The sequence below is a fragment of the Demequina sp. NBRC 110053 genome (assembly GCF_002090095.1).
Lineage (GTDB): Bacteria > Actinomycetota > Actinomycetes > Actinomycetales > Demequinaceae > Demequina.
Genome location: NZ_BBRJ01000003.1, coordinates 1 through 56,092, shown reverse-complemented (window position 1 = coordinate 56,092; position 56,092 = coordinate 1). Strand labels below are relative to the sequence as shown.

The 56,092-nt window shown below is 71.6% G+C and carries 57 protein-coding genes and 1 pseudogene (1 of these 58 cut by a window edge); 17 read left to right on the top strand and 41 right to left on the bottom strand.

All coding sequences use genetic code 11. The annotated features are described in order from the left end of the window. The 9 genes from B7K22_RS09405 to B7K22_RS09370 all read left to right on the top strand — a co-directional run. On the top strand, positions 1 to 3,309 hold the 3' portion of the coding sequence (locus B7K22_RS09405) for a bifunctional proline dehydrogenase/L-glutamate gamma-semialdehyde dehydrogenase (RefSeq protein ID WP_084040011.1). 96 nt of this gene lie to the left of the window's left edge; 3,309 of the gene's 3,405 nt are visible here — the last part of the coding sequence; the start codon falls outside the window, past its left edge; the stop codon is at positions 3,307 to 3,309. Positions 3,310 to 3,401: 92 nt separating this feature from the next. After that, complete coding sequence (locus B7K22_RS09400) at positions 3,402 to 5,063, top strand: alpha/beta-hydrolase family protein (RefSeq protein ID WP_159448830.1); 1,662 nt, start codon at positions 3,402 to 3,404, stop codon at positions 5,061 to 5,063. Positions 5,064 to 5,151: 88 nt separating this feature from the next. After that, on the top strand, positions 5,152 to 5,304 hold the full coding sequence (locus B7K22_RS12130) for a hypothetical protein (protein WP_159448829.1): 153 nt from the start codon (positions 5,152 to 5,154) through the stop codon (positions 5,302 to 5,304). 11 nt (positions 5,305 to 5,315) lie between these two features. Next, the gene (locus B7K22_RS09395) at positions 5,316 to 5,966 is read left to right on the top strand and encodes a CDP-alcohol phosphatidyltransferase family protein (RefSeq protein ID WP_234983441.1); all 651 of its coding nucleotides are present in this window, start codon (positions 5,316 to 5,318) and stop codon (positions 5,964 to 5,966) included. Positions 5,967 to 6,032: 66 nt separating this feature from the next. Next, on the top strand, positions 6,033 to 6,422 hold the full coding sequence (locus tag B7K22_RS09390; protein WP_371327679.1) for an FHA domain-containing protein: 390 nt from the start codon (positions 6,033 to 6,035) through the stop codon (positions 6,420 to 6,422). Between the two features lie 4 nt (positions 6,423 to 6,426). Beyond that, positions 6,427 to 7,164, top strand: coding sequence for a MerR family transcriptional regulator (locus B7K22_RS09385; protein WP_084040008.1), 738 nt, complete (start codon positions 6,427 to 6,429; stop codon positions 7,162 to 7,164). Between the two features lie 96 nt (positions 7,165 to 7,260). Beyond that, positions 7,261 to 7,836, top strand: coding sequence for a MerR family transcriptional regulator (locus tag B7K22_RS09380; RefSeq protein WP_084040007.1), 576 nt, complete (start codon positions 7,261 to 7,263; stop codon positions 7,834 to 7,836). A gap of 193 nt (positions 7,837 to 8,029) precedes the next feature. Then, the gene (locus tag B7K22_RS09375) at positions 8,030 to 9,337 is read left to right on the top strand and encodes an alpha/beta hydrolase-fold protein (RefSeq protein ID WP_084040006.1); all 1,308 of its coding nucleotides are present in this window, start codon (positions 8,030 to 8,032) and stop codon (positions 9,335 to 9,337) included. A gap of 74 nt (positions 9,338 to 9,411) precedes the next feature. Further along, complete coding sequence (locus B7K22_RS09370; protein ID WP_084040466.1) at positions 9,412 to 9,963, top strand: GNAT family N-acetyltransferase; 552 nt, start codon at positions 9,412 to 9,414, stop codon at positions 9,961 to 9,963. A gap of 87 nt (positions 9,964 to 10,050) precedes the next feature. On the opposite strand, the gene B7K22_RS09365 is transcribed toward B7K22_RS09370, so the two are convergent. From B7K22_RS09365 to B7K22_RS09340, 7 genes are read right to left on the bottom strand one after another with little or no spacing between them, the layout of a single operon-like run. Beyond that, positions 10,051 to 11,472, bottom strand: coding sequence for an alkaline phosphatase family protein (locus tag B7K22_RS09365; RefSeq protein ID WP_084040005.1), 1,422 nt, complete (start codon positions 11,470 to 11,472; stop codon positions 10,051 to 10,053). Then, positions 11,473 to 12,678: a metabolite traffic protein EboE gene (eboE, locus tag B7K22_RS09360; protein WP_200807424.1), complete on the bottom strand. Its 1,206-nt coding sequence runs from the start codon at positions 12,676 to 12,678 to the stop codon at positions 11,473 to 11,475. It abuts the gene before it with no gap. A 4-nt stretch (positions 12,679 to 12,682) separates the two neighbouring features. After that, the gene (locus B7K22_RS09355; RefSeq protein ID WP_084040004.1) at positions 12,683 to 13,561 is read right to left on the bottom strand and encodes a TatD family hydrolase; all 879 of its coding nucleotides are present in this window, start codon (positions 13,559 to 13,561) and stop codon (positions 12,683 to 12,685) included. Beyond that, a complete protein-coding gene (locus B7K22_RS12245; RefSeq protein WP_200807423.1) occupies positions 13,561 to 14,199 on the bottom strand; it encodes an EboA domain-containing protein in 639 nt (212 codons plus the stop codon). The genes B7K22_RS09355 and B7K22_RS12245 overlap by 1 nt, the downstream gene beginning before the upstream one ends. Then, positions 14,196 to 15,074 (bottom strand): sugar phosphate isomerase/epimerase, encoded by an 879-nt coding sequence (locus B7K22_RS12240; RefSeq protein WP_200807422.1) that lies wholly within the window; start codon positions 15,072 to 15,074, stop codon positions 14,196 to 14,198. The genes B7K22_RS12245 and B7K22_RS12240 overlap by 4 nt, the downstream gene beginning before the upstream one ends. Further along, entirely contained in the window at positions 15,071 to 15,961 is an 891-nt protein-coding gene (locus B7K22_RS09345) for an SCO3242 family prenyltransferase (RefSeq protein ID WP_234983435.1), read from the bottom strand. Before B7K22_RS09345 ends, B7K22_RS12240 begins: the two co-directional genes overlap by 4 nt. Further along, complete coding sequence (locus tag B7K22_RS09340) at positions 15,958 to 17,247, bottom strand: inositol-3-phosphate synthase (RefSeq protein ID WP_234983433.1); 1,290 nt, start codon at positions 17,245 to 17,247, stop codon at positions 15,958 to 15,960. Before B7K22_RS09340 ends, B7K22_RS09345 begins: the two co-directional genes overlap by 4 nt. Before the next feature lie 370 nt (positions 17,248 to 17,617). Here B7K22_RS09340 and B7K22_RS12370 point away from each other — a divergent pair. Further along, a pseudogene (locus B7K22_RS12370) lies at positions 17,618 to 17,842 on the top strand (tyrosine-protein phosphatase); the annotation flags it as partial. 59 nt (positions 17,843 to 17,901) lie between these two features. Further along, entirely contained in the window at positions 17,902 to 18,033 is a 132-nt protein-coding gene (locus tag B7K22_RS12415) for a hypothetical protein (RefSeq protein ID WP_255372186.1), read from the top strand. A gap of 45 nt (positions 18,034 to 18,078) precedes the next feature. On the opposite strand, the gene B7K22_RS09330 is transcribed toward B7K22_RS12415, so the two are convergent. The 3 genes from B7K22_RS09330 to B7K22_RS09320 form a co-directional block, all read right to left on the bottom strand. Further along, positions 18,079 to 18,378, bottom strand: coding sequence for a DUF4235 domain-containing protein (locus tag B7K22_RS09330; protein ID WP_084040001.1), 300 nt, complete (start codon positions 18,376 to 18,378; stop codon positions 18,079 to 18,081). Positions 18,379 to 18,416: 38 nt separating this feature from the next. Beyond that, entirely contained in the window at positions 18,417 to 18,659 is a 243-nt protein-coding gene (locus tag B7K22_RS09325) for a hypothetical protein (protein WP_084040000.1), read from the bottom strand. A gap of 123 nt (positions 18,660 to 18,782) precedes the next feature. Further along, entirely contained in the window at positions 18,783 to 19,319 is a 537-nt protein-coding gene (locus B7K22_RS09320) for a MarR family winged helix-turn-helix transcriptional regulator (RefSeq protein WP_234983432.1), read from the bottom strand. Between the two features lie 41 nt (positions 19,320 to 19,360). Here B7K22_RS09320 and B7K22_RS09315 point away from each other — a divergent pair, with 41 nt between their 5' ends. Both B7K22_RS09315 and B7K22_RS09310 read left to right on the top strand, forming a co-directional pair. Next, positions 19,361 to 20,401 carry an EamA family transporter gene (locus B7K22_RS09315; protein WP_200807421.1) on the top strand — a complete coding sequence of 347 codons (1,041 nt, stop codon included), beginning with the start codon at positions 19,361 to 19,363 and terminating at the stop codon, positions 20,399 to 20,401. Next, the gene (locus B7K22_RS09310; RefSeq protein ID WP_200807420.1) at positions 20,337 to 21,089 is read left to right on the top strand and encodes an alpha/beta fold hydrolase; all 753 of its coding nucleotides are present in this window, start codon (positions 20,337 to 20,339) and stop codon (positions 21,087 to 21,089) included. The genes B7K22_RS09315 and B7K22_RS09310 overlap by 65 nt, the downstream gene beginning before the upstream one ends. Before the next feature lie 22 nt (positions 21,090 to 21,111). Here the strand turns inward: B7K22_RS09310 and B7K22_RS09305 are convergent, their stop codons facing one another. Continuing rightward, a complete protein-coding gene (locus B7K22_RS09305) occupies positions 21,112 to 21,453 on the bottom strand; it encodes a helix-turn-helix transcriptional regulator (RefSeq protein WP_144276376.1) in 342 nt (113 codons plus the stop codon). Between the two features lie 73 nt (positions 21,454 to 21,526). On the opposite strand from B7K22_RS09305, the gene B7K22_RS09300 reads away from it, so the two are divergent. The 3 genes from B7K22_RS09300 to B7K22_RS09290 all read left to right on the top strand — a co-directional run bounded on the left by B7K22_RS09300 (position 21,527) and on the right by B7K22_RS09290 (position 23,036). Continuing rightward, complete coding sequence (locus B7K22_RS09300; protein WP_084039998.1) at positions 21,527 to 21,931, top strand: arsenate reductase ArsC; 405 nt, start codon at positions 21,527 to 21,529, stop codon at positions 21,929 to 21,931. Next, complete coding sequence (locus B7K22_RS09295; RefSeq protein ID WP_084039997.1) at positions 21,928 to 22,635, top strand: aquaporin; 708 nt, start codon at positions 21,928 to 21,930, stop codon at positions 22,633 to 22,635. Before B7K22_RS09300 ends, B7K22_RS09295 begins: the two co-directional genes overlap by 4 nt. Before the next feature lie 65 nt (positions 22,636 to 22,700). Then, the gene (locus tag B7K22_RS09290; RefSeq protein ID WP_084039995.1) at positions 22,701 to 23,036 is read left to right on the top strand and encodes an RNA polymerase-binding protein RbpA; all 336 of its coding nucleotides are present in this window, start codon (positions 22,701 to 22,703) and stop codon (positions 23,034 to 23,036) included. Here the strand turns inward: B7K22_RS09290 and B7K22_RS09285 are convergent. The 19 genes from B7K22_RS09285 to metK all read right to left on the bottom strand — a co-directional run bounded on the left by B7K22_RS09285 (position 23,033) and on the right by metK (position 43,529). Beyond that, the gene (locus tag B7K22_RS09285) at positions 23,033 to 23,779 is read right to left on the bottom strand and encodes a polyprenol monophosphomannose synthase (RefSeq protein ID WP_084040461.1); all 747 of its coding nucleotides are present in this window, start codon (positions 23,777 to 23,779) and stop codon (positions 23,033 to 23,035) included. The genes B7K22_RS09290 and B7K22_RS09285 overlap by 4 nt on opposite strands. Continuing rightward, complete coding sequence (lnt, locus tag B7K22_RS09280; RefSeq protein WP_084039994.1) at positions 23,773 to 25,302, bottom strand: apolipoprotein N-acyltransferase; 1,530 nt, start codon at positions 25,300 to 25,302, stop codon at positions 23,773 to 23,775. Before lnt ends, B7K22_RS09285 begins: the two co-directional genes overlap by 7 nt. Before the next feature lie 89 nt (positions 25,303 to 25,391). Beyond that, the gene (locus B7K22_RS09275) at positions 25,392 to 28,130 is read right to left on the bottom strand and encodes an RNA helicase (protein WP_084039992.1); all 2,739 of its coding nucleotides are present in this window, start codon (positions 28,128 to 28,130) and stop codon (positions 25,392 to 25,394) included. Beyond that, the gene (locus B7K22_RS09270) at positions 28,127 to 29,083 is read right to left on the bottom strand and encodes a diacylglycerol kinase family protein (RefSeq protein WP_084039990.1); all 957 of its coding nucleotides are present in this window, start codon (positions 29,081 to 29,083) and stop codon (positions 28,127 to 28,129) included. Before B7K22_RS09270 ends, B7K22_RS09275 begins: the two co-directional genes overlap by 4 nt. Beyond that, positions 29,080 to 29,892, bottom strand: a complete 813-nt coding sequence (gene tatC, locus B7K22_RS09265; RefSeq protein ID WP_234983431.1) for a twin-arginine translocase subunit TatC — start codon at positions 29,890 to 29,892, stop codon at positions 29,080 to 29,082. The genes B7K22_RS09270 and tatC overlap by 4 nt, the downstream gene beginning before the upstream one ends. Further along, entirely contained in the window at positions 29,882 to 30,157 is a 276-nt protein-coding gene (gene tatA / locus B7K22_RS09260; RefSeq protein WP_084039988.1) for a Sec-independent protein translocase subunit TatA, read from the bottom strand. Before tatA ends, tatC begins: the two co-directional genes overlap by 11 nt. Before the next feature lie 33 nt (positions 30,158 to 30,190). Further along, positions 30,191 to 31,114: a YafY family protein gene (locus B7K22_RS09255; protein ID WP_084039986.1), complete on the bottom strand. Its 924-nt coding sequence runs from the start codon at positions 31,112 to 31,114 to the stop codon at positions 30,191 to 30,193. Beyond that, on the bottom strand, positions 31,107 to 32,096 hold the full coding sequence (locus B7K22_RS09250) for a YafY family protein (protein WP_084039984.1): 990 nt from the start codon (positions 32,094 to 32,096) through the stop codon (positions 31,107 to 31,109). Before B7K22_RS09250 ends, B7K22_RS09255 begins: the two co-directional genes overlap by 8 nt. After that, positions 32,097 to 32,939 carry an ATP phosphoribosyltransferase gene (hisG, locus tag B7K22_RS09245; protein ID WP_084039982.1) on the bottom strand — a complete coding sequence of 281 codons (843 nt, stop codon included), beginning with the start codon at positions 32,937 to 32,939 and terminating at the stop codon, positions 32,097 to 32,099. Between the two features lie 31 nt (positions 32,940 to 32,970). Continuing rightward, positions 32,971 to 33,234: a phosphoribosyl-ATP diphosphatase gene (locus B7K22_RS09240; protein WP_084039980.1), complete on the bottom strand. Its 264-nt coding sequence runs from the start codon at positions 33,232 to 33,234 to the stop codon at positions 32,971 to 32,973. 157 nt (positions 33,235 to 33,391) lie between these two features. Then, positions 33,392 to 33,859, bottom strand: coding sequence for a 6,7-dimethyl-8-ribityllumazine synthase (gene ribH / locus B7K22_RS09235; RefSeq protein ID WP_084039978.1), 468 nt, complete (start codon positions 33,857 to 33,859; stop codon positions 33,392 to 33,394). Further along, positions 33,856 to 35,097, bottom strand: coding sequence for a GTP cyclohydrolase II (gene ribA / locus B7K22_RS09230; protein WP_200807419.1), 1,242 nt, complete (start codon positions 35,095 to 35,097; stop codon positions 33,856 to 33,858). The genes ribH and ribA overlap by 4 nt, the downstream gene beginning before the upstream one ends. Further along, positions 35,094 to 35,687, bottom strand: a complete 594-nt coding sequence (locus tag B7K22_RS09225; protein WP_084039976.1) for a riboflavin synthase — start codon at positions 35,685 to 35,687, stop codon at positions 35,094 to 35,096. Before B7K22_RS09225 ends, ribA begins: the two co-directional genes overlap by 4 nt. Further along, positions 35,688 to 36,677: a bifunctional diaminohydroxyphosphoribosylaminopyrimidine deaminase/5-amino-6-(5-phosphoribosylamino)uracil reductase RibD gene (gene ribD / locus B7K22_RS09220; protein WP_234983429.1), complete on the bottom strand. Its 990-nt coding sequence runs from the start codon at positions 36,675 to 36,677 to the stop codon at positions 35,688 to 35,690. It lies immediately after the preceding gene. Between the two features lie 46 nt (positions 36,678 to 36,723). Then, positions 36,724 to 37,392, bottom strand: a complete 669-nt coding sequence (gene rpe / locus B7K22_RS09215; RefSeq protein ID WP_084039974.1) for a ribulose-phosphate 3-epimerase — start codon at positions 37,390 to 37,392, stop codon at positions 36,724 to 36,726. A 135-nt stretch (positions 37,393 to 37,527) separates the two neighbouring features. Continuing rightward, positions 37,528 to 38,934, bottom strand: a complete 1,407-nt coding sequence (locus tag B7K22_RS09210; protein ID WP_084039972.1) for an RsmB/NOP family class I SAM-dependent RNA methyltransferase — start codon at positions 38,932 to 38,934, stop codon at positions 37,528 to 37,530. After that, a complete protein-coding gene (gene fmt, locus B7K22_RS09205) occupies positions 38,931 to 39,863 on the bottom strand; it encodes a methionyl-tRNA formyltransferase (RefSeq protein ID WP_084040457.1) in 933 nt (310 codons plus the stop codon). Before fmt ends, B7K22_RS09210 begins: the two co-directional genes overlap by 4 nt. Positions 39,864 to 40,153: 290 nt before the next feature. Beyond that, positions 40,154 to 42,346, bottom strand: coding sequence for a hypothetical protein (locus B7K22_RS09200; protein WP_084039970.1), 2,193 nt, complete (start codon positions 42,344 to 42,346; stop codon positions 40,154 to 40,156). Between the two features lie 13 nt (positions 42,347 to 42,359). Further along, positions 42,360 to 43,529, bottom strand: a complete 1,170-nt coding sequence (gene metK, locus B7K22_RS09195) for a methionine adenosyltransferase (RefSeq protein WP_200807418.1) — start codon at positions 43,527 to 43,529, stop codon at positions 42,360 to 42,362. 99 nt (positions 43,530 to 43,628) lie between these two features. Between metK and B7K22_RS09190 the strand changes: the two genes are divergently transcribed. Then, the gene (locus B7K22_RS09190; RefSeq protein ID WP_084039966.1) at positions 43,629 to 44,114 is read left to right on the top strand and encodes a putative molybdenum carrier protein; all 486 of its coding nucleotides are present in this window, start codon (positions 43,629 to 43,631) and stop codon (positions 44,112 to 44,114) included. A 155-nt stretch (positions 44,115 to 44,269) separates the two neighbouring features. On the opposite strand, the gene B7K22_RS09185 is transcribed toward B7K22_RS09190, so the two are convergent. The 11 genes from B7K22_RS09185 to B7K22_RS12470 all read right to left on the bottom strand — a co-directional run bounded on the left by B7K22_RS09185 (position 44,270) and on the right by B7K22_RS12470 (position 55,947). After that, complete coding sequence (locus tag B7K22_RS09185; protein WP_084039964.1) at positions 44,270 to 45,652, bottom strand: phosphopantothenate--cysteine ligase family flavoprotein; 1,383 nt, start codon at positions 45,650 to 45,652, stop codon at positions 44,270 to 44,272. A 13-nt stretch (positions 45,653 to 45,665) separates the two neighbouring features. Continuing rightward, positions 45,666 to 45,920 (bottom strand): DNA-directed RNA polymerase subunit omega, encoded by a 255-nt coding sequence (gene rpoZ, locus B7K22_RS09180; RefSeq protein ID WP_371327670.1) that lies wholly within the window; start codon positions 45,918 to 45,920, stop codon positions 45,666 to 45,668. Between the two features lie 73 nt (positions 45,921 to 45,993). Then, positions 45,994 to 46,581 (bottom strand): guanylate kinase, encoded by a 588-nt coding sequence (gene gmk / locus B7K22_RS09175; protein WP_084039961.1) that lies wholly within the window; start codon positions 46,579 to 46,581, stop codon positions 45,994 to 45,996. Beyond that, complete coding sequence (gene mihF / locus B7K22_RS09170) at positions 46,578 to 46,892, bottom strand: integration host factor, actinobacterial type (RefSeq protein ID WP_084039959.1); 315 nt, start codon at positions 46,890 to 46,892, stop codon at positions 46,578 to 46,580. Before mihF ends, gmk begins: the two co-directional genes overlap by 4 nt. A gap of 24 nt (positions 46,893 to 46,916) precedes the next feature. Continuing rightward, positions 46,917 to 47,759, bottom strand: a complete 843-nt coding sequence (gene pyrF, locus B7K22_RS09165) for an orotidine-5'-phosphate decarboxylase (protein ID WP_084039957.1) — start codon at positions 47,757 to 47,759, stop codon at positions 46,917 to 46,919. Positions 47,760 to 47,786: 27 nt separating this feature from the next. Then, complete coding sequence (gene carB / locus B7K22_RS09160; RefSeq protein WP_084039956.1) at positions 47,787 to 51,116, bottom strand: carbamoyl-phosphate synthase large subunit; 3,330 nt, start codon at positions 51,114 to 51,116, stop codon at positions 47,787 to 47,789. Between the two features lies 1 nt (position 51,117). After that, positions 51,118 to 52,263 (bottom strand): glutamine-hydrolyzing carbamoyl-phosphate synthase small subunit, encoded by a 1,146-nt coding sequence (gene carA, locus B7K22_RS09155; RefSeq protein WP_234983428.1) that lies wholly within the window; start codon positions 52,261 to 52,263, stop codon positions 51,118 to 51,120. Next, positions 52,260 to 53,576: a dihydroorotase gene (locus B7K22_RS09150; RefSeq protein ID WP_084039954.1), complete on the bottom strand. Its 1,317-nt coding sequence runs from the start codon at positions 53,574 to 53,576 to the stop codon at positions 52,260 to 52,262. The genes carA and B7K22_RS09150 overlap by 4 nt, the downstream gene beginning before the upstream one ends. Then, on the bottom strand, positions 53,573 to 54,550 hold the full coding sequence (locus B7K22_RS09145; RefSeq protein WP_084039952.1) for an aspartate carbamoyltransferase catalytic subunit: 978 nt from the start codon (positions 54,548 to 54,550) through the stop codon (positions 53,573 to 53,575). Before B7K22_RS09145 ends, B7K22_RS09150 begins: the two co-directional genes overlap by 4 nt. Beyond that, positions 54,547 to 55,185: a bifunctional pyr operon transcriptional regulator/uracil phosphoribosyltransferase PyrR gene (gene pyrR, locus B7K22_RS09140; protein WP_084039951.1), complete on the bottom strand. Its 639-nt coding sequence runs from the start codon at positions 55,183 to 55,185 to the stop codon at positions 54,547 to 54,549. The genes B7K22_RS09145 and pyrR overlap by 4 nt, the downstream gene beginning before the upstream one ends. A gap of 132 nt (positions 55,186 to 55,317) precedes the next feature. Next, on the bottom strand, positions 55,318 to 55,947 hold the full coding sequence (locus B7K22_RS12470) for an HNH endonuclease signature motif containing protein (RefSeq protein WP_371327678.1): 630 nt from the start codon (positions 55,945 to 55,947) through the stop codon (positions 55,318 to 55,320). Between the last annotated feature and the right edge of the window lie 145 nt (positions 55,948 to 56,092).

Genomic DNA, 56,092 nt, shown 5'->3' with positions numbered 1-56,092 from the left:
ACCACCTCCGGTGCGCGTGTCATGTCGCGCGTGCTGGCCCGGCAGGGTGGGCTGCGCTACCTCACCGAGGTGGTCGACGGCGTGCTGCGGCCCGAGGATCCGCACGTCGCGGCGTGGGCACTGCGCCGCGCTGCGCAAGGCGCGACCGACCACCTGCCTCGGGCTCTCGCGGTGCTTGCGCGGCTTGGCGGCGTGGGTGCGCGCTTCGCGCCCCGGACCACCGTCGCCGTCGCCCGCCGCTTCATCCGCGCGATGGTCACCCACCTCGTCGCGGACGCCCGGCCCCGCAGGCTCGCCATGACGCTGCGTCGGCTGCGCGCCGCGGGCGTGGACGTCAACGTCAATCTGCTGGGCGAGGCCGTGCTGGGGGGCGCGGAGGCGGCGCGGCGCCTGGCCGCCACGCGCGCGCTCATCGCGCACCCCGACGTCGACTACGTGTCGGTCAAGGTGTCGGCCGCAGCGGCTCCGCACTCGCCGTGGGACTTCGATGGCGCCGTGAAGGAGATCGTCGCGACGCTGGGCCCGCTCTACGAGGACGCGCGGGACCACGGCGGCGTCTTCGTCAATCTCGACATGGAGGAGTATCGCGACCTCGATCTCACGATCGCGGTGTTCGAGGGCCTCATGCGTCGCGACGACCTGCTGGACCTCGGGGCCGGCATCGTGCTGCAGGCCTACCTGCCCGAGTCCTCGCGCGCACTCGCACGGTTGCAGGCTCTCGCGAGCGAGCGCGTGGACGGAGGCGGCGCGCCTCTGCGCGTGCGCGTCGTCAAGGGCGCAAACCTGTCCATGGAGCGGGTCGAGGCCGAGCTCCGCGACTGGCCGCTCGCCACATGGCACTCGAAGGTCGAGACCGATGCTCAGTACAAGCGCCTGCTCGACGCCGCCCTGATGCCCGATCGCTCCCGCGCGCTGAAGGTGGGGATCGCGGGCCACAACCTCTTCGACATCGCTCACGCGTGGGAGCTCGCCCGCTCGCGACGCGTCGAGCAGGACGTCCACTTCGAGATGCTGCTGGGGATGGGGGAGCACGTCGCGCGTGCCGTGAGCGCGGACGTCGGCAGGCTCCGCATGTACACACCGGTGGTCGACCCGCGAGACTTCGACGTGGCGCTGGCCTACCTCGTGCGCAGGCTCGAGGAGGTCGCGAACCCGCAGAACTTCCTGTCACGCCTGGCGACCATCGCCACGGACGGGTCCGACTTCGCTCGGGAGGAGGCTGCCTTCCGCGAGGCACTGACCCTGTCCGCCTCGCCGGCGGGAGCCGACAGTCACCGAGAGCACCGCGAGCCGCGCGACCCAGGTGCCGGCTTTCGCAACGCGTCCGACTCCGATCCCTCCTGCCGCGCCACGAGGGCCTGGGGCTCGGCGATCCTGGCTCGCGCCGAGCTCTCCGACGCTGGGGTGGCAGCCGTCGCGGCAGCGCACGTCAGGAGCGCCGATGCGCTCGAGCAGGTCATCGGCGCCGCGCACCGCGCAGGGCGGATGTGGGGTGACGTGCCGCCCGCGCAGCGGGCTGACGTGCTCGAGCGCGCAGCAGACGCACTCGAGGCGCGACGCGCAGAGCTCATCGAGGTCATGGTCGCCGAGGCTGGCAAGACCATCGACCAGGCCGACCCCGAGGTGTCGGAGGCCATCGACTTCGCCCGGTACTACGCGCGGGCGGCGCGCGCGCTGGAGGCCGTCGAGGGCGCGCAGGCACGGCCCCGGCCGCTCACGGCCGTCATCCCGCCCTGGAACTTCCCGGTCGCCATCCCGGCCGGCTCGACGCTCGCGGCCCTGGCGGCCGGCTCAGCGGTGATCCTCAAGCCGGCACCTGAGACTGCTCGCTGCTCTGCCGTGCTCGCAGAGGCGCTGTGGAAGGCGGGCGTGCCGCGTGAGGTGCTCACGCTGCTCACGATCGACGCTGACGCGCTGGGCGAGCGCCTCGTGAGCGACGAGCGCGTGTCGCAGGTGATCCTCACGGGCGCGTTCGAGACGGCGGAGCTGTTCCTCGAGTTTCGGGATGACCTGCGCCTGTTCGCCGAGACGTCCGGGAAGAACGCGATGATCGTGACGCCCAGCGCAGACCTCGACCTGGCAGCGAGGGACCTCGCCGCGTCCGCCTTCGGGCACGCGGGGCAGAAGTGCTCCGCAGCCTCGCTCGCGATCCTCGTCGGCTCGGTCGCCGAGTCCCCCCGGTTCCGACGCCAGCTGCAGGATGCGGTCCGATCGCTGCGGGTCGGGCGCGCGTGGGAGCCTCGCACTCAGATGGGTCCTGTCATCGACGAGCCTCAGGGCAAGCTGCTGCGCGGACTCTCCTCGCTCGAGCCGGGGGAGACGTGGTGGGTCGAGCCTGAGCGGCTCGGCGATGCGCTGTGGACGCCAGGCGTGCGCGGCTGGGTCGAGCCGGGATCGTTCATGCATAGGGTCGAGTGCTTCGGTCCCGTCCTCGGCATCATGCGGGCACGCGACCTCGACCATGCCGTCGAGCTCGTCAACCAGGTCGACTTCGGCCTCACTTCAGGCATCCACACCCTCGACGGGCGCGAGATGCGCCGGTGGATCGACACGGTTCACGCCGGCAACCTCTACGTGAATCGCTCCATGACCGGCGCGATCGTGCAGCGCCAGCCGTTCGGCGGCTGGAAGCGGTCGGTCGTGGGCCCGACGTCGAAGGCCGGAGGTCCGCACTACGTCGCCTCGCTCACCGACTGGGACCGTGCCCCCGACCGCGCGAGCACGGCGGAGCCCCTCGACGGTGCGGTCGAGGCGATCGTGGCGGCCGCGACAGGGTCGTGGGTCCGCGCAGCAGCCCAGCGCGACGCGCGCGCATGGCGCGACATCTTCTCGCGCGGCCACGATCCGACGGGGATGCGCGCCGAGCGCAACATCCAGCGGTACGTCCCGGCGCCAGCGCTCGTGCGCTGGGATGGGCAGGACCCCGACGCGCTCGCGCGGGTCTGCGCTGCGCAGCGGGCCGTGGGCGGGCCGGGGAGCGTGTCAGCGCCCATCGACGTTCCCGCCCCGCTGGCGGACGCCGTGCGTGCGGCGGGTGGCGCCGTGGTCGTGGAGGACGATGACGCAGCGATCCGGCGTGCTCGGGCCCAGGCAGCGGGGAGAGTGCGGCACGTCGGCGCCGTGCCTGCACGATGGCGCGGACACGCGGACCTGGCGATCTATGACGGCCCCGTCACCGGCGCTGCCGAGCTCGAGCTGCTGCCCTTCCTTCACGAGCAGGCCATCTCGATCACCGCGCACCGCTACGGGACGCTATCCCAAGCCGCCGAGCACGTAGCGGAGGCGCTGCTCACCACCGGACGTCCGTAGCCGACCCGCCGACGTGCGCTGCGCGAGCGCATCGTCCCGCGTCGCCTCTACTGTGGTGCCGGAGCGGGATGGCCCCGCCGAGGGAGTCGACCATGCGCCTGCTTCAGTCCAAGCACCAGCTCGACCTGGGAGGGGCCGTCGTGGGCGTCCTCGCGGTGCTCGTGTCCCTCACGCCGTCGCTGCTTCCCCGTCCCAGCTGGGCCCAGGGTCTGGTGTGCGGTCTCGCGTTCGCCGTGGGGTACGGCGTGGGCGTGGGAATGTGGCGACTGGCGGCCAGGGTCTCGCGCGGCCGCATGCGTCCGCACGCCGAGACGGCGTGGTGGCTGGTGACGGCGATCGGCCTGGCAGGAGTGCTGGCGCTGATGCCGCTCGCCGTCCGCTGGCAGAACTCCGTGCGCGAGGCCGTGGGTGAGCCTCCCACCTCCGGCTTCGACTGGTTCATCGGCGCGATCTTCTACGCCGTCGGGGTGACCCTGGCCTTCAGCATCGGCCGTGGAGTGGCGCGCGGGTGGCGAGCGCTGCACCGCCTGTCGCTGCGCTGGGTCCCCGGCGACCGGTCGCGCCGGCGGATCCGGCTCCTCGACGGCGCGGTGACGCTGGTCGCGATGCTGGTGGTCGCATCAGCTGCCATCTCCGTCCTGTCGTGGCTGCTGACCGTGGTCTCGGTCCAGCGCAACCGTGCCTATGATCCGCTCTTCCCGCAGCCGACGAGCGAGCTGAGGTCGGGCTCGGACGCGAGCCTCGTGGCGTGGGACCAGGTGGGGCAGGCCGGCGCGAAGATCGTGGGCGGCGGCCCGGACGCAGCGCAGATCGAGGCCGTCACGGGCGTGCCTGCCGAGGAGCCCATCCGGGTCTACGTGGGCATCGACGTCCCCGGAACCTTCGAGGAGCGCGCGCAGGTCGCGGTCGCCGAGCTCGACCGCACGGGCGCCGCCGACCGCTCCGTCCTCATGATCGCCGGCACCACCGGCTCGGGGTGGCTCGACCCTGCGGCGATCGATGGGTTCGAGTACCTCCACGCCGGCGACACCGCCATCGTGGCGCAGCAGTACGGCGCCACGGGCAGCCCCGTCTCCGCGCTGCTGACGCCTGACCTGTCGCAGGACGGCACCACCGCACTGGTCGAGGCCGTGACCGACTGGTGGGCGGGCCTTCCCGAGGCCGATCGACCACAGTTGATCGTCTACGGGCTCAGCCTTGGCTCCTTCGGCATCCAGTCCGCCTACGACAGCGGCGACGACCTGCTCGTACGCACGGAGGGCGCCGTCCTGGCAGGCACGCCGAGCTTCACGCCCGTGTGGAGCGCGTACCAGGACACCCGCGACCCGGGGAGTCCCTACAGCCTGCCGGTGCTCGACGATGGCGAGCACGTTCGCTGGGCCGACGAGTGGGGCGGTCTGGAGGCGCTCGGCGAACCCTGGCAGGAGACGCGCGTCGCCTACCTGCAGCACGGCACCGACCCCATCGTGTGGATAGGCCCGAGCGTCATCTGGTCGGAGCCCGAATGGCTCAAGCCCGGGCAGCGGTCGCCTGACATCTCCGACGACATGACGTGGATCCCCGTCGTCACCGCCTTCCAGGGCGTCATCGACCTCATCCTCAGCACCGCAGTGCCGGAGGACGCGGGCCACAAGTACGGCAACCTCGCCGTGGATGGCCTGCATGAGGTCAGTGGCGACGCGGGGCTCGACGAGCAGGCGCTGGAGCGGGTCCGCACCCTCATCGAGACGTACGACACGTACGTGGTGGAGTGAGGTCCCTCGCTCGCCCTGCGCGACGCGAGCTGGCGACCTAGGCTGAAGACGTACCGGCACCACGCTGGCCAGATGGGAGGAGTCCGTCATGACCGAGGAGCACGCGGTGGACACTCGCCGCTACAAGATGGAGCAGATCAAGGCCAAGGAGCTGGCGCGAGGCGCCAGTGAGGACGAGGCCAACCGCATCGCCGCCGAGACCGTGGACAAGGTCATCGCCTCGGAGCGTGACGACAAGTAGACTCGCCCTCCGTGGGCGAGAGCACTGAGACGACGGGCGAGGGGACGGCGGACGACACCGGCACCCCGGCACATCCCTCGACAACGGTGTGGACGGTGCCGAACATCGTCTCCTTCGTGCGCATCGGCCTCATCGTCGTCTTCGGCTGGCTGCTGATCGCCGGCTACGACGCGTGGGCGATCGCTGCGCTCGCCGCTGCCGGCATCAGCGACTTCCTCGACGGGTTCCTGGCGCGCCGCTGGCACCAGGTGTCTGAGCTCGGGCGGCTCCTGGACCCCGCCGCTGACAGGCTCCTGACCGCGGTCGTCGTCGTCGGCCTCGCGCTGCGCGACATCATCCCGTGGTGGCTCGTGGCCGTGCTGCTCGTGCGCGACGCGATGGTCGCGGTGGCGTTGCTGATCGGCCGCCGGCGAGGCGCCAGGCCGCCCCAGGTCAGCTTCGTCGGGAAGTGCGCGACGGCGGGACTGTACGTCGCGCTTCCTCTCGCGTTCGTCGCCTTCGAGCGGTGGGACGGCGTCCACGCGGCCGCGATCGTCGGAGCATGCGTCGCCGCCGTGCTCTACTGGATGTCAGGGATCGGCTACGTACGTGACATCGCCTCGCGCATGCATCGAGCAGCGGACGGCGAGTCTGTCGCGGCCCCTCGCCAAAGCCTAGGATGATGTGATCAGACCGCCCACGGAAGGAGGAGCGCGATGACGTACGACGAGAGCCCCGTCGAACGCACCATGTCCCTCGATTCGCCCATCGCCGGAGACGAGCACGCGCCCCACCGGATCTCGCCGCAGGACCAGACGGCGGTCGATGCGCTCGACGAGAACTGCGCCCTGCTGATCGTGCACCACGGCCCCAATCAGGGCGCCCGGTTCCTCCTGGACGTCGACGTGACGACCGCGGGCCGCTCGGTCTCGGGCGACATCTTCCTCGACGACGTGACCGTGAGTCGCGAGCACGCGCGATTCGTGCGCGACGGCAAGCGATTCCTCGTGCAGGACGCCGGCTCGCTGAACGGCACGTACGTCAACCGCGAGAGCGTGACGGAGGCAGAGCTGCACGACGGCGACGAGGTGCAGATCGGCAAGTACCGCATGACCTTCTACCCCGGAACCGCCGGCTGATCCGATGACTGCTCTCAGGGCCATCGACCCCAGGAGCGAGTCCAGCCGCGAGTCGCGCGCCGAGCCGACGGATCCTGGCCTCGCGTGGCCGCAGCAGCTGTCCCACGAGCCCGTCCTGCGCGTCAGCGACGTGCTCGCCCACGTCGCTCGCGAGTTCCCCGCGCTGACGCCGTCGAAGCTGCGCTTCCTCGACGCCAATGGGCTGGTCACGCCGCACCGCTCCGGCGGCGGCTACCGCCTCTACTCGGCGGCGGACATCGAACGGCTCAGGTTCGTGCTGCGCCGCCAGCGCGATGAGTATCTGCCTCTCCAGGCGATCGCGAGCCAGCTTGCGGACCTCGACGCAGGGCGCGTGCATCAGTCCGTCGGCCCGCGCGCCGTGGCGGAGAACGCGTCCCAGCTCACGGCGGGCCAGCTCGCCCAGGCGGCAGGCGTGACGACGGAGGTGGTGGACGAGCTCGAGCGAGCTGGTCTGATCCGCTCGACCGGGCCGGCGCGCTACGAGCACGACTGCGTCCCGCTGGTGAGCGCAGGGGCGGCGTACCTCGAGACGGGGGCGGACCCGCGTTCGCTCGGCGCGCTCGCGCGGGCGGCCGGGAGGGAGGCCGACCTCGCTCGCGACGCCGCGCGACCACGTCGCGAGCGGGGCGATGATCGAAGCGCCGATGCTGTGCTGCGGGAGCGTGCTGACGCGGCCGTGGCGCTGTTCTCCGCTTGTGTTCACGCGCAGATCGACCGATAGCGTCAGGGACGGGAGTGGTCGCGTGCGCGGCGCGGATCGTTGACCGCGAAGAATGACGGCCCTACCGTTGAGGGCAGATCGAACGAGGGAGAAGCGATGGCGGAGCAGGGCGGTCAGGATCAGACCTCGGTGCGCGACCAGGGCATCCTGTTCGACGACGGCCTCGCTCACCTCGACGAGAACGCCGGGTATCGCGGGCCCACCGCGTGCAAGGCGGCGGGGATCACCTACCGGCAGCTCGACTACTGGGCGCGGACGGGGCTCGTCGAGCCGAGCGTGAAGTCCGCGACCGGCTCCGGCACCCAGCGCCTGTACGGCTTCCACGACATCCTGGTGCTGCGCGTGGTGAAGCGTCTGCTGGACTCCGGCGTCTCGCTCCAGCAGATCCGGACCGCCGTGGGCGCCCTGCGGGAGCGGGGGGTCGAGGATCTGTCCCGCATCACGCTCATGTCGGACGGGGCGTCGGTGTACGAGTGCACCTCGGACGACGAGGTGATCGACCTGGTCCAGGGAGGCCAGGGCGTGTTCGGCATCGCCCTGGGCAAGGTGTGGCGTGAGCTGGAAGGCTCGCTGTCCTCCTTGCCGGCCGATCGCGGGGAGGCGCCTGCGTCGTCGGCCGACGCGGTGGACGAGCTCGCGGCGCGGCGCGCGCAGCGCACCAACGCCAGCTGATCCTCGCCTCACGCGCCCTCGGCGGGTCCAGAGCCAACGTCGACCCGCATCGACGCGCGGCCATGGCATCCCCTGTCCCGTCGCGGTGGACACCGAGCGGCGGCAGCGCCGGTGAGTCCCTCAGGCGGACCACTTCGCCAGCTCGCTGAGTACGATCAAGCCAAGCGGCTTCCTGCGCGGAGAGGAGCTGGTCATGCTGACAGGGCGGGTGCTCTCATTCGCCGTGGCGGTCGCCCTCATCACCCCTCTGCTCGCGTCCTGCAGCGGTGAGCCCGAACGGCCCCTGCCCACGGGGCCTGGGATCGCGATGACGGAGCGCGGCCCGACCGGAGTCTCGGTGACCTTCCGCTACTACGCACCCGACGCCGACTCCGTCGGGCTGATCGGGGACGCGTACTTCACGGACCCCGACCACATCGCCAGCAACCTCGCCCACGATGCTCGCCTGGGAGACCAATGGCGGCCAGGCGACGTGTCGCATCCGTTGGTCGCGCAGCCCCCGGCGCCGCTCACGCGCGGTGCGGACGGCGTGTGGGAGCTGACCACCGCGATGCCCGCGGGGACGTTCAGCTACGGCTTCGTGGAAGGCGACTGTGATCGCGCCGCGGCGTGCGCAGGACGCTACGACCCCAGCAACCCGCCTCCGTTCGCAGACGACCAGCGAGCCGGGCATCAGCGAGCCAGCCAGATCTTCGTGCCCGCCAACCCGGCCTTCGACTCCACTGACCTCGCCTACGAGGCGGACGCTCGCGGCGACCTCGCGGGGCTGGTGTCGCACCGCACCTATCCCTCCAGTCAGACGCTTCACCCGAGTGGAGAGCACGCGCTGGGGCTCTATCTTCCTGCGGGGTACGACGACGCCCGCGCGGAGCCCTATCCACTCCTCATCCTGTCGCATGGAATGCTGGAGAACGAGACCGCATGGTTCGCGGACGGCCGCGCCGCGCAGATCCTCGACCATGCGATCGCCGCAGGCTCCATCCCGCCAGTGGTCATGGTGACCACTGACTTCGGTGGCCTCTCCGAAGAGTTGCCGGGGTCCGCCAGGTTCCATGACGCCTACGTGACGGAGCTCGTCGACAACGTCCTCCCGTGGGTCGAGCAGGAGCTCCACGTCTCGCACGAGCGCCATGATCGCGCCTTCGCGGGCCTGTCGATGGGCGGTGCGCTGGGAGTGGGGCTTCTCGAGCACCACCCCGACATCTTCGGCTGGTACGGGCTGTGGTCGGCGGCGCCGGTCCCCGAGGGCTGGCGGGTGCGCGACGCGCACCAGCGCGAGGCCATTCGCGCCGCGCTCGGGATCCACATCGGCGTGGGGCTTCATGACGGCATCGCCGGGATCAGCCGCTCGTCGCCCGAACGCGCCGAGGACTACCGCGAGCTCGGCGCGGAGGTGACAGAGCTGAACGTCCCCGGCGCGCACACCTGGCAGGTGTGGCGAGCCCAGCTCCACCACTTCCTGACGACCACCGCGTTCCGCGATTGGGCGCCGGCCTCCTGAGAAGGGCGATCCACGGGGCCCGCCGTCCCCGGGGTCGACGCGGCGTCAGCGCCGGGCATGGCACACTCGTGGGCGTGAACTCACCTCTGACGGTTCGTCCGGCGACCGTCACCGACGTGCCCGCTCTGGTGGAGCTCGCAGCGGTGACCTTCCCGCTGGCGTGCCCGCCCAGCACGACGGCCGAGGCCATCGCCGAGCATCTGCGCGTCAAGCTCAGCGCCGAGGTGATCGGCGGGTGGGTCGCGCGTGAGGACTCTACGGTGGTCGTCGCTGCCGACGGCGACCGCCTGTGCGCGTACGCGCTGGTGGTGACCGGGCCGTGCGGGGATCCGCTCGCCGCGCGCGCCCTCGCGACGGTCGGCGTCGACCCCGATCACATCCACGAGCTGTCGAAGATCTACGCGCTGCCGGCGCAGCAGGGCAGCGGGATCGCTGCCGCGCTGCTCGACGCTTGCGTCGCCGCCGCCGTCGACGCCCACGGAGAGGCTCCGGTATGGCTGGGCACGAACAGCGAGAACGCGCGCGCGCAGGCGTTCTATCGCCGATGTGGGTTCGAGGTGGTGGGGGAGCGCACCTTCAACGTCGGCGGACGCGACGAGTCCGACGTAGTGATGCTGCGCGCCTGAGCGCGAGGCCCCGATCACGGCGGCGTGGGAGGGTCCCGCCGCGGCCGGAGCGCCTCGCAGAGCGGCGGCCCCACCGAACCTCGGCCCCTAGCCCCCGTCCGCCCCCAGTCCCTGGAGATCGAGCGTCAGGTCCTTGATCGCAGCGGCGGGCACCTGGGCGGTGTCGGAGGCGACGATGTGCTCGAGCGCCTGCGGGATCTGAGGGCTCGAGCACAGCACGAGCGGGGTGTCGGCCGCGGAGCTGGGGAGGCGTCCGTGGGTGCCACGCACCCAGGAGGCGTCGAGCGGCACCGTGCTCATCGCGTAGCGCAGGCCGGCCTTCTTCCGCGCGAGGTTGGCGCCCGCCTTGGCCTTCGCCCAGCGATCCGCTGGATCGAAGAACAGCTCTGCCGGGTCGTATCCGGGCTTGCGGTGGATGTCGACGCCCCGTGCGTACTCAGGCGCACGCGCATCGTCCTGCCAGAAGTAGTAGGTGAACCATGCCCCCGGCTCGGCGACGACCACGAGCTCGCCCGACCGCTCGTGATCGATGCCGTACCTGGCCTGGCCCTCGCGGTCCAACACCTCGTCCACCCCCGGCAGCTCCTCGAGGAGCGCCCTGACCCTCCTGCGCAGAGCCTCGTCGTGCGCATCGCCCAGGTAGACGTGCGCGACCTGATGGTCAGCGACGGCGAACGCGCGCGAGGTCCAGGGGTCGAGCTGCTCGCGCCCATCCTGCACGTACACCTCCAGCAGCCCGGCGGAACGCAGCGCTCGGTTGATGTGCACCGGCCGGTGAGCACCCTCGATGCCGTACTCCGACACCACGAGGACCGTGATGCCGCGCTCGTCGCACTCGTCGAGCAGGGGAGCGAGCGCGGCGTCGAGCTCGGCAGCTGCACGACGCGCCTGCGCGGACGTGGGGCCGAACCGCTGGAGGTCGTAGTCCAGGTGCGGCACGTAGGCGAGCGTCAGGTCCGGCGAGGCGGTCCTCAGGACGTGCTGCGTCGCCTGCACGATCCATCGTGACGACTCGATGGACGCGGTGGGGCCCCAGTAGGTGAAGAGGGGGAAGTCTCCGAGCTGGTCGACGAGCTCATCGTGGAGCGCCGGCGGGCGGACGTAGGCGTCGGGCGACTTGCGGCCGTCGGCGTGGTAGATGGGCCGCGGCGTCACGGTGATATCGGTGGTCATGCCCATCGCGTACCACCAGCAGACGTTGGCCGCCCTGTACTGCGGGTGGGCCGCGCGTGCGCTCTCCCAGACCTTCTCGCCGGCGACCAGCCGGTTGTGCTGGCGCCAGAGGTGCACCTCGCCCAGGTCGCGGAAGTACCAGCCGTTGCCGACGATCCCGTGATCGGCCGGAGCGAGCCCGGTGAGCATCGTCGATTGGACGCTGCACGTCACGGCCGGCAGCACGGTGCTGAGCTCGCTGCTCCAGCCCTGGGCGGCGAGCCGCGACAGCCGCGGCATGTCGGCGAGAGCCGTCGCCGTCAGGCCGACGACGTCGAGCAGTAGTACGGGTCTCATCTAGGTGTCTCCTCCGCGGTGATCGACGGTCTCGCCCAGCAGCTCCGCGCGCGCCCACCGGAGCTCCGCGGCGATGCCGTGCGCGAGGGACTCGGTCGAGTCGGGCAGGACCGCCCACGTGTAGGTCTCGATGTCGAGATGCGCCTCGTCGCCTGAGGGTGTCGAGCGAACGGCGGCGACGGCGTCGCGCAGGACGTCGGTCGTCGCCGCCAGCGGGTCGGCGAGCTCGTGGTGGAGCGGCACGTGGAAGTGGACCCGCCAGGGACCGTCGCCGGGCAGAGGCGCGCTGTCGTCGCCGGCATGGTCCGGTGCCGCGAGGCCGAGCGCGTGCGGAAGATCGTCTCGCCCGTCCACTCCGGCCGGCGTCAGCTCGCGCACCTGGTGGACGTAGCGAGGCTCCGCGAACCGCTCGAGCTCCCGACGCGCCTCGGGCGAGCGTGGCCGGTCGACGTGGAGAGCCGCGGACGCCTGCACCTTCACCACCCGCAGGCCGGCGCTGACGATGCGCTCCACCGTCTCCGCCGTGCCCGCTTGCCTGTCGGCGAAGGACACCGCGAGGTGGCAGGTGTCGAGACACACGCCCACGTGCTCGGGATCGATGCGCTCAGCGGTCGGCACGTCGTCCCCCGCCCGCGGCTCGAGCCACGAGACCACGTCCTCCACGTTGTCCAGGATGCATCCGGGCTCGGGCTCGATCGCCAGCCGCACCATCCGTCCGGCGCTCTGCGCGAGCGTGCGAAGCTCCCCGCTGAGACGGGCCAGCGCCGCCGTGGCTGCTGCGTCCTCCTGCGCGCCCCACCCCGTGCGCCATCCCAGCGGCAGCGTGGAGATCGAGCCAGCCACGCCAGGGGGGAGGAGGTCGGCGAGCACTCGCGCGCACGCCATGGTGTAGGCGTAGCGCTCCGGCTCCGCCCACGTGGGGGAGTAGACGTCGAGCTTGACCACGTCGTCGTGGAAGCCTCCGTACGGGAAGGCGTTGAGGGTGTGGACCTGCAGGTGATGGGCCGCGAGGGCGGCCTTCAGACGCGCTCGCTCCTCGGTGCTGTCGTCGAGCCGATGCGCGAGCTCGGCGGGCATCCACAGCCCGATTCCCAGCACGTCGAGTCCCGCAGCCACGCGCGCAGGCGCGGCGTATGCTCCGAGCTGCTCGATGACGCCGTCGAGGTCCTCGGCCGGATGCACGTTCGTGCAGTACGACAGCAGCACGCGGCTACTTCCGTGCGCCGCGGAGGACCGACGAGCCCTCGAACTCGATGCCGGGTGCGGGGGGCTGGCCAGGGGTGAAGCCAGGGACCGCGTCGAGGATCAGGTTTCCTGACTGGCCATAGAACGCGACGGGGTTCGACCAGAGCACCTGGTCGACGTCCTGCGAGTCATAGCCCGCCGCGAGCATCGCCTTGCCCGTCGCGAGCGTCAGCAGGGGGTCGGATCGACCCCAGTCGGCCGCGGAGTTGACGATCATCCGCTCGGTTCCGTGCTCGCGCAGAATCGCGACCATCCTGTCGGGATCCATCTTGGTGTCGGGATAGATGGAGAAGCCCGGCCACGCGCCGGCCTCCCGGACCATGGCGACGGTGGTCTCGTTGAGGTGGTCGACGATCACCATCTGGGGGTCGAGGCCCGATTCGCGGACCACGTCGAGGGTGCGCCGCGTGCCGGCGAGCTTGTCGCGGTGAGGCGTGTGCACGAGCACCGGAAGCTCCGCCTCGCGGGCCATCTCCAACTGGCGGGCGAAGACCTCGTCCTCGGCCGGCGTCATGGAGTCGTAGCCCACCTCGCCGACGGCGACGACCCCGTCCTTGGCGAGGTAGCGCGGGATCTCGTCCAGCACCTCGCGACACCGCGGATCGTTCGCTTCCTTGGGGTTGAGGGCGATGGTCGCATGGTGGCGGATGCCGAACTGCGCAGCCCGGAACCTCTCCCAGCCCAGCAGGCTGTCGAAGTAGTCCAGGAACGATCCCACCGTGGTGCGGGGCTGCCCCAGCCAGAACGCAGGCTCGACGATCGCCCTCACGCCCGCGGCGTACATCGCCTCATAGTCATCCGTGGTGCGGCTCGTCATGTGGATGTGGGGGTCGAAGATGCGCATCACGCGCTCCTTTCCGAGGTGAGACGGGAGATGTCCGCTGGCACGGGGCGCCCGGCCGCTCGGCGCTCGGCGGCGAAGTCGCGCGCCATGCGGGCGAGCTCGTCGTCTCGGCGCGCGTCGAGTCCCCAGACGGCGTCGAGGCTGATGCCCATGAACACCAGCTTGAGCACCGCGTGGCGCCAGTCGTGGGCGTCGAGATGGGAGGAGCCGAACGGGCCCATGGCGGCCGCGACCAGGGCGAGCTCGTTCGCGCGCAACGCATCCTGCGCGAGCTCGACCCCCACGGTGGCCACTGCGGGCGGCACGTCGTCGCCGTGCCCGTCTCCGTGCTCGACCACGGCGTCGAGGCCGCGCAGCACGCCGCGCCGCTCGGCGCTGTCGCCGCGACCGTAGAGCTCGGCGAGCACGGGTGCTGCACCGTCGCCGTGAGCGCCGACGAGTGCGCGCACGAGCCTGGCTCGGGCGGCATCCTCCACGGCGCCGTGGACCACTCCGGCCGGGTCGGTGTCAGGACGCACCGGGCCGCGTCCCACCTTGCGGGCCGCGAGCGCGAACGCACGCGACATGGTCGCGGGGTCGCGCCGCGCATCGGCCTCCGCGGAGGCGAGCCACTGCTCGCCGGCACTGGTCTCCGTCATCGTTCCTCCTCGAGTGGGCGGGCCGCCTGCCAAGCGTCGGTCAGCGCCTCCATCGACCGTTGGGCGAGCCCCGCAGCATCGTGCGAGTGCCGCGGCAGCTCCACGGCCGCCACGCCGGTGTAGCCGACGTCCGCGAGCGTCGACAGGACGAGCGGCAGGTCGATGTCCCCCTCGCCGAAGGGGCGGTGCTCGTGGTGAGTGGACGGCATGTCGTCGAGCTGGACGTTGGTGAGCACGGGACCTGCGGCCTCGAGCGCCGCGCGTGGGCCGCCGGGCTCCACGACGAGGCAGTGCCCCACGTCGACCGTCACGCCCAGCCCGGGCGGTCCACCGAGGTCGTGCCGCAGCTCGAGCGCGTCGCCGACGGTCTCGATCACCATGCCGGGCTCGGGCTCGAGGCTGAGGACCACGCCGCGGTCGTGGGCGTGGTCGAGCAGCGGGGGCATGCGCTCGCGCAGCAAGGAGCGGGCGCGGATCTCGCTCACATCCGCGGGCAGAACGCCCGAGAAGAAGGACACGCAGCGCGCGTCGAGGATGGCGGCGAGCTCGATCGCCCTGGCCATGTACTCGAGCCTGAGACCGGCGTCCAGGTCGACCAGGGTGGGACGGTGCTTGCGCCGCGGGTCGAGCAGGAACCGCGTACCGGTCTCGATCACCACGGCCATGCCGGTGCCGCCGTGCGCGCCTGCGAGCCGCTCGCGGAGCCTCAGCGCGCCGCTCTTCCAGTCAGGGTCGAACGGATCGACGTGCGGGAACCCCACGGTGAGCGCCACGGCGCCGTACCCCTCGGCCTCCAGCAGGTCGAGCGCCGTGCTCAGCGGGTGGTCAGCGAAGCCGTTGGTGCCGTATCCGAGGGTGAACGGGGGAGGAGTCATGTCTCGCTCACCGTCCGCTTGACGCGCATTCTCAGCAGCGCTCCGACGGCTTCCACGCCGGCGAGGAAGGCGACCGCGCCGCCGCTGCCGGCCCGCGCCGCCCACGACGCCTGGAGCGGCACCATCGACCGGATGCCCTGGCGCGTCGCCACGCGGGCATGCTGCGCGGTCGGCTCCCGTGCCGCCGCCAGCTGGTGGGGCAGTGACCGAGCGACGTAGGCCGCTGCGGCCGCGGCCGCCAGCGCGCCACGACGCGCGGATCGCCTCAGCGCGCCAGCGGTGACCACGGCGGCCCCGGCGGTCGTCACGGCCGCGGCGCTGCTTGCGATGACGGGGGAGGTGCCGTGAACCTCGCCTCGAGAGAGGACGGTGACGGCGGCCGTGTGCGCGGCTATCCCGGTCGCCGCGGGAAGCGCTGGCGCGAGGCGGCCGGCGCCGGCGCCCATCAGCACATCGAGGCCGCGACACGCTGCCATGACCGCGGGGCCGGTGGGGTGATCCTTGGCGAGCGTGTCGTACACCCAGACGCACGCGGCCAGCGGCACGGCCACCGCGAAGGCCTTGCGGCCGCCGCCGATGGCCGCCAGTGCCAGGCCGGCGCCGGTCAGACCGGATGCGACCGCCAGTGCGCGCCTGGGCGACACGCGTCCCGAGGGTATGGGTCGCTCCGGGCGCTCGCTGGCGTCGATGTCGCGGTCCGCGTAGTCGTTGAGCGCCATGCCGCCCGCGTACAGGCAGGCGGAGGCGAGCGGGAGGGCGGCTCGCCGGACGGTGGCCGGCTGTCCGCTCGCCGCCCCGCCCACGAGGGTGTCGCCGAGCACCGTCAGCACCGCTGGAGCGCGCACGAGCTCCAGCAGGTCGCCCAGCCGCATGGTGGCGGTCGTCACGAGTGCGAGAGCGCCGCGCCGACCCGCTGTGCGGCCTCGTCGACCCACCGCACGAGCTCGTCTGCCTGCGCCGCGAAGTCGTGGCGGTCGCTGCCCCACGGGTCCTTGAAGAAGAACCCGAGCTCGGCGACCGGTCCTCTCGACCCGGCCTCGGCCGCGAGGCTCAGGAGGCGAGCGAGATCGAGCACCATGGGCGCGGCGAGCATCGAGTCGTAGGCGGACCAGGTGGTCTGCAGGGTGAGACGCGATCCGAGGAAGCCCTCGGCATGGACGTGGTCCCATGCGACCTTGATGTCGCCCAGATCAGGCACGTTGTCGATGTGGAGGGGAGTGACGTCGCTGCCGGTGATGGCCTTGAGGCCGCGTGTCTTGGAGGACAGCTTGCTGCGGACCGCGACCGGATCGGCGAGAGTGGCGCCGTCACCGCCGCCGAGCAGGTTGGTGCCCGCCCACGACAGGACGGACAGCCCGCGGGCGGCGAAGGCGGGACCGAGAACGGTGCGCAGCCACGTCTGGCCGGTCTTGCCGTCCTGGCCGGCGACGGGGATGCCGCGCTCGGTCGCGAGGTCCATCAGGACGGGCAGGTTCATGCCGGCCGACGGGGTGAAGCATGCGTACGAGACCCCCGCGAGGATGGCGGCGTACGCCATCACGGAGCTGGGCGGCAGCACCGCTCGGTCCGGATCCTTGAGGCTGGCTCGCAGCAGGTCGGCGTCGAAGAACTCCGGCGCGGTGTCCGGCACCGCCTCGGTGGACGCGAGGTCCACCATCACGACGCGCTGCAGGTCGTGGCGGCGCTGGAAGTCGAGGATGTCGCCAGCCAGGCGTTCGGCGGCGGCCTGCTGGGACTCGGCCGCCGCGCCCGCGACATGCATCGAGGTGTAGCCCGGGCGCACCTCGGCGTCAGCGGCAGCGAGGGCGGACCGCGTCGACTCGAGCAGATGGTGGGGGATCATGCGGCCATCGACCAGTGTCTGCGCGCGCAGCTCCATGGAGGCGTCGATCACGTCGTGCCCGCCCACGACGAAGCTGCCGAAGTCGGGCAGGGGGGCGCCCGCGAACTGCTCGCCCGCCGTGACGCAGCCCGTGGCGGTCGCATGGCCCTGGGCGATCGCGGCGAGGCCGAGGACTGCCGTGGTCGCCACGGAGCCGCGTGCGCCCACCAGCCACAGGCCGATGCGGGGAGGCGGGGACGCGTGAGCGCTGGCGTCGCCGCTGGTGGCGGCGTGGGCGTCGACCTGGTGCATCTTCACTCCCGTTCCGGTGCCGCCAGGGGGTGGCAGCACCTACGACGGCTGCGGTGCCGTCTGGCGCTCTACGTGCTGGCCCCACGGACGTCCTCGGACTGTCGCACGAGCCGCCATCATCATACTTGCGTTGGCAGGCAGTCAGAACAACGTCGTGTGGGGATCAACTTGGCATCGCTGGGCATCGTAAGCGACGGACCGCGAAGCGGCGGGGCTCCGCCCGGGCCAGTGGCCAGCACCAGCGCGAGCGTGAACGTATGACGGAGACGGGAGAGCGATGCACCCCGCGCGAACGCATCTCGAATGACATATTGTGCATTATCGGCGTAGTCCGACGCGGAGAGAATCGCGCCAGAAGCGGTCGCCGACGCGCGGCCGCCGCCGATGCGACCCGTGCGAGACTCGGGCCATGCGTGATCCGCTGCATGTGTCGGGACTGGCGAGCGTGCGCGACCTCGGCGGGCTGCGGCGCACGGACGGGTCGGTGACGCCGTACGGATCGTTCGTGCGCGCCGAGGAGCTCGACCGCGCCGACGACGCCAGCTGGCAGGAGCTCCGATCCCACGGCGTCAACACGGTCATCGACCTGCGCGGGCCCCATGAGCGCTGGGCTGTTCCGCCAGACCCGAGGCGTCCGAGCGCCGCCACATCCTCGCTCGTCACGGCCACACGCCCGCGTCGCCCTTCTCAGAGATGTACGAGTTGCTCGACCCCGAAGCGTGGCTCGCCGCGTCCGCGCTCGAACCGGCCGCGCGCGCGGCGCTGATCAGCTGGCGCGGCGCGTTATCGCGACCTGTGCGCGAAGGCGGAATCGGCACCGAGTGACGGGTGCGTTCACGGCGTCCGCACGCGTCCGTCGACCACGACTCCTCAGCTGCCGGGCCAGTTGCCGGTGGCCCGCTCATACAAGCGCGCTCCGCCTCGCTGCACCAGCGTACGCACGACGGCGAAGATGGCGCCCTGCAGAGCCGCTGCCGCGACGATCTCCTTCATCGGGTACTCGGATTGCAACGGCCCGGGCGGGTCGGCATCCTTGCTCGCGGATGCTCTCTTCCACACCTGGTCGAAGACCTTGCTCGTGATGAAGCCAGCGAGCATGCTGCCCGCGAGTCCGATCGGCCGGTAGAGCAAGGCGGCCGAGGTGCTGGAAGACTTCTGTGATCGACTCATGGGCGCTCCTCTCGGTGTTCAGGCACGCGACGATCGCGCTACGCCAGCCCCGCCGGCAGGTCGGCGCCGTCGCGAGGGCGCCGGTCGCCCGTCACGCGCTGGGCCACGTCCCTCGTCGCGTTCTCCACCGCGCGCCTGGCCTGCAGGGCCGCGTCCCTCACGACGGGACTGCTCGCGAGGTCGTCGATCGTCGAGGTGAAGCGCTCGTAGGGGCCACGTCCGGCGCGTGATCCCAGGAGGAAGCCCACACCCCCGATCATCAGCCAGGTCATCTTGCTCACGGCACAGCCTCCTCTTCGATTGGCACGGACGGCCCCGCGTGTCGGCCGTGGAACGACCGAGCGGATCGCGGTGGCTCCTCTCGAGGCCGACAACCCTCCGCGGCGCTGGTGCATTCCCGTGGGTCAGCGCCGCGGCGGCGCGGGAGGCGCGTCGCCCAGGGCCTCCGCCAGCGCCTCGAGGCCCGACCGGAGCCGTTCGACGTCCTCCGGCGCCATCAGCTCGAGGATCGCCTTCTCGTTCGCCATGTGCGCGTCCTGTGCGGCGTCGCAGACTCGACGCCCCCGCGGCGTGAGCCGCACGTGCACCACGCGGCGGTCCTCCTCGTCGCGCGCTCGCTCGACGAAGCCGCGCGCCTCGAGCCGGGTGATGCGGTGGGTCGTGGTGCCCGAGGTGATCATCATGGCCCTGTCGAGCTCGCCCGCTGTCAGCGAGTACGGCTCGCCCGAACGGCGCAGCGAGGCGAGCACGTCGAACTCCCATGATTGCAGGTCGTGCTCAGCGAACACCGCGTCCAGCTTGGTCTGCACGACGGACGCCATGCGCGACAGCCGTCCGATGGTCGCCATGGGCGAGACATCGATCTCTGGTCGCTCGCGCTCCCACTGCGCCAGGAAGTGCCCCACCGCGTCCACGTCGCCTCCGGAATATCTTGACGTCAAGAGATGTGATATATCTTGACATCAAGATACAGGAGCTCCCCATGATCCGCACCCGCCTCATCGCCGCCACGGCCCTCGCCCCAGCCCTGTGGGGCACCACGTACCTCGTGACGACCGAGCTCCTGCCGGCTGACAGGCCGCTGCTGGCGGCCGTGATGCGTGCCCTGCCCGTCGGCCTCGTCCTCCTCGCGTGCACGCGCGATCTCCCCTGCGGCGTGTGGTGGTGGCGCTCGGCAGTGCTCGGCGTGCTCAACATCGGCGCGTTCTTCGCCCTGCTATTCGTGTCCGCGTACCGGCTGCCAGGCGGCGTCGCGGCAACTCTCGGCGCCGTGCACCCGCTGATCGTGGCGGTGCTCGCGGTCGTGGTGCTGCACGAGGCGGCGCGCGCACGCACCTTCGTCGCCGCAGGCGTGGGACTGGCGGGCGTGGCGCTGCTCGTCCTCGGTCCCGACGCCGCCGCTGACCCTGTCGGCGTGGTCGCGGGCGTCCTCGGAGGCGCATCCACCGCGCTGGGCGTGGTCCTCACCAAGCGCTGGGGCCGGCCCGTGCCCCTGCTGTCGTTCACGGCCTGGCAGCTCGTCTGGGGCGGCGCGTTCCTGATCGGGCCGATGCTCGTGCTGGAGGGTCTCCCTGAACGCCTGACATGGTCACACGGCGCCGGATACGCCTGGCTGGGAGTGCTCGGAGGGGTGGTCGCGTACGTGCTGTGGTTCCGCGGCGTGCTCGCCCTGCCTGCCGGCCAGGTCAGCACGCTCGCCTTTCTCGCGCCGCTCGTGGCTGCGCTGCTGGGATGGGCCGTTCTCGGACAGACCCTGACACTGCTCCAAGGCGTCGGCGCCGCAGTCATCGTGGCTGCCGTGGCCCTCGCGCAGGGCGGCCCCACAGCCTCTCGCGAGCGTGGCGGCGCCTCGCTAGGCTCCGACCATGGGCATCGAGAGGCGTACGATCACGGCCTCGGACGGGCGGCTGCTGCGCCTGCACGACGCCGGGACCCGCGGCTCGGACCCGTCGCTCGCAGTGTTCTGGCATCACGGCACGCCCGGCATCGGCGAACCGCCGGCGCCCCTCCTCGCTCTCGCTGATCAGCTGCGGCTGCGGCTGCTCGGCATCGACCGTCCCGGCTATGGGAAGTCCCAGCGGCTGCCGGGCCGGCGCATCGGCGACATCGCGAGCGACACCGCGGATGCCGCCGACGCGCTCGGACTCTCGTCATACGCCGTGATCGGTTACTCCGGCGGAGGGCCGCACGCGCTCGCCTGCGCCTCCGCCGATCCGCGCGTGAGCGCGGCGGTGGTGCTCGCCGGTCTGGCGCCTCGGGACGCTGACATCGACTGGTACGGAGGCATGATCGCGTCGGGACGGCATGTCCTCCGAGCGGCGGAGCGTGGCGAGGCCGCACGTCGTGCGGCCGAGGACGACGGCTACGACCCGGAGTTCACCGCGACCGACCTCGCCGCGCTCGACGGCACGTGGGAGTGGCTCGGCCGCATCGCGGGCTCGATGGGGGCCGACGACCTCGACGGCGCGATCGATGACGACCTCGCCTACGTGAGGGACTGGGGCGCGGAGATCGTCGCGGCGCGTGCTCCGACGCTGGTGGTGCACGGGGATGCGGACCGCATCGTGCCCGCCTCGCACGGCGCCTGGCTCGCGGAGCAGATGGGCGCGGAGCTGCGCCTGATCCCCGATGCTGGGCACATCGCGGTCCTGGAGCACGCCGCCCAGGCCCTCGCGTGGCTCGCCGATGCTGCCGCGAGGCACACGGGCTGATGGGCGGCGGTGGTCGCCTGCCCTAGCCGAGGGCCTGGAGGGCGCCCGCTACCGATGACACGGCGCCCGGCTCCACGCGGTAGAACGCCCACGTGCCGCGCTTGTCGCGCGCGATCAGCCCCGCAGCCGTGAGCTGGCGCAGGTGGTGCGAGACGGTCGGCTGGCTCAGGCCGAGCGGCGCCTCCAGATCACACGCGCAGACCGAGCCGTTCGCAGCGAGGAGCTGAACGATCCGCAGTCGCGCAGGATCCGCGAGCACCTTGAGCCGTGCGGCGATCTGCACATCCGGCTCGGGCGGGAGCGTCAGCGGCGTTCCTGGCGCGCACACCTCGCTGGCGGCGAGCAGGTTCTCCCCCATCGGCATGCGACGATGCTAGTTCACTGTATCGACATCTGTCGATATTGACAGTCATCAATGTTTGCGCGAGGCTTGCGCCATGAGCGATGCCAAGCCCTCCGTCATCTTCGTCTGCGTCCACAATGCCGGCCGGTCCCAGATGGCCGCCGGCTACATGACGCACCTGAGCGAGGGGCGCGTCGAGGTGCGCTCCGCGGGCTCGATGCCAGCCGACCAGATCAACCCGGTCGCCGTCGAGGCGATGCTCGAGGAGGGCATCGACATTCGCGAGCAGCGTCCCAAGGTGCTCACGCCCGAGGCGGTCCAGGCCTCCGACGCGGTGATCACCATGGGGTGCGGCGATGCGTGCCCCTATTACCCCGGCAAGCGCTACGAGGACTGGGTGCTCGACGATCCGGCCGGCCAAGGGATCGACGCCGTGCGGCCCATCCGCGATCAGATCCGTGGGCGCGTCGAGGCGCTGCTCGCCAGCCTCCTGGCGTGAACCGAGCACGCGCGCGGCGCGTCCTCGCGGAGTACCTGGGCTCGGGCGCGCTCGCCGTGGCGGTGATCGGCTCGGGCATCGCCGCGGCCGCGCTCTCGCCCGCTGACATCGGGCTCCAGCTCCTCCAGAACTCCTACGCGACCGCTCTCGCGCTTGCCGTGCTGATCGCCGTCTTCGCCGGCCTGTCAGGCGCCCACTTCAATCCCGCGGTCACGCTCGCGGAGCGGCGACTCGCGCCCGAAAACAGGCGGTGGAGCGAGGCGTGCGCGTACATGTGCGCGCAGGTCGTGGGCTGCATCTCTGGCGCCGTGCTGGCGAATCTGATGTTCGGACTCGACGCCGTGTCGTGGTCGCTGACCGAACGCACGAGCCTCGCCGCCCTGCTCGCCGAGACACTGGCGACGGCGGGGCTGGTCGCGACCATCTTCCTGCTCGTGCGAGCGCGGCGCACCGCGTGGGTCGCGCCAGCCGTCGGCGCATACATCGGGGCGGCCTACTTCTTCACCAGCTCGACGTCCTTCGCCAATCCGGCGATCACGATCGGTCGCATGTTCTCCGACACCTTCGCCGGGATCGCGCCCGGATCGGTGCTGCCCTTCGTGGGCGCGCAGCTGGTGGGCGCCGCGCTCGGCGTGGCCGCGACGCGGCTCCTCGCGCCCGCATCGGCCGTTCCCGTGTCTGGGAAGGCCGTCGAGGGAACATAACCCCCACCAGGGACGTTCCTCTGACGCGGACACCACCCCGTCCGACATCGTCGAGGGAGGCTGACATGGCTGATCGAGCACTGCGAGGCATGCGTCTGGGAACACAGAGCATGGAGACGCCCGCGAATGCAGAACTCGCGGAGCGCCGCGACGTCCACTACGACTGCGCGTGCGGGAGGGTGTTGACCTTTCCCTTCTCGGTCGAGGCCGACGTGCCCCTGTCATGGGAGTGCGCGTGTGGATCCGTCGCGCTGCTGAGGGACGGCGACCGTCCTGAGGCCAAGGACGAGAAGACCCAGCGCACCCACTGGGACATGCTGCTCGAGCGCAGGACCATCGCCGAGCTCGAGGACCTGCTCGACGAGCGGCTCGAGCTGCTGCGCGCTGGAAGGATCGGCTAGCGCGATCCACGCGTGAACGCGCGGCGCACACGCGCCGCGCGTTCTTTCATGCCCCAGCCCGTCACCTTCACGAGGGCCTCGCGGATGATCGCGCCCGACATCTTCGACTCCCCGTGCTCGCGTTCCACGAAGGTGATGGGCACCTCGACCACCGTCCCGCCCGCCTGCAGCACCCTCCACGCCATGTCGATCTGGAAGCAGTATCCCTGTGACTCGACGGTCGCGAGGTCGAGGGTGGACAGCGCCGATGCGCGATAGGCGCGGAAGCCGGCAGTCGCGTCACGGACGGGGATGCCGAGCATGAGACGCACGTAGCCGTTCGCGCCCGTCGACAGCAGGCGCCGATGCGCGGGCCAGTTCTCGACGGCGCCGCCGGGAATCCAGCGGGAGCCGATCGCGAGGTCCCACTCCCCTGGCGCGCCCAGCACGCGCGGCAGGTCCTCCGCCCGGTGGGAGCCGTCGGCGTCCATCTCGACCAGCACCTCGTAGCCGCGAGCGAGCCCCCACGCGAAGCCGGCGAGGTAGGCGGCCCCCAGGCCGCCCTTGCCAGGGCGGTGCAGGACGGAGACCTGGGAGTCGTGCTCGGCCCTCGCATCCGCCCACTCCCCGGTTCCATCGGGCGAGCCATCGTCGACGACCAGGACGTCGACCTCGGGGCAGGCGCCGCGCACGGCGTCGAGCTGTCGCGGCAGGGACTCCCGCTCGTCGTAGGTCGGGATGATGACGAGTGTGCGCGTCACCAGTCGTACCTGGCCGACAGGCGCCGCGACACGGCGGAGCCGGCGAACCCGAGCGCCACGATCAGCGGCAACCACTCCCACACCATGCGCAGGCGCACCGCTGGCGTGATGTCCGAGCGCAGCGGCACCTCGGCGTACATCTGGTCCGCGGTGAACAGTCCCGTCTGCTGCAGGAGCCGCCCCGTGGGATCGACGACTCCGCTGACGCCCACGGTCGAGATCTGCACCGCCGTGCGTCCCGTCTCGATCGCCCGCAGCCGGGTCATCGCGAGCTGCTGGGTGGACTCCGCCGTGTCCCCGAAGGAGGCGTTGTTGGTCTGCACGATGACCACCTCGGCGCCTGCGGCGACGGCGCCCGCCACGATCGGGTCGTACGCCACTTCGAAGCAGATCACCGTGCCGACGGTCACCGACCGTCCCAGAGCGGTGACGGGAACGACGACGGTCGCGGGACCCTCGCCAGACAGCACGTCCGTGGTCACGCGGTCGACCTCGGGGCTGAACCGGCGCGCGACGTCCCGGATGGGAATGTACTCGGCGAACGGCGCGGGCCGCTGCTTGGCGTAGGTGTCGAGGACGGCACCGTCGGGTGTCCACACGAGCGAGGTGTTGTACCGGCCGTCCTCGGGCGAGTAGTCGTTGGTTCCAAGGAGCACGGGAGCGCCAGCCGCCTGCGCGGACTCGGTCACCATCGCCGCTGACTGCTCGTCCGTCCTGGGGTCGTAGTCGGCGGCGTTCTCGGGCCACACCACGAGGTCGATGGGGCCAGGGTCCGATGCCACCAGTTCGAGCGTGCCGTCGCGATGATTGCGCGTCACCTCACGCGCGTTCGCGAAGGCGTCGAGCCCCGGTTCGGCGACGTTGCCCTGGATGAGCGCGAGACGGATCTCGTCTCCTCCGCCCTGCGGGCTCAGAGGGATGACGATCCCCGTGCACAGCACCGCGATCCCGGCCATGGGAGCCGCGAGCCCCGTGACGACCCGCCGGCGCATCAGCGACTCGAGGCCACCACCGAGAAGCGCGCCCGCCAGCGCCACCGCGAACGAGACGAGACCCGCCCCGCCGAGCCATGCCAGGTGGGCCACGGCCGCGTCGAGCTGCGAGAAGGCGATGCGGCCCCAGGGGAAGCCGCCGAACGGCACCACCGCGCGCAGCTGTTCCATGCCCGCCCACAGCACGGCGAACACGGGAGCCTCGGCCCAGACGATGCCGCGCAGCATGGCTGAGCGGCGCACGTGGGCCCACGCGGCTCCGAAGAGTCCGTAGAAGGCGCCGGACGCGATGGCCAGCGCGAGCCATGGGACGGCGCCCACCGCCTCGTGTGCCCACCACACATGCGGAAGCATGAAGGCCGATCCGAAGGCCCACCCGTAGAGGAAGCCGCCCCACGCGCTCGCCCGAGCCAGGGCCAGCCACAGCGCGGCGAGCGCGACATAGGCCAGCGGCCACCACCCGAGGTCGGGAAAGGAGGCGGCGAGCGCCAGTCCGCCTAGAGCGGCGACGACCAGGCGGAGAACGAACGACACGCGCCCAGCCTAGGCGAGCCGCGGCGCGGCCCGACGACGCCGCGCCTGGAGTGCCCCCGGCAGGAGACGAGGCATGAGGCTTGCCATCGTCAGTGCGCCACCACGCCGCGGCGCATCGCCTCGACGGCCGCCACGGCGCGCGAACGGAGCTGTACCTGCGGCGCGGACTGGGCGATCTGGTCGAGAACGTCGATCACCTGCTTGCACCACCGCACCATGTCGCCTGGCGCGATGTCAGTGCCGCTCAGCACCTGATCGAGTCCCTTGCCCTGTGCCCAGCCGTGGATGGGGCCGACGATGCCCCAGTGCGGCGCCGGCAGCTCCGGCAGCCCCCTGGCCGTCTGGATGTCGTCGATCCGGGACCACACCCGCTGGGTGTCGGTCAGCGCCGTCCCCAGCACCCCGCGCGGCCCCCCGGGGATCGTGGAGGTGCGGACCTCGTCTTCACGCCTGCCCCGGTACAGCAGCGACGATACGGTCGCGGCGAGCGCGGGCGGGTGCAGCCGGGCCCATGCCCCTGTCCGCAGGCACTCTGCCATGACCAGGTCGTTCTCCGAGTAGAGCGTCCTGAGACTGATGCCCGCATCCGTGATGACGGTGCTCTCGCCCTCGCCAGCGAGGTAGCCGAGCTCCCGGAGGACATCGCATCTCTTGTCGAACACCCGCGCGATGGACCCGGTCGCGCGCGAGATCTCGCCCATCACGCGGTCGCGGTCGCGCTGGGCGCGAAAGTGCCGCTCCGCCCATCGCGCATGGGCCTCGCGGTCCGGGCAGCGGTGGCAGGGGTGGTGCTGCAGGGCGCGACGCAGCTCCTCGACCTCCGCGTCCGGTCCGGCCACCGCTCCCTCGCTGCGAGCCTGCGCGGCGTCGAAGGTGTGACGCGCCTGCTGAACGACCTGGCCGAGCTCCTTGCGCGCGCGGGCATCGCGCACCTCGAAGCGCCGAGGCACCGCGATGTGTCCCACGGTGTCGAGCCCGAAGCGCAGCTCCGAGATCGCGAGACGGAACTGGCGGCCGTCGACGGACACGACCGTGGGGCGTGGGGAGGTCTCGTGCGGGTCGGTGCGCACCACCACGGCGAGTCCCGCGCGCTTGCCGCCGCCGATGCGCACGACCTCGCCCCGGCGCAGGCCCGCCAGGACCGCGGCGGTCGCCTCCCGACGCTGGCGCGAAGCCGCCTTGGCGGCGTTCTTCTGCAGGCGGCCCAGCCGCTCTCGCAGCGCCGCGTACTCCATGAAGTCGCCCTTGTCGCACGCCGCAGCCTGGCGGAAGCCCGCGAGCGTCGAGTCGAGCTCCCGCGCCTTGCGCGCCTTGCCCACCACCGACTGGTCTGCCTGGTACTGGGCAAAGGACAGCTCGAGCATCTCCCGCGCCTTCGTCACCCCTGACCGACCCACGAGGTTGATCGTCATGTTGTACGAGGGCTGGAAGGAGCTGATGAGCGGGTACGTTCGCCGGGAGGCGAGACGCCCGAGCTGGGCCGCGTCGAATCCGGGGTGCTCCACCACGACGGCATGGCCCTCGATGTCGATGCCGCGCCGGCCCGCCCGTCCGGTGAGCTGCGTGTACTCCCCCGCCGTGAGGTCCTGATGCGCCTGCCCATCCCACTTGACGAGCTTCTCGAGCACCACGGAGCGCGCGGGCATGTTGACGCCCAGCGCGAGCGTCTCCGTCGCGTAGACGACCTTGATCAGGCCCTCGGCGAAGAGCTGCTCGACCACCTCCTTGAACAGGGGGATCATCCCCGCGTGGTGGGCGGCGATGCCCGCCTCCAGATGGTCTCGCCAGTGAAGGAATCCCAGGGCGCCCAGGTCCTCTGCCGGCAGCGCGCCGCAGCGATCGTCCACGACCGCCCTGATGCGCGCCCGCTCCTCGTCCGTCGTGAGCCTCAGACCCGCTGCTCGCACCTGATCGACAGCGTCCTCGCATCCTGCGCGCGAGAACACGAACACGATGGCCGGCAGCAGTGCATGGCGGTCCAGCACGTCCACGACGGCGAACCGAGGAGGGCTTCGCCGTCCCTGCGGTCGGCGGCCGCCACGCGCGGGCCGCCTGGCGGGCCCACGCGACGCGGTGTCATGGCGCTGGCGACGGGTGATCGCCTCGAGCTCAGGGTTCAGGCGCGGCGTGGGGCCGGGATCGAGCGGGTCGACCCCGGGCGCGTACAGGTCGAAGATGCCCTCCCGCACCATGACGTGGGGCCACAGGGGGACGGGTCGGCGCTCGGACACGATCACCTTGGTGTCGCCGCGCACCTCGGTGAGCCACTCGCCGAACTCCTCCGCGTTGGAGACCGTCGCCGACAGCGCGATGATCGCCGTCTTGAGGTCGAGGTGGACGATCACCTCCTCCCACACGGAGCCGCGATAGCGGTCCGCGAGGTAGTGGACCTCGTCAAGCACCACGGCACCCAGGCGGTCGAGCGTGGGCGAGGACGCGTAGATCATGTTGCGCAGCACCTCTGTGGTCATGACGACCACCTGCGCCTCGGAGTTGATCGACGTGTCGCCCGTGAGGAGCCCGACGCGCTCGCTGCCGTAGACCGCGCGCAGCTCGTTGTACTTCTGGTTCGACAGCGCCTTGATGGGGGTCGTGTAGAAGGCCTTGTCCCCGCGCTCGACCGCGTGACGCACGGCGAACTCGCCCACGATGGTCTTCCCGGCGCCGGTGGGCGCCGCGACCAGCACCGAGTGGCCGTCGGCCACTGCCGCGCAGGCCTGCCGCTGGAAGTCGTCCAGCGGAAAGGACAGCGAGGACTCGAAGTCGGCGAGGTCCGTGTGCCGGGCCCGTGCCTTCGCCGCGGCGAAGCGCTCCGCAGGAGTGCTCATGCACTCAGGCTATCCGGCCTTCCGCCGAGCACGGTCAACGCGTGCGGCTGGACACGGACGTCGAGCGGCGCGGGGCCCACGAGCTCGCCATCCGCGAAGGCCGCTGGCAGCGTCGCGCCCGCAGACGACGGACCGATGCGCACGCGCTTGGCACGAACGACCTTCAGCTCGGGCTCGTCGATGACCGAGCCGTCGTACAGGCGAGGGAACAGCCGGGCGATCCGGGCGCGGCTCGCGGCATCGGCGACCACCACCTCGAGCATCCCGTCGGTGAGCGACGAGTCTCGGGAGATCCGGAGGCCACCGCCGAAGACCGGGCCGTTGGCGACCGCGATGAGCGTGCACGCCTGCTCCCATGACTCGCCATCCGCCTCGATCCTGACGCCGTAGGGACGGAACCGTGGGAGCTCGGTGAAGGTCGCGACCTTGTACTTCAGGGGCCCACGCGGGAATCGCATGCGGTTCCCGCGAGCGGCGATGGCCGCGTCGATACCCATGGACAGCACGGCCGAGAAGTAGCGACGGCCGCGCCGGTCGGCGACGCCGGCGCCATCGATGCGCCCGACGTCGACCGAGGCCGTCTGGCCGTCGAGGCCGCGTTCGACGGCGGCCACGCCGGCGACGATGTCATGCTGCGGCAGCCCGAGCGCCATCGCGGCGTCGTTGCCCGAGCCGGCGGCGATGATCCCCAGCGGCACCCTGGTGCCGGCGCACGCCTGGACCCCGAGGTGCACCATGCCGTCTCCACCGACGACGATCAGCGCATCGAGGTCGCGGTGACGGCCTCGGGCCTCCTCGAGGGACGCGGCCCACGAGCCGCGTGAGAGGTCCTGGACCCGGTGGCCCCGCGCCGCGAGCAGTGCGAGCGCCTCTGCGCCCCACCGCTGCCCGCGCCCCGACCCCGATGTCGGATTGGTGATGACGCCGAGCGTGAGCGCGGCTTGTCCGCTCACGCGCCGACGCCCCCCTGCTGCGCGCCCGCATCCTCCCGGGATGCGCGACGGCGGCCGCCGAGCCTGCCCTTGAGCGAGGCGATGCCGATGGCGCCGAAGTACAGCGCGGACATCGGCACGGCGAGCATCAGCATGGTGAAGACGTCTGGCGTGGGCGTGAGCACTGCCGACGCGGTGAAGATGATGATCACCGCCCAGCGCCAGCCGCGCAGCCACGTCCGCGCCTTCACCACGCCGGCCCACGACAGGAACACCATCACGACGGGGAACACGAACGCGATGCCGAAGGCGAGGAACAGGCGCAGGGTGAAGGTCATGAACATCTGCGCGTCCAGGAAGTTCGACCCGCCCTCGGGAGTGAAGCCGGTCAGGATGTCCACGGCGCGCGGGTACACCCACCAGGCGAGCGCGATGCCGCCGGCGAACAGCACCACCGCAGTGCCGAGGAACCCGACGGTGTAGCCCTTCTCGCGCCGGTGCAGCCCCGGCGCGACGAAGGCCCACAGCTGGTACAGCCACCACGGGGCGGCGAGCACTACGCCGATGAACAGCGACACCTTGATCTGCATGTCGAGTGCGGTGACGAGCCCGGCGAAGTTGATCGAGACCAGGCCATCCGATTGCTCTGCGGCGTCCAGCACCGGCTGCTGGAGGGCGTCGAAGACGAGCTCGTAGAAGAACCAGCCCACCACGGCACCCACCGCGATGCCGGCCAGCGCGAGGATCAGGCGGTTGCGGAACTCACGGATGTGCGCGGACAGCGGCATCCGCGCATCGGGCACGGAGCCGCGCGCGCGACTACGTGCCACGCGCCTCGTCGTCGGGGAGGTCGACCGTCGACTGCGGGACGTCGGTCGTCTGCTGCCTGCGTGCCTGGGACGGCGCGTCGCTCGCGCCCTTGCCGTCGCCCGCAGCGCGGGCGTCGTCGTCCTTGCCGTCGTCGGCCAGCGACTTGGTCTCGTCCTTGAGGATCCGCATCGACTTGCCGATGCTGCGCGCAAGCTCCGGGAGCTTGGGCGCGCCGAACAGCAGCACCACGATCACGGCGATGATGATGATCTCGCGGGGACCCATGAACTCTCCTCAGTGCGGGACGGACACCCCAGTCTAAGCGTCCTGGACGGCCAGGACGGCATCGGCGTGGCGCGCGAGCGCGTCGCGCAGCGCCGCGGGCTCGACGCTCACGAGCTGCGGCGCGACCGCGAGCAGCCGGCGCGCGGCCCAGGCCGGATCGGTCACGCCGAACGTGACGGTCGCACGCTCGTCGCCGACCGTCACCGCGGCGCCCGGCAGATCCTCGAGCGCCCAGCGAGCCGAGCGCGACAGCACGACGGTCGCCTCGAACGTGCGCTCGAGGTCGAACCCTCGTGCCTGTGAAGGCGCGTGGGAGACGGGCTCAGTCAGCGCATCGGCGCTCTCGATGCGGCTCAGCCGCAGGGTGCGGTAGTCATCGGCCTTCCGGCACCAGCACTCGACGTAGCCGATGCCGTCGATCGCGACCAGCCGGTGCGGCTCGATGACCCGTTCGGTGCGCCGGTCATTCGCGTCGACATAGGCGAGGCGCACGGCGCGTCCCGCCGTGATCGCCGCCGCCAAAGCTTGACGCACGTCCGCGGACGGCCCGTCCTCACCAGCGAGGACGGTCACCGGCACCGAGCCGCCGAACGCGCCGGTGATGCGCTCGAGCAGGCGTTCGGCCCCCTCAGGTGCGGTGCCCGCTGCGACGAGGGTGGCGAGCGCGCCGGTCAATGCGACCGCCTCTTGGCCGCTGAGGCGCACCTGCGTCACGCCCAACGACTCGGTGAGCACGGCGAGGCCCTCGTCGAGCGCGTCGAAGTCGAAGTCGAACAGCTCGCCGTGGAGGTACGGCGGGAAGCCGGTGGTGCCCAGGGCCCACAGGTCCCGGGTGGCGGCGTCGGCGGAGACGCCGAAGTGGTCGGCGAGCACGGCCACCGGCGTGGGTCCGTTCGCCTCGAGGTAGGTGACCATCCCGAGCATCCGGATGATCCGGTCGCGCGACGTGTCAGCCACGAGCCACCTCCGCGGCGGCGAGGGCGTGCTCGCGCACGCTGCGGGCCAGGTCGGCCGGCTCGATGACGCGGGCCGCACCGGCCAGCGCGAGCACCTCCGCGCGGAGCAGGTCGGCGTGGCGATAGCTCACCTCGAGCACGTCCCACCCGTCGTCGGCTCCGACCACCTCTCCCCTGCGACGCAGGGCGTGTCCCGCCTCCGGCCGGACGGCGATGGTCGCGGTCGCCACGTCGGCGTCGTCGGCGAGGCTGCCGAGCGGCAGCGTGGCCGGGCGATCGAAGGCCTCGGGCTCGCCGCGCGGCTTGACCTTGCCTTGGACGCGCACCAGCCGGAACACCCGCTCAGCGGCCGCGTCGACGTCCCATCCCACGAGGTACTCGACCCCGGACCGCAGAACGATGCCCCAGGGCTCGACCGTCCGGACGCGCGTGGGCGAGCTCGCCGACGCGTATTCGAAGCTCACGACCTGGCGCAGGCTCGCCGCCTCGGCGAGCGCTGCGACCACGTCAGCGGAGCCCGAGGTCGACACGCCCCCGAACGGCAGCGCCGGCCCGTCCTCGTGCTCGACCGCCGAGACGAGCTTGGCATAGCCCTGACGCGCATCGGCCTTCATCGCCTTGCTCGTCCAGTACTGCGCCGCGATCGCCAGGATCGCCGCGTCCTGCACCGTCAGGTCGAGCGGCGGCATGTCGACGTCAGGGTCGATGCGGTAGCCCAGGTCGTCCTGGTGCGCCGGGTCGGTGATGGTCCGCAGCGGGATCCCCATGCTGCGGAGCGCCTTCTTGTCGCGCTCGAACATCCGCTCGAACGAGGCATCCGCTCGCCCGCGCTCCGCCTCGCTCACGCCTGCCGGCGCGGTCTCGTACCCTTCGACCGACGCGCGAATCTGGTCCCGCGTGAGACGGTGACGGGTCCGGCTCAGCGCGAGCATCAGGTTGAGCAGGCGCTGAGCGGGATCGATCTCGCCGTCGGCGGCCGCCATCTAGAGCCGCACCGCCAGCAGCTCGGTGGTGAGGATGCCGCGCCCGCCGGCGGCGTAGAGCTCGTCCATGATGTGGTTGAGCTCGACCCGCGGGACCATGACGCGAACCGCGTGCCAGTCCTTGCCATGCAGCGGCGTCACGGTGGGCGCCTCGAAGCCGGGCGTCACCGCGATGGTCGCGTCGAGGTGCTCGTCGGGCACGTCGTAGTCGATCAGCACGAACTGGCGGGCCATCAGCACGCCGCGCAGGCGGCCGGTGAGCACTCCCAGCTCGTCCTCGGAGACGTCGGGACCCTTGATGAGGATCGCCTCCGACTTGAGGATGGGCTCGCCGAAGATCTCGAGCCCCGCGGCGCGCAGCGTAGTGCCCGTCGACACCACGTCCGCCACGACGTCAGCGACGCCCAGGCGCACCGAGGACTCGACGGCGCCGTCCAGGCGCACGACGGTCGCGTCCACGCCGAAGGACTTCAGGTGGTGCTTGACCAGGCGCGGGTAGCTCGTTGCCACGCGCTTGCCGGCGATCTGCTCGATGCTCGCCGTCGCGTCCGCCGGCGCCGCATAGCGGAACGTCGACGCTCCGAACCCCAGCTCGAGGTGCTCGGTGGCAGGCGCGCCCGAGTCGAGCAGCAGGTCGCGGCCGGTGATGCCGGCGTGCACGGTTCCAGAGCCCACGTAGACGGCGACGTCGCGCGGGCGCAGGAAGAAGAACTCGACCTCGTTGCGGGCGTCGACCAGCACCAGTTCGCGCGGGTCGCGACGCTGCTTGTAGCCAGCCTCTCGCAGGAGCTGGGCGGCGGGCTCTGACAGCGAGCCCTTGTTGGGTACGGCGATGCGGAGCACGGATCTCCTCGGGTGCTTCGGGGACGGCGGCTTACAGGTGGCGGTACACGTCGGCAGGCGTGAGGCCCTTCGCGACCATCATCACCTGCGTCCAGTAGAGGAGCTGGGAGATCTCCTCGGCGGCCTCGTCGGCGGACTGGAACTCCGCGGCCATCCACGACTCGGCGGCCTCCTCGACGAGCTTCTTGCCGATCGTATGGACCCCCGCGTCGAGCGCGGCCACCGTGCCCGATCCCTCGGGGCGCTCCTGGGCGCGCGCGGCCAGCTCCTCGTACAGTGCGTCGAAGGTCTTCACGGTGCCAGCCTAGGGGAAGTCGGGCGCACCTCTCCCGCCTCCCCGCCCGGGTCGGGCGGGTCGGGCGGTTGTCCGTCGCGCCCGCGAGTGTGACCACGCTCGACGGTGCCACCAGTGGAGCGGCCACCAGTGAAGCGGCCAACCGTGGGGAACGCGGTCAGCTCAGGGAGGCGAGGATGCGGGCGGTGGACAGCGCGGCTTCGACGGCCTCGGCGCCCTTGTCCTCCTTGGAGCCCTCGACTCCGGCGCGATCGAGCGCCTGCTGGACGTCGTCGACGGTGAGCACGCCGAATCCGACAGGGACGGCGTGCTCGCGCGCGACGTCGGTGAGCCCCATGGTGACGGACTCGCACACGTACTCGAAATGCGGGGTCTCGCCCTGCACGACCACGCCCAGGGCGACGATCGCATCGGCACCGCCGCGCGCGAGGTGCTCCGCGACCACGGTGAGCTCGAACGCGCCCGCGACGCGCGTCACCCGGTGCGTCGCGCCCGCGGCCTGCGCGGCCCGCACGGCGCCCGCCACGAGTCCGTCCATGACGTCGGTGTGCCATTGGCTCGCGACGATCTCGACCGTCAGGCCCCGCCCGTCGACCGTCATCGCGGGTGCACCGCCGCCGCTCACGCGTTGTCTCCCAGGAGGTGTCCCATGCGCTCGATCTTAGTGCGCAGGTACTGGGCGTTCTCAGGGTGCTCCCCGTAGTGGTGCGGGATCCGCTCGGTCACCGTGATGCCCGATGCGCGCATGGCCTCGACCTTGGACGGGTTGTTGGTCATCAGCCGCACCTCCGTCATCCCGAGCGCGTGGAGGATGGCGGCGGCGGCGCCGTACTCGCGCCGGTCCACCGGGAAGCCCAGGTCGGTATTGGCGTCGACCGTGTCCCTGCCGGCGTCCTGCAGCGCGTAGGCCTGGACCTTGCCGAGGATGCCGATGCCGCGGCCCTCGTGTCCGCGCAGGTAGACCACGGCGCCACCCTCGGCAGCCACGCGAGCGATCGCGGCGTCCAGCTGCGGCCCGCAGTCGCACCGCAGCGACCCGAAGGCGTCCCCCGTGAGGCACTCCGAATGGACCCGCACGACGGGCGTGGAGCTCCCCCGCGTGGGCGCCGTGAGCGCCACGTGCTCGTCGCCGGTGCGTGCGTCGCGAAAGGCCTTGATCGTGACCTCACCGTGACGGGTCGGCAGCCGCGCCTCGCCCGACGCCTCGACTCGATGCGGGGCGGGCTCGACTGGCGCTGGCAGGTCATCGATGTGGCGGCGGTAGGCGATGAGGTCCGCGATGGTGAGGAACACGAGGCCCTCGGCCTCGGCGACGGCGGTAGCGTCGCCGGTCCGCATCATCGTGCCGTCGTCGTTGACGAGCTCGGCGATCACGCCCACCGGCTCGAGGCCCGCGAGGCGGCACAGGTCGACGGCCGCCTCGGTGTGGCCGGGCCGGTGCAGCACTCCCCCTGCCACGGCTCGCAGTGGCAGCACGTGACCCGGCCGGATCACGTCGTCGGCCGTCGCATGCGCGCTTGCCAGCACCTGCAGCGTGCGGTGCCGGTCGGCGGCGGAGATGCCGGTCGTGATTCCGGTGGTCGCGTCGACGGACACGGTGTAGGCCGTGCGACGAGGATCCTGGCTGTTCGGCACCATCAGCGGCAGGTTGAGCGCGTCGGCTCGCGGCCCCGTCATGGGGGCGCACAGATAGCCCGAGGAGTGCCGGATGCCCCACGCGACCCACTCGGTGGTCGTGGTCTGGGCCGACATGATGAAGTCCGCCTCGTTCTCGCGGTGGTGCGAGTCGGCGACTAGCACCGGCTTGCCGGCGCGCAGGTCGTCGAGGGCGCGCTCGACCAGCGCCACCAGCTCCGCGCTCATGACCTGGCCGCCAGCATGGACTCCACGTACTTGCCCATCACGTCCACCTCGACGTTGACCAGGTCGCCCGTGCGCAGGGCTCCCAGCGTCGTGTCGGACAGCGTCGTAGGGATCAGCGACACCGTGGCGTGAGAGCCGTCGAGCGCGGCCACCGTGAGGGAGACGCCGTTGAGGGCGATCGATCCCTTCGGCACGACGTAGCGCACCAGGTCCGCTGGCAGCGCGAAGGTGAAGTCGTCCCACTCGTCCTGCGAGTCACGAGCGATCAGCTCGGCCCGGCCGTCGACGTGGCCCTGCATGATGTGACCGCCCAGGCGACCGTCCGCGCGGAGCGCTCGCTCGAGGTTGACCGCGCGCCCTCGCTCGGCCAGGCCCAGCGTCGTGGTCGTGCGCGTGATGCGCATGACGTCAGCGGCCCAGGTGCCCTCGCCCTGCCCGGCGACCGTGAGGCACACGCCGTCGACAGAGATGGACTCGCCGTGGACCAGGTCGCTCCCGAAGCCGTCGGAGCGGATGGTCAGGCGCGAGCGGGCGCCGTCGTCGATCACCTCTTCGATGATGCCGACGGCCTCGACGATGCCGGTGAACACTCAGACTCCTTCCGTCAGCAGCGCGGTGATCAGGGTATCCGCGCCCAGACGCTCGGATGTCACTGCTTGACCTCTCAACGAATCTCTCATGGTTCCGATTCCCAGGTCGTCGACCACGGTCGGGCCGGCTCCCAGGAGGGCCGGCGCGATGTAGGCGTGGACCTCGTCCACCAGCCCCGCGCGAAGGAAGGCCGTGAGCATCGTGGGGCCCCCCTCGACGATCACCGTGCGCGCCTCGCGCGCCCACAGCTCCTCGAGCACCACGGCCGGGTCGTGCGAAGCGATCGCGAGGGCGCCACCGCCCTCCCACACCCGGCGCCCTGCGGTATCGCGCGTCCCCACGACCACGCGCAGGGGCTGATGAGCGGCGGGCGAGCCTCCGGGCCGCGCGGTCAGCGCCGGGTCGTCGGTCAGCACCGTGCCGGTGCCGACGGCGATCGCATCCACCTCGGCCCGCACGCGATGCGCGTGCTCCCGCGCCTCCTCCCCCGTGATCCAGAAGGACGTGCCGTCCGCGGCAGCCATGCGCCCATCCAGAGTCGAGGCCCATTTGGCGATCACGTAGGGGCGCCCTCGACGCATCGACGCCACCCAACGGCGAGTGAGCACCTGGGCTCCCGGGTGGGGCTCGAGCCGAGCCGGTATCCCTCGCCGGATGAGCGCGGCGGCTCCGCCGCTCGAGGCGTCTCCCGGATCGGTGACCCCGAACACCACGGTTCCCACGCCCGCCTGCGCGAGCGCGTCCACGCACGGCCCCGTGCGTCCCGTGTGGTTGCACGGCTCGAGCGTGACGACCGCAGTGGACCCGGTCAGGTCGAAGCCTCCAGCTCGCGCATCGGCGATCGCCGCGACCTCGGCGTGGGCCGTTCCGGCGCCGCGATGCCACCCCTCGCCCAGCACCGTGCCGTCAGGCCCGAGCAGCACGCAGCCGACGCGCGGGTTGGGACCATGAGCAGGTCCCCTGTGCGCGATCGCCACCGCACGATCCATGGCGTCCACGGTGGACAGACGTCCGGGCCGTTCAGGATCGGGCGACTCACCCATCGCCATGCGCCTCGCGCGCGATCCGCCGCAGCTCCTCGATCTCTGCGCGGCGATCGTCGGCACCGTACACGGCCGAGCCCGCGACGAACACGCTGCATCCCGCGGCCGAGGCCTCGGCGATCGTGTCGCGCGCGATGCCGCCATCGGCCTGGAGCCACAGATCGTGGTCGCGCTCCGCAGCGGCTTCTCGGAGGGTGCGCAGCTTGGGGAGCATGTCGGGCATGAAGTCCTGGCCGCCGAAGCCCGGCTCGACCGTCATGACGAGCACCATGTCGAACTCGGTCAGCACGTCGAGGAGCGGATCGACCGCGGTCCCCGGCTTGATCGCGACGCTCGCGCGAGCCCCGAGCCGGCGCAGGTCACGCGCGATCGCCACCGGGTCGCGCGCTGCTTCGAGGTGGAACGTGACCGATGCCGCCCCCGCCTCCGCGTACTGAGGCGCCCAGTGATCGGGATCTTCGATCATGAGGTGCGTGTCGACCGGCATGGGCGCGATCTGAGCGATGCGCTCCACGACGGGCAGCCCCAGCGTCAGGTTCGGGACGAAGTGCGCGTCCATGACGTCGACGTGCAGCCAGTCGGCGTTGTCGACGGCGAGGATGTCCCGCTCGAGGTTGGCGAAGTCGGCGGCCAGGATGCTCGGTGCGATCTGAATGCCCATGGCATCGAGCCTAGTCTCGGCTGGACGTCGGGCTGCTCGGGCGCCGTCCCTGCGGGCTGAATTCCCTCGCAGCCACGTCGCGCATGCGCGTCACGAGGGCCGATGCGCGGGCTGGGTGCCGAGCGAGCACCCCTCTCAGATCGGTCGCTCGAGCAGGGCGAGGAACATGGCGTCCGTGCCGTGGGCGTGCGGCCAGAGCTGGACATGTGGACCGGCGCCCCAGGAGCTCGGATCCGTTCCCGTGAGGCTCCCCACCGCCTCGCGCGCATCGAGGACCCCAAGCGACGTGCCGTCCACGATGTCGCGCGTCTCGGTCAACACCGGCGAGCACGTGACGTAGGCGAGCAGGCCGCCCGGAGCGAGCAGGAGCTCGGCTCTCGCCAGCAGGTCGCGCTGAAGGCTCGCGAGCTGCGCGACGTCGCCGGGGCCTCGGCGCCAGCGCGCCTCGGGCCGCCGCCTCAGGGCGCCCAGGCCAGTGCACGGGGCGTCGAGGATGATCCGGTCGTAGGCGGCGTCCTCGCCCCAACGCGTCGCATCGCCCTCGTGGACGCTCACGACGCCGTCGGGGACGGCGCGGACGGAGCGGCGCACCAGGTCCGCTCGGTGACGGTGCAGCTCGAGGGCGTCGAGGAAGGCGCCGTGCTCGGCGGCGATCGCACCCAGCAGGGCGGCCTTGCCGCCGGGTCCCGCACACATGTCGAGCCACCGCTCCCCTGCCGCGATGTCGCGCGCGGCGGCCAGTGCGCCCGCTGCGATCTGGCTGCCCTCGTCCTGGACGGCGGCCGTGGCGTCGCTCACCGCCGCGATCGCACCAGGACGACCTCCCGGCAGCGTGACGGCCCACGGGGAGTGCTCGCCGGGCTCACCCTCGACTGTCTGGGCGAGCGTGTCCCGGTCGATGAGCCCCGGTCGCGCGACGAGCGTCACCCGCGCGGGCTCGTTGTCCGAGGCCAGCAGCGTCTCGATCTGCCCGGCGCGGCCGTCTGCCTCGAGCGCTCGCTCGAGCTCGGCGGTCACCCAATCGGGGTGCGAGTGGCGCACGCCGAGCGCCTCGCGCGACGTTCCGGCGGCGACCGTCGCGACCCATGCGTCGCGATCCTTCTCGGTCGCGCGACGCATGATCGCGTTGGCGAACTTGGCGGCGCCGGCGCCGGCGTGCCGTCGGGTCTGGTCGACGGTCTCGTTGACGGCCGCATGCGATGGGACCCGCATGGCCAGTGCCTGATGGAGGCCGAGCCACAGGGTCATGCGGACGGCGTTGTCGATCGACTCTGCCGGGCGCTTGGCCGCGTGCGCCATGATGGCGTCGTACAGCCGCTGCATGCGCAGGGCACCGTAGGCCAGCTCGGTGGCGAAGCCGGCATCGCGCCCATCCAGGCCGGCCTTCGCAACGATGTCCGGCATGACGAGGTTGGCGTACGCCCCGTCATACGCCACCGCCTCGATGCACTGGAAGGCGGCCTCTCTGGCGGGGGAAGGTCGCCCGCCGCCTCGCTGGGCCGGGCCACCGGGCTTGCGACCGGCGTTCTTCTTCCTGCTCATGCGTCTCCCAGCACTGCCTGCTCGTCCAGCCTCGCGCCGCGCCGCCAGGCGTCGGCAGGGGTCTGCCCCTTGCCTGACGGTTGCACCCAGGACAGCTCGACCGGATGACCGCCCGTCCCGACGACGACGGAGCCGCCGTGCTCGCTGATCTGCCCCGGCACCGTGCCAGGCAGGTCCTCGCGGACCTTCACCGGGCCGAGCTTCATCGGCGACCCATCGGGCAGCGTGGTCCACGCTCCCGGCGCGGGGGTGCAGCCTCGGATCTGACGGTCGACCACGTGGGCCGGACGGTCCCAGCGCACGTAGGCGTCGTCCCGAGAGAGCTTGGCGGCGTGGCTGACGCCGTCCGCGGACTGGGGCTGGGGCGCGGCGGCCCCGGAGCCCAGCGCCTCGATGGCCTGGACCAGGAGCGGCGCGCCCAGCTCGCCCAAGCGCTCGAGCAGCGTGCCAGCGGTGTCCGAGCGACGGATCGGCTCGGTGACGGTCCCGATGATCGGCCCCGTGTCCATACCCTCGTCGAGCAGGAACGCGGAGGCGCCCGTCACCTCGTCGCCGGCCATGATGGCCCGCTGCACAGGCGCGGCGCCTCGCCACGCCGGCAGCAGGGAGAAGTGGAGGTTGACCCAGCCGAGCCGTGCCGCATCGAGGAGCTCGCGGCGCAGGATCTGGCCATACGCCACGACGGCCGCCGCGTCCGCCTCGAGCGCGGCCATCTCGGCGACGAATGCGGGATCCTTCGCGGTCTCAGGAGTGTGCACCGGCCAGCCCCTCTCGAGCGCGAGCTCCTTGACGGGCGAGGGATGCAGCGCACGTCCGCGCTTGCCGCGGGCGTCGGGCTGCGTGATCACGGCGACGATCTCGTGTCGCTCGGCGAGCGCCTCGAGGCTGGGGATCGCGATCTGAGGTGTCCCGGCGAAGAGCAGACGCATGCGCCCATCGTAGGCGGCGCGAAGGGGCGTGCCCGGCACGTCGAGAGCCGGCGGCTCATGGCCGCCGCGCCGCTCACGGCCAGCGCACGGCACACTGCAGGCATAGAGCTCGCCGTCGGCGCACCGCTCGCCGTCGGCGTGCGGCACACCGCCGCCGCGCCGCTCACGGCCCCCGGCTCACCGCTCACGGCTCACGGCTCACGGCCAGTGTGTGGCTCACTGCCGGCGCACGGCTCGCGGCACACCGCCAGCGCGTAGCGTGTGCAGCGGGCGTCACGGGCTCGATCGGGTCACTGCGCCAGCACCAGCGGCCCATCGACGCGCAGGCGCAGCTCCCGCCCCTCGCGCGAGGCCTCCCGCTGGAGCGCGCGGACCGCGTCGATGGCGTCCTGCGCGAGCGCTCGCGGCACCAGCAGCCCGGAGCCGCCCTCGATGGGCACGGTGGTCACGCGGCGGTCGCGACCCACGCGCTCGACGGCGGTCGCCACGAGCCCCGCATCCCCGGTGACCGCGAGGTGGCGTCGATGCGGCGGCAGGCCGAGCGCCTCCCTCTCGGCGACCTCGGCGCTCGCCGCCTCGGCCGGCGACCACGTCACGAGCGCCTCCTCGACTGCCGGTGGCAGCACGCCGATGATCGAGACCCGTCCTCCGTCGCGCCGCGGCCGGGCGAGGGCTGCGGCGCCGAGCCACCAGCGCAGCGCATTCAGCTCGCCTCCGAGCGCCATGGCGGCAGCGACGCCAGCGTCGAGGACGACCAGGTGCGCGTAGCCGCCCGCGACGGCCGGCAGCGCGCCTGGCGTGGCGAGCACGACCCCCTCGGTGACGGAGCCGTCCGCACTCACGCCCGCCGCCGCGGTCGACACGGTCAGGGGGACGTCGCCCAGCATCCGCGCGAGCTGCTCGCCGATGCGGTCCGCTCCCTGCCGAACCTGCTTGAGCGCGGATCCGTGGCAGTCCTGGCAGTGCCAGTCGGGCTGGTCGTGACCAGAGTCCACGCACTGAGGGTCCGATGCGTGGGCGGGCACCATGAGAAGCGAGTCGCACTCCCGGCAGGTGGCCCACGCGTCGCAGCGCGCGCAGGCGGCGGCGCGCACGTAGCCCGTCCGGGGCACCACGACGGCGACCGGACCCGTCTCGAGCCCCTTCCTCAGATCCCGCCAGACGGAGCCCGGCATCCAGTGCCAGCCCGACGCGCCCTCGGCGTCGCGACGCTCGGGCGTGACGAGCTCGATCGCGGGCGCGCTCGCCCGCACCGACGTCGGCTCCGGCAGCAGCAGCCGTGCCCAGCCGCGTGCCGTCAGCGCGACGGCCTCGGCGCTCAGCGCGTACCCGCCGAGCAGCATGCCCGCGCCGTCCTCGGCGCGCATGGCGGCGACGGTCCTGGCGTGCGGATAGGGAGCGTGCGGGTCCTCGTAGACGCCATTGGCCTCGTCCCACACCGCGATGAGCCCCAGGCGCGGGACGGGCTGCATCACGGTGGGCCGCGTGCCCAGCACGATGCGCGCGTGGCCGTGCAGCGCGGCGAGGTAGGAGCCGTACCTCGTCGCGGGGCCGTCATCGTGGTCGAGCACTGCGACGTGACCGCCCGACCGCGACGTCCACCGGCGCAGGCCGAGCCGTTCTAACTCGGCGAGCACGGCCGCCAGGGCTCGCGCGTCGGGCACGATCACGATCGCCGATGCGCCCGCTGGCTCACTGGGGTCGGCGTCGGCGACGACGGTCAGGGCTGCGCTCACCAGCGCATGCACGGGCGCCGATGCGCGAGGTGACGTCTCGGGCAGCGCCTGCCAGACGATCCGGTCGCCCGAGGCCAGGGAGGCCAGCTCGCCGGCGAGCGAGCGCGCACTCTCGGGATCCTCCGCCCGCGACCGCTCTGCGGCCGCGGCGTACTCCGGCTGCAGCGCCGCCACCGCCGCGTCCACGCTGTCCCCCTCCCACGCGCGCTTGTCGACCGACGCCGCGCGCGGCGGCATCGCGAGCCGCAGCACGTCCCACAGCGACCCGCCGTAGCGGCGGGCGACGCGGCGCGCGAGCGCGATGCCCTCCGCGGTGGTGCTGGGACGGGCCGCCGCCGTGCGGAGAGGGCTCAGGGTGCCCTCGAAGCCGCTGCCGGAGCCCACATCCGTCACGACCGCGCTGGTGAGCGACCCGCGGAAGGGGACGCGCACCCGGGTGCCGACCGCGACCTGGTCTCGCAGGCGCGAGGGGATGATGTAGTCGAAGGGTCGGTCCAGGTGCGGCAGCGGACTGTCGATGCAGACGGTCGCGACCGCGCCGGCCTCGACGGCCTCGGCCGTGGCCCTGGCGGCAGCGCCGTCGCTGGGCGCGCGCGCGGGTGAGAGATCGGGCGCCGCGAGATCGAACAACGCCTCCGAACCCGGGGTGTCGACGGGCACGCTCACGTCGGCATCACCGGCCCCGCGGCCGGATCCGTCCGCGTGTCGCAGCGCGTCGCCGTCGTGCGGCAGAGCGCCACGCTCCATCACAGCGAGCGTCCTATGCGCACGCCGCGGCGAGCGCCTCCGCGCGGTCCGTGCGCTCCCACGTGAAGGCGTCGAGCTCGCGCCCGAAGTGCCCGTACGCAGCGGTCTGACGGTAGATGGGACGACGCAGATCCAGTGCCTCGATGATCGCCGTGGGGCGCAGGTCGAAGGTGTCCCGGATGGCGGCGACGATGCGATCGCGGTCGACCGTCTCCGTCCCGAACGTCTCGACGTAGAGGCCCACGGGACGCGACGTGCCGATCGCATACGCGACCTGCACCTCGCAGCGATCGGCCAGCCCGGCGGCGACGACGTTCTTGGCGACCCACCGCATCGCGTACGCAGCCGAGCGGTCGACCTTGGACGGATCCTTGCCCGAGAACGCTCCGCCGCCGTGGCGGGCCATGCCGCCATACGTGTCGACGATGATCTTGCGCCCCGTCAGCCCGGCGTCGCCCTTGGGGCCGCCGATCTCGAACTTGCCGGTTGGGTTGATGAGCGAGCGGTGGCCCGTCGCGTCGAGCTCGAAGCCGGCGAGCACCGGCGCGATCACCTCGGCCTCGAGCTGCGCACGCAGGTCGGCGATGTCCATGCCCTCCGCGTGCTGGCTCGACACGACCACGGTGTCGACCGTGCGCGCGACGTCGCCGTCGTAGCCGATGGTCACCTGGGCCTTGCCATCCGGACGCAGCCCCTCGACCACGCCGTCCTTGCGGACCTGCGCCAGCCGCTGGGTGAGCCGGTGAGCCATCGCGATGGGCAGCGGCATCAGCTCGGGGGTGTCGCGGCAGGCGTAGCCGAACATCAGACCCTGGTCGCCCGCGCCGAGCTCGCTCCCGTCGCTGTCGGTGGCGCTCCCCACGCCCTGCCAGATGTCAGGGCTCTGCTCGCCGATCGACACCGAGACGCCGCACGAGTCACCGTCGAAGCCGTCCCGTGAGGACGTGTAGCCGATGCTCGTGACGACCTCGCGGATGGTGCCGGGGATGTCGACGTACGCCTCGGTCGAGACCTCGCCTGCGACGTGGACCAGGCCCGTGGTGACCATGGTCTCCACGGCGACGCGGGACGCCGGGTCCAGGCGCAGCATCTCGTCGAGGATGGCGTCCGACACCTGGTCGCAGATCTTGTCGGGGTGGCCCTCGGTCACGGACTCGGAGGTGAACAGTCGAAGATTCGTCACGCGCGCCAGCCTAGCCGTGACCGCCGACACCGGCCGATCCGCACCCACCCTTGCTAGCGTCGAGGTACCGGGTGCGCGGCCCGGAGGAAGGCGGCGGCCGTGGAGCGTGTCTCGCGGATCATCTCCGGCGGCCAGACGGGCGTGGACCGGGGTGCGCTGGACGCGGCCATCCATGCCGGGATGATCCACGGCGGTTGGTGCCCCGCGGGAGGGTGGGCGGAGGACAAGCCCGACCATCCTGGCGTGCTCGTCGACTACCCGGGCCTCCAGCCCACAGCCGACGCCGATCCCGCCACGCGCACGCGGCTCAACGTCCGCGACGCTCACGCGACGCTCGTGCTCACGGGAGGGGTCGAGTCGCCTGGCACGGAGCTCGCGGTCGCGTGCGCACGCGACGTGGGTCGGCCGGCTCTCGTGCTCGACGACCCGGGCCCGACGGCCGAGCGAGTGGTCCGCGATGTGCTGACCTGGCTCGACGGCGTGGGCTCCGCGCTCATCCTGAACGTGGCAGGACCTCGCGCGAGCGAGTGGCCCGGCGGCTACGACGCCTCCCGAGCGGTCGTGGAGGCCGTGCTCCGCGCGTGAACGGGGTACCCGGGCCCCGTGTCGAGCCTGGTGGCCGGTCGCGTGCACGCGCGGGGTGCGAGCCGTCGCCCCGCTCGGCCGCGCTCGAGCTGCGCGCTCACCAGATCGAGCCCGCTCCGCACCACCGCGGGCTCAGGTGCGCGAGGCTCGGCGCGTCACGCGTCCTTGAGCGCCGCGCCGATGCGGTCGAGGACAGCGTGCGCGACCGCCAGCTTGGTGCCGCTCGCCTTCCCGAGCACCTCGCCTGTGGCGTCCAGCAGCACGACGTCGTTGTCGGGTACGGCGAAGCCCTTTCCGTCACCGACCTCGTTCACGACGAGCAGGTCGGCGCCCTTCCGGCGCGCCTTCGCTGCCGCGTGCTCGAGCACGGTGCCCGCATCGTCGCCGGTCTCCGCCGCGAATCCGACGACGACCTGCCCGGGACGTCGCTCGGCCACCAGTCCGGCCAGCACATCGGCCGTCTGCACCAACTCGAGCGTGAGCCCGGCACTGTCGGACTTCTTGAGCTTCGCGTCGCTGACCCGAGCGGGCCGGAAGTCGGCGACGGCGGCCGCCATGACCACCGCATCGGCGCTCGGGGCCAGACGTCTCACCTCGGCCTCCAGCTGCGCTGCCGTCTCCACCTCCACCCGGCCGATGCCCTCGCCGAGCGGCAGAGCCACGTTGGCGGCGACCACGGTCACGGTGGCGCCGCGCTCGCGCGCGGCCTCCGCGATCGCGAACCCCTGGTGGCCGCTCGAGCGGTTGCCCAGGTAGCGAACGGCGTCGATGGGCTCGCGCGTACCGCCCGCGGTGACCAGCACGTGGACGCCGTCGAGGTCGCCCCACGTCCCCGCCGTCACGGTCGCGCTCGCACCAGCGCTGTCCGGCACAGCACTGCGCGACGCTGCATGGCCCGGCACAGCGCTCTCCGGCTCAGCGCCGTTCGACACAGTGCTACTCGACACAGCGCCGTTCGACACAGCGCCATTTGACTCAGTGCCGTGTGACCCCGTGCCGCGCGCGATGCCTGCGCCGTCGGCAAGCGCGTAGAGCGCCGCGACGATGTCCTCGGGCTCGGGCAGGCGCCCAGGCCCCGAGTCGGGCCCCGTGAGCCGTCCGACGGCAGGCTCGAGCACGTGCACGCCGCGTTCGCGCAGAGTCGCCACGTTCGCCTGCGTCGCGGGGTCGCGCCACATCTCGGTGTGCATCGCGGGGGCCACGAGTACGGGCGCCTCGGTCGCGAGCAGGGCGTTGCCCAGCAGGTCGGTCGCCCGACCGGTGGCCATCTGCGCCAGGAAGTCCGCCGTCGCGGGGGCGACGAGCACAGCATGGGCCCGCTGGCCCAGCCTCACGTGCTGCACCGACGGGACGTCCTCGAACGTCTCCGTGGGGGCGGGGTTGCCGGACAGCGCCTCCCACGTGGCGCGGCCGACGAAGTGGAGCGATGCCGCGGTCGGGATGACGCGGACGTCGTGCCCGTCCTCCGTCAGCAGACGAAGCACGGACGCGACCTTGTATGCCGCGATCCCGCCGGTCACGCCCAGCAGGACGCGCATGGGACGTGCGCGCTTACTCGGCGGAGTCGCCGAGCGTCAGCAGGCCGCCCTCGTTGATCTCACGCAGGGCCACGGACAGGGGCTTGTCCGTCGAGTCGGCCTCGACGAGCGGGCCGACGTTCTCGAAGTGGCCCTCGCCCAGCGCCTCGTAGTACGAGTTGATCTGGCGTGCACGCTTGGAGCCGTAGATGACGAGCGCGTACTTGGAGTCGACCTTCTCGAGAAGCTCGTCGATCGGGGGGTTGGTGATGCCCTCTGGCTGTGCCACGGTTCCGGCCACGGTTCACTCCGTACGTTTGTCGTTTGCGGGAAAGTCCGGCGTCCAGTGTACCGCGCGGGCCTCAGGGCACATGTCGGCGGCTCGCGCCACGCACGCTTCCGGGGTCGAGGACGAGCTTCTCGAGCTGCTGGACCGCGGTGTCGAGATCGTCGTTGATGATGATCACGTCGAACTCCTTGGAGGCCGCCATCTCGACCTCGGCGGTCCTCAGCCGCCTCTCGCGCTCGAGGTCGTCCTCGGTGCCGCGGCCCACCAGGCGACGGACCAGTTCCTCGACCGACGGCGGCTCGATGAACACGTACAGCGCCTCCGGCATGGTCGCGCGCACCTGCCGCGCGCCTTGGAGGTCGATCTCGAGGAGCGAGGGGTCACCGGCAGCCAGGTGCTCCTCGACCGCCGCGCGCGGGGTGCCGTAGCGGTGGCGGCCGTGGACCGTCGCCCATTCGAGGAGCTCACCGTGCTCGATCATGCGGGAGAACTCCGCCTCGCTCACGAAGTGATAGTGCTCGCCCTCCACCTCCCCCGGTCGGGGGGACCGGGTGGTGGCGGAGACGGACAGCCAGATGTCGGGGTTGCGCTCACGCAGGGCTCTCACGAGAGTGCCCTTGCCCACTGCAGTGGGGCCAGCGAGCACGACCAGTCGGGTCATCGATGCTCGCGCTCGACGAGCGCGTCGACCTGGTGCGTCCCGAGCCCGCGGATGCGGCGCGCGGGAGAGATGCCGATCTCCTCCATCGCGGTCTCCGCACGCTTGGGGCCGATCCCTGGCAGACACTGCAGGAGATCGCGGACGCGGATGCCGGCGAGAGCCTCGTCGGCCTTGGCGCGGGAGATGGCCTCTGACAGGCTCATCTCGCCGCGCGACAGCTCCTCCTTGAAGACGCGACGGGCACTGCGCACCGCCGTCGCCTTCACGAGGGCCGCCGCACGCTGATCGTCGGTCAGTTCAGGTGTCGCCACGATCCCTCCTTCCTCGCCTGCAGGTCAGGCCCGCAGTGCGTGCTGCGCTGCTTGTGCGGCGTCCCGGATGGCGCCGTGCAGCTTCTCGGTGAAGGGGCCCGCCGTCAGCACGCCCCTCGACTGGTTGACGAGCACGAGCCCCCGAGTGTTCCCGAATACCTGGGACAACTCGGCGGCCGTACCGCCCTGGGCGCCCACGCCGGGCGCAAGGATCGGGCCGTTGAGGCCCTCGAGGCCGATGCCGAGGTCCGTCATCGCCGAGCCCACCGTCGCCCCGACGACGAGTCCCACGTCGCCCATGGGCGTGAGGCCCACGTTCCTCTCCGCTGCCTGGCGGACCATCGACGCCGCCACCACCTCGCCGTCCGCGCTGCGGGCATGCTGGACGGAGGCCCCCTCGCGGTTGGACGTCAGCGCGAGCACGAACAGCCCCTTGCCGTGCTCCTCGGCGAGCGACAGTGCCGGCTCGAGGGAGCCGAACCCCAGGTAGGGCGAGACCGTGAGGGCGTCGCACTCGAGCGGGGCGCCCGCGCGCAGGAAGGCCTGCGCGTAGCCCTCCATGGTCGAGCCGATGTCTCCGCGCTTGGCATCGACGATGGTCAGCAGGTCGGCCTCGCGCGCCTTGCCGAGCACGTACTCGAGCGCGGCCACGCCCTTCGCACCGTGACGCTCGAAGAAGGCGATGTTGGGCTTGACGGCCGCCGCCGAGTCCTTGGCCGCGTCGACCACGGTCTCGCCGAAGGCCGCCAACGACTGCGGAGTGTCCTCGAGACCCCATGCCTGGAGGAGCGAGACGTGGGGGTCGATTCCCACGCACAACGGACCCAGTCGATCCATCGCCTCCGCGAGCCTGGCTCCGAACCGCATGCGGTCCTCCTTGAAGATGGGGCCTTCTCAGGCCATGTTACCTGCGATGACGTTTCGCGCGCGGGCACCGGCTGCATCCTGCAGGCTCATCACGTCGAAGGGTCCGCGGCGGCGCGCCTCGATGGCGAGCACGGCTGCCGCGAGCTGCTGCGTGGTCGTGACGATCGCGGCGTCCGCTGCCGTTGCGGCGGCGCGAATCTCGTAGCCGTCGGCACGGGCACCCTGCCCGGAGGGCGTGTTGATGACGAGGGCGACCTCGCCCTGGTTGACCAGGTCGACGATCGTGGGTTCGCCGTCCTCTCCCCTGCCCTGCGAGTGCTTGCGCACCACGCGCGCGGGGATGCCGTGACGTCCGAGCACCTGCGCGGTGCCCTCGGTGGCGAGGATCTCGAAGCCCAGCTCGTGCAGGCGCGCGGCGGGGAACACGATCGAGCGCTTGTCCCTGTCGGCGACCGACACGAACGCCGTTCCCTCGGTCGGCAGCCCTCCGAAGGCGGCCGCCTGGGACTTGGCGAACGCCAGCGGGAAGGTGTCGTCGAAGCCCATGACCTCGCCCGTCGACCGCATCTCGGGCCCGAGCACCGAGTCGACGACCAGCCCGTCGTGAGTGCGGAACCGCTTGAAGGGCAGCACCGCCTCCTTGACCGCGAGGCGCTGGCTCATGTCGATGTGGGCGGCATCGATCTCGGGCAGCACGCCGTCGGCCTTGAGCTGAGCGATCGAGGTGCCCGTCATGACGAGCGACGCGGCGGTCGCGAGGGGCACGCCGGTCGCCTTGGCGACGAACGGGACGGTGCGCGACGCACGCGGGTTCGCCTCCAGCACGTACAGCACGTCGGAGACGAGCGCGAACTGGACGTTCATGAGGCCGCGCACCCCGATGCCCTCGGCGAGCGCCTCGGTGGAGCGGCGGATCCTCTCGAGCTCCTCAAGGGACAGCGTGACCGGCGGCAGCACGCACGCGGAGTCGCCCGAGTGGATGCCCGCCTCCTCAATGTGCTCCATGACGCCGCCGAGGTACAGCTCCTCGCCGTCGTACAGGGCGTCGACGTCGATCTCGATCGCGTCGTCCAGGAAGCGGTCGATGAGCAGCGGGGCGTCCGTCGCGTGGTCTCCGATGTCCGCCATGCGCGTCCCGTAGTCCTCGAGCTGCGCGCGGTCGTAGACGATCTCCATGCCTCGGCCGCCGAGCACGTAGGACGGGCGCACGAGGACCGGGTAGCCGATCGACTCGGCGATGTCGATCGCCTCGTCGATGCCGTGGGCCGTGCCGTACGCAGGCGCCGGGACCCCTGCCTCCTCGAGCACGCGACCGAACGCCGCACGGTCCTCGGCGTTGTCGATCGCCTCGGGCGAGGTGCCGAGGATCGGCACGCCCGCGTCGGCGAGGCGCTCGGACAGGCTCAGCGGCGTCTGCCCGCCCAGCTGCACGAACATGCCCTTGACCGGTCCCGCCGCCTTCTCGGCCTCGTACACCGCCATGACGTCCTCGAACGTGAGCGGCTCGAAGTAGAGCCGATTCGCGGTGTCGTAGTCCGTCGAGACCGTCTCGGGATTGCAGTTCACCATGACGGTCTCGTAGCGGTCCTTGAGGGACAGCGCGGCGTGCACGCACGAGTAGTCGAACTCGATGCCCTGGCCGATGCGGTTGGGGCCCGAGCCGAGGATGATGACCGCCTCGCGCTCGCGCGGCGACACCTCGGTCTCGCTGTCGTACGAGCTGTAGTGGTACGGCGTGCGCGCCTCGAACTCGGCGGCGCAGGTGTCCACGGTCTTGTAGACGGGCAGCACGCCGAGCTGGGCGCGGGCGGCGTAGACGTCCTCGACGGGCATGTGCCGCAGGTCCGCGATCTGGGCGTCGGCGAGGCCGTGACGCTTGGCGTCGCGGAGCACCTCGGCCGTCAGCTTGGGCGCCGATGCGGTGGCGAGGGCGACCTCGTTCATCAGCAGCATCTGGTCGAGGAACCACGGGTCGATCTTGCACGCGTCGAAGATCGCCTCGAGCGTGGTGTCGCCCGCGAGGACGGCTCGCAGGAGCTGCTGCACCTGGATGAAGCGCTTCTCCGTCGGCACCGCGACGGCCTGCAGCAGCGCGTCGATCTGGTCGCCCGAGGGCGCCTCGCCCTCCCAGTGGAAGTTCGCGGAGCGCTTGTCGATCGACCGCAGCGCCTTGCCGAGTGCCTCGGTGAATGATCGTCCGATCGACATGGCCTCGCCCACCGACTTCATGGTCGTGGTCAGGACCGGGTCCGCTGCCGGGAACTTCTCGAAGGCGAAGCGCGGCACCTTCACCACGACGTAGTCGAGCGTGGGCTCGAAGCTCGCGGGCGTGGAGCCGGTGATGTCGTTAGGGATCTCATCGAGCGTGTACCCGAGGGCGAGCTTGGCGGCGATCTTCGCGATGGGGAACCCCGTGGCCTTGGAGGCGAGCGCGGAGGAGCGCGACACGCGCGGGTTCATCTCGATGACGATGAGACGGCCCGTGTCGGGCTCGACGGCGAACTGGACGTTGCAGCCGCCGGTGTCGACGCCCACCTCGCGGATGATCGCGATCCCCACGTCGCGCATGCGCTGGTACTCGCGGTCGGTCAGGGTCATGGCAGGCGCCACCGTGACCGAGTCGCCGGTATGGACGCCGACGGGGTCGACGTTCTCGATCGAGCACACGACGACGACGTTGTCGTTGCGGTCGCGCATGAGCTCGAGCTCGAACTCCTTCCAGCCCAGGATGGACTCCTCGAGCAGGACCTCGGTGGTCGGCGAGTAGTGCAGGCCCGCGCCCGCGATGCGGCGCAGGTCCTCCTCGTCGTATGCGAAGCCCGACCCCAGGCCGCCCATCGTGAAGGACGGGCGCACCACGACGGGGTAGTTGAGCTCCTCGGCGGCGGCGAGACACTCGTCCATGGTGTGGCAGATGCGTGAGGCCGCGGAGTCCGCGCCGCAGCGCTCCACCACGCCCTTGAAGAGCTCGCGGTTCTCGCCCAGGTTGATGGCCTCGAGGTTGGCGCCGATGAGCTCGACGTCGTACCGGTCGAGGATGCCGGCCTCGGCGGCGGCGATCGCGGCGTTCAGCGCGGTCTGGCCGCCCAGCGTCGGTAGCAGCGCATCGGGCCGCTCCTTCGCGATGATCGACTCGATCACCTCGGTGGTGATGGGCTCGACGTAGGTCGCGTCCGCGAACTCGGGGTCGGTCATGATCGTCGCCGGGTTCGAGTTGAGCAGCACCACGCGCACGCCCTCGGACTTGAGGACGCGGCAGGCCTGGGTGCCCGAGTAGTCGAACTCGCAGGCCTGGCCGATGACGATGGGTCCGGATCCGATGACCAGGACGGAGGTGATGTCGTCGCGCTTGGGCACGTCAGCGCGCTCCCTTCATGACGTCCACGAACCGGTCGAACAGGTAACCGGCATCGTGGGGGCCGGCGGCGGCCTCGGGGTGGTACTGGACGGAGAAGGCGGGGATGTCGAGGCACTCGAGGCCCTCGACCACGTCGTCGTTGAGGCACACGTGGCTCACGCGCACGCGGCCGTAGCCGGCCGGGCTCACGGTGTCGGCGTCGAGAGGCGCGTCGACCGCGAAGCCGTGGTTGTGGGCCGTGACCTCGACCTTGCCGGTGGTCCGGTCCATCACGGGCTGGTTGATCCCGCGGTGGCCGAACTGCAGCTTGTAGGTGTCGAAGCCGAGCGCGCGGCCCAGCATCTGGTTGCCGAAGCAGATGCCGAAGAAGGGCACCTTGGCGTCCAGGATGGTCTTGAGCGTCGTGATCGGTCCTGTCGCCGCTGCCGGGTCGCCGGGGCCGTTCGAGTAGAAGACGCCGTCGGGCTTGGACTCGAGGATCTGCTCCGCCGTCCAGGTCGAGGGGGCGACTGTCACGCGAATGCCGCGCTTGGCCATCAGCTCGGGGGTCATCGCCTTGATGCCCAGGTCGACGGCGACCACGTGCGCGATCGTCTCGACCCCTTCGGGAGGCTCGACCACGTAGGCGTCGGGAACGGACACCTCGTCCGCGAGGTGCGCGCCGGTCATCTCCTGGCCTGTGCGCACCTGCTCGACCAGCGCATCGGCGCTCAGGCGCTCGCCGCCCGGCGCGAGCGCGTCGCCCGAGAAGATGCCCGCGCGCATCACGCCCTCCCGCAGGATGCGCGTCAGCTGCCGGGTGTCGATGCCGGAGATGCCCACGATGCCCTGGTCGCTCAACGACTCCTCGAGGCCGCGCTTGGCGCGCCAGTTGGAGGCGCGACGCGAGGGGTCGCGCACCACGTAGCCGGCGACCCAGATCTGGCGGGACTCGTTGTCCTCGTCATTGACTCCGGTGTTGCCGATGTGCGGGGCTGTCATCACGACGATCTGACGGTGGTAGCTCGGGTCGGTGAGGGTCTCCTGGTAGCCGGTCATGCCGGTGTTGAAGACGATCTCGCCCAGGGTCGAGCCGAGCGCACCGTACGCGGCGCCCTCGAACGTCCGCCCGTCCTCGAGGACGAGCACTGCTGGGGTGGCGTTCACGCTGGGACTCCTTCGAAGCGATCGTCAAGGTAGGTCGCGGCGCCGCGCAGGAACGTCGCGACGGCGCGGCCAGGCAGCTCGATCCCGCCGAACGGCGAGTTGTTGCTGCGGGAGGCGGTGGCGGACGGCTCGACGGTCCAGGCCGCCTGGGGGTCGACGAGGGTGACGTTGGCGGGCTCGCCCACCTCGAGGGGACGGCCGTGGTCGTCGTCACGGCCGATGCGCGCAGGGGTCTCGCTCATGACTCGCGCGACATCGCGCCAGGACAGGGCGCCCGAGTCGACCATGGTCCTCTGGACGATGCCGAGGGCGGTCTCGAGGCCGATCATGCCCATGGCGGCGGCCCCCCACTCGCAGTCCTTGTCCTCGTCGGGGTGGGGCGCGTGGTCGGTGGCGACGATGTCGATGGTGCCATCAGCCAGGCCCGCGCGGACAGCGTCGACATCGGCCTGCGTGCGCAGGGGCGGGTTGACCTTGAAGCGGGCGTCGTAGCCGCGGGCGGACTCGTCGGTCAGCAGCAGGTGGTGCGGCATGACCTCGGTGGTGACGTCGATGCCCTTGGACTTCGCCCAGCGGATGATCTCGACGGAGCCGGCGGTGCTGACGTGGCAGATGTGCACGCGCGAGCCGACGTGGCCGGCGAGCAGGACGTCGCGGGCGATGATCGACTCCTCGGCGACGGACGGCCAGCCGGCAAGCCCCAGCTCCGCGGACACGAGGCCCTCGTTCATCTGCGAGCCCTCGGTCAGGCGCGGGTCCTGCGCGTGCTGCGCCACCACTCCCCCGAAGGTCTTGACGTACTCGAGGGCGCGGCGCATGAGAAGCGCGTCGTGGACGCACTTGCCGTCGTCGGAGAACACCCGCACCTGCGCGCGGGAGTTCGCCATCGCGCCCATCTCGGACAGCTGGGTGCCGTTCAGCCCCACGGTGACGGCGCCGACGGGGAACACGTCGACCAGGCCGACCTCGCGGCCACGGCTCCACACCTGCTCGACCACGCCGGCCGTGTCAGCGGTGGGCGTGGTGTTGGCCATCGCGTGGACAGCGGTGAAGCCGCCGCGGGCTGCGCTGCGTGAGCCGGTCTCGATGGTCTCGGCGTCCTCGCGCCCGGGCTCGCGCAGGTGCGTGTGCAGGTCCACCAGGCCGGGCAGGGCGACCAGGCCGGCGGCGTCGATGCGCTGGGCCTCGGCGGGCGCATCGGCTGCGCTCAGGGACGAGATGACCCCGTCGATCAGGACCAGGTCGGCGGCGGTGTCGCCGTAGAGCGAGACCCCTTCGATCACGTAGGCACGATTCTGGGCGCGACCGTTCACTCCGGCGCCTCCTCTCCAGCGAGCAGCAAGTACAGGGCGGCCATACGGACGGCGACGCCGTTGCTGACCTGTTCGACGATGACGGACCGGGGGTGATCGGCGGCCTCGGCCGAGATCTCGAGTCCGCGGTTCATGGGTCCCGGGTGCAGGATGATGGCGTGGTCTGGCATGCGGCGCAGTCGCTCGCCGTCGAGTCCGAAGAGCCGGGTGTACTCCTCGGGGCTCGGGAAGAAGCCGGAGCCGCCGCCGGTCATGCGCTCGCGCTGGACGCGCAGCATCATGATGCCGTCCAGGTCGTGGGCCTCGATGGCCTCGTCGAGCGTGTGGTGGACGGCGATGTCCGATCGCTGCGCCATGCCGTAGGGCAGCAGCGTGGGCGGGGCGACGACCACGACGTTGGCGCCGAGCGTCCTCAGCAAGGGGATGTTCGAGCCGGCGACGCGCGAGTGCAGGATGTCGCCGACGATCGCGAACGTGAGGCCTTCGAGGGCCTTGCCTGTCGCGGCGGGGTCCTTGCCGCCTCCGACGAGGTGGCGCCGCATCGTGAAGGCATCCAGGAGGGCCTGGGTGGGGTGCTGATGCGTGCCGTCACCGGCGTTGAGGACGTGGCCGTGCATCCAGCCGCTGTGCGCGAGGCGGTGGGCGGCTCCAGAGGCCCAGTGGCGCACCACCACGGCGTCCGCGCCCATGGCCTGCAGCGTGAGTGCAGTGTCCTTGAGCGACTCGCCCTTCGACAGGCTCGAGCCCTTGGCGGAGAAGTTGATGACGTCGGCGCTCAGGCGCTTGGCCGCGGCCTCGAAGCTGATGCGCGTGCGGGTCGAGTCCTCGAAGAAGAGGTTGACCACCGTGCGGCCGCGCAGCGTGGGCAGCTTGCGCATCTCCCGCTCCTGGGTCGCGGCCATCTGTCCGGCGGTGTCGAGGATGCGGATGGCGTCCTCGCGGGCGAGCGTGTCGGTGTCGAGGAGGTGTCTCACGCGCCCGCCTCCGACACGGGGCTCGGGCTGCTCGAATCCTGACTGGTCGCGCCCTTGCTCCCGGTGCCCGAGATGAGCACCTCGTCGACGCCGTCGATCTCCTCGAGATGGACGTCGACGCGCTCGGTCTTGGCGGTAGGGAGGTTCTTGCCCACGAAGTCGGCGCGGATGGGAAGCTCGCGATGGCCGCGATCCACGAGGACGGCGAGCTGCACCGCGCGCGGCCGGCCCAGGTCCTTGATGGCGTCGAGCGCGGCGCGGATGGTGCGGCCGGTGTGGAAGACGTCGTCGACGAGCACGATGGTCGCGCCGTCGATCCCTGCGTCCGGGAGGGTGGTCTCGCCGATCGCCCTGGTGGGCTGGCGGTGGAGGTCGTCGCGGTACATGGTGATGTCGAGGGCGCCGCAGTTCGCGTCGGCATCGAAGCCCGGCTCGACGTCGGCGATGCGGGTCGCGAGCCTGTGGGCGAGCGGCACTCCCCTGGTGGGGATGCCCAGGATGACGAGGGACTCGTGGCCCTCGTTGCGCTCGAGGATCTCGTGCGCGATGCGAGTGAGGGCGCGGGTCATGTCCGGCGCGCCGAGTACGGTGCCAGTCACCTGGCGACCTCCTTCCCCGCCTCTCCGGACGGTCATTAAAGGATGTCGGTGCTTGTCTCGGGACAGCCTACCGGGACGCGGGCCACGGCGCGGACCACCGAGGCGCGAGTCACTGAGGCCTTGATCACTGAGGCCTTGATCACTGAGGCGCCGATCACCGCCCCGCTCCTACGGCGAGGCGCGCGAGACCTGACGCGCAGAACCCACATGAGCGCCCGCGGTCCGACACCGCGTCCACGGCAACGTGGCGCGGTACCCGCGGCGCACGCGTGTCCAGAGGTCCACCCGAGCATGGACAGAGCTCTCGCGCACTCGTTCTTCAGCGCGCCTGACGACTCGGTGCGGGCCGCGGACAGCCACAGTGTCGCGGATCGCTCGCTCGACCGCCGACGCCGTCAGCTTCTCGGCGCGCAGCTCTTGCGGGTCGAGTGCCTGACGTTCGTCTCCGTCGAGACGGTAGACCAGGCAAGGCGGAGGTGCGGCGAGCGCGCAGTTGGCGGGCGAGCTCAGGGGCGACAGTTCGGGTGGATCGCCGGACTCGACGGAAGGTTCGGGTTCCAGTGGGTAGGTGTCGAAGAGTCGTCGGCCGCCGGGGCGTCGTCGCCGCTTCGGGTCGACCTCTGCTGGTGGCGTGAACCACACGTCCTGCGCGCTGGCGTGGATGTCCCAGCCGGCGCGGTGGACGTCGTGGTGGCATCTCACGCACAGCATGACTGCGTTGTCGAGGTCGGTTGCACCGCCGGCGGACCAGTGGACGATGTGGTGGGCGTCGCACCAGCTCGGCGGAGCCCCACACATCGCGCACCCACCGTCGCGCTCGACCAGCGCAAGCTTCTGCGCCTGGGTGAAGTGACGCTTGCTGCGGCCCTGGTCCAGCACGACCGACGGTCCGTCCATGATCTGCGGGATGATCCCGGCCGCCGCAGCCATCCGGCGCAACGTT

Bases quoted from the DNA above. Each gene is read 5' to 3' on its own strand.
- B7K22_RS09400 (WP_159448830.1), top strand. From the start codon at position 3,402: ATGCGCCTGCTTCAGTCCAAGCACCAGCTCGACCTGGGAGGGGCCGTC.
- B7K22_RS12130 (WP_159448829.1), top strand. From the start codon at position 5,152: ATGACCGAGGAGCACGCGGTGGACACTCGCCGCTACAAGATGGAGCAG.
- B7K22_RS09390 (WP_371327679.1), top strand. From the start codon at position 6,033: ATGTCCCTCGATTCGCCCATCGCCGGAGACGAGCACGCGCCCCACCGG.
- B7K22_RS09385 (WP_084040008.1), top strand. From the start codon at position 6,427: ATGACTGCTCTCAGGGCCATCGACCCCAGGAGCGAGTCCAGCCGCGAG.
- B7K22_RS09380 (WP_084040007.1), top strand. From the start codon at position 7,261: ATGGCGGAGCAGGGCGGTCAGGATCAGACCTCGGTGCGCGACCAGGGC.
- B7K22_RS09375 (WP_084040006.1), top strand. From the start codon at position 8,030: ATGCTGACAGGGCGGGTGCTCTCATTCGCCGTGGCGGTCGCCCTCATC.
- B7K22_RS09365 (WP_084040005.1), bottom strand. From the start codon at position 11,472: ATGAGACCCGTACTACTGCTCGACGTCGTCGGCCTGACGGCGACGGCT.
- B7K22_RS09355 (WP_084040004.1), bottom strand. From the start codon at position 13,561: ATGCGCATCTTCGACCCCCACATCCACATGACGAGCCGCACCACGGAT.
- B7K22_RS12245 (WP_200807423.1), bottom strand. From the start codon at position 14,199: ATGACGGAGACCAGTGCCGGCGAGCAGTGGCTCGCCTCCGCGGAGGCC.
- B7K22_RS12240 (WP_200807422.1), bottom strand. From the start codon at position 15,074: ATGACTCCTCCCCCGTTCACCCTCGGATACGGCACCAACGGCTTCGCT.
- B7K22_RS12415 (WP_255372186.1), top strand. From the start codon at position 17,902: ATGTACGAGTTGCTCGACCCCGAAGCGTGGCTCGCCGCGTCCGCGCTC.
- B7K22_RS09330 (WP_084040001.1), bottom strand. From the start codon at position 18,378: ATGAGTCGATCACAGAAGTCTTCCAGCACCTCGGCCGCCTTGCTCTAC.
- B7K22_RS09315 (WP_200807421.1), top strand. From the start codon at position 19,361: ATGATCCGCACCCGCCTCATCGCCGCCACGGCCCTCGCCCCAGCCCTG.
- B7K22_RS09305 (WP_144276376.1), bottom strand. From the start codon at position 21,453: ATGCCGATGGGGGAGAACCTGCTCGCCGCCAGCGAGGTGTGCGCGCCA.
- B7K22_RS09300 (WP_084039998.1), top strand. From the start codon at position 21,527: ATGAGCGATGCCAAGCCCTCCGTCATCTTCGTCTGCGTCCACAATGCC.
- B7K22_RS09290 (WP_084039995.1), top strand. From the start codon at position 22,701: ATGGCTGATCGAGCACTGCGAGGCATGCGTCTGGGAACACAGAGCATG.
- B7K22_RS09275 (WP_084039992.1), bottom strand. From the start codon at position 28,130: ATGAGCACTCCTGCGGAGCGCTTCGCCGCGGCGAAGGCACGGGCCCGG.
- tatA (WP_084039988.1), bottom strand. From the start codon at position 30,157: ATGGGTCCCCGCGAGATCATCATCATCGCCGTGATCGTGGTGCTGCTG.
- B7K22_RS09250 (WP_084039984.1), bottom strand. From the start codon at position 32,096: ATGGCGGCCGCCGACGGCGAGATCGATCCCGCTCAGCGCCTGCTCAAC.
- ribA (WP_200807419.1), bottom strand. From the start codon at position 35,097: ATGAGCGCGGAGCTGGTGGCGCTGGTCGAGCGCGCCCTCGACGACCTG.
- ribD (WP_234983429.1), bottom strand. From the start codon at position 36,677: ATGGATCGTGCGGTGGCGATCGCGCACAGGGGACCTGCTCATGGTCCC.
- rpe (WP_084039974.1), bottom strand. From the start codon at position 37,392: ATGGGCATTCAGATCGCACCGAGCATCCTGGCCGCCGACTTCGCCAAC.
- B7K22_RS09210 (WP_084039972.1), bottom strand. From the start codon at position 38,934: ATGAGCAGGAAGAAGAACGCCGGTCGCAAGCCCGGTGGCCCGGCCCAG.
- fmt (WP_084040457.1), bottom strand. From the start codon at position 39,863: ATGCGTCTGCTCTTCGCCGGGACACCTCAGATCGCGATCCCCAGCCTC.
- B7K22_RS09200 (WP_084039970.1), bottom strand. From the start codon at position 42,346: ATGGAGCGTGGCGCTCTGCCGCACGACGGCGACGCGCTGCGACACGCG.
- B7K22_RS09185 (WP_084039964.1), bottom strand. From the start codon at position 45,652: ATGCGCGTCCTGCTGGGCGTGACCGGCGGGATCGCGGCATACAAGGTC.
- gmk (WP_084039961.1), bottom strand. From the start codon at position 46,581: ATGACCCGACTGGTCGTGCTCGCTGGCCCCACTGCAGTGGGCAAGGGC.
- pyrF (WP_084039957.1), bottom strand. From the start codon at position 47,759: ATGCGGTTCGGAGCCAGGCTCGCGGAGGCGATGGATCGACTGGGTCCG.
- pyrR (WP_084039951.1), bottom strand. From the start codon at position 55,185: ATGACCGTCCGGAGAGGCGGGGAAGGAGGTCGCCAGGTGACTGGCACC.
- B7K22_RS12470 (WP_371327678.1), bottom strand. From the start codon at position 55,947: ATGTGTGGGGCTCCGCCGAGCTGGTGCGACGCCCACCACATCGTCCAC.